The organism is Tropicibacter sp. Alg240-R139 (assembly GCF_900537075.1).
Classification (GTDB): Bacteria; Pseudomonadota; Alphaproteobacteria; order Rhodobacterales; family Rhodobacteraceae; genus Falsiruegeria.
On the sequence record NZ_UNRA01000001.1, the window covers coordinates 1,309,866 to 1,366,787 of the forward strand.

54 protein-coding genes (2 of these 54 running past the window's edge) are annotated in these 56,922 nt (G+C 56.1%); 24 read left to right on the forward strand and 30 right to left on the reverse strand.

Annotated features, from left to right (window positions below; all coding sequences use genetic code 11):
• Positions 1-663, forward strand: partial view of a DMT family transporter gene (locus tag G6R15_RS06320; RefSeq protein ID WP_164658938.1) — the 3' portion only. Its footprint begins 198 nt before the window's first position; 663 of the gene's 861 nt are visible here — the last part of the coding sequence; its start codon lies off the left edge, out of view; it ends in the stop codon at positions 661-663.
• 85 nt (positions 664-748) lie between these two features.
• Here G6R15_RS06320 and cyoD read toward each other — a convergent pair whose 3' ends face one another.
• From cyoD to mprF, 6 genes are all read right to left on the reverse strand, one after another.
• Positions 749-1,039 (reverse strand): cytochrome o ubiquinol oxidase subunit IV, encoded by a 291-nt coding sequence (cyoD, locus tag G6R15_RS06325; protein ID WP_164658939.1) that lies wholly within the window; start codon positions 1,037-1,039, stop codon positions 749-751.
• Positions 1,039-1,626: a cytochrome o ubiquinol oxidase subunit III gene (gene cyoC / locus G6R15_RS06330; RefSeq protein WP_164658940.1), complete on the reverse strand. Its 588-nt coding sequence runs from the start codon at positions 1,624-1,626 to the stop codon at positions 1,039-1,041. The genes cyoD and cyoC overlap by 1 nt, the downstream gene beginning before the upstream one ends.
• Entirely contained in the window at positions 1,623-3,584 is a 1,962-nt protein-coding gene (locus G6R15_RS06335) for a cbb3-type cytochrome c oxidase subunit I (RefSeq protein ID WP_240336673.1), read from the reverse strand. The genes cyoC and G6R15_RS06335 overlap by 4 nt, the downstream gene beginning before the upstream one ends.
• A complete protein-coding gene (cyoA, locus tag G6R15_RS06340) occupies positions 3,581-4,372 on the reverse strand; it encodes a ubiquinol oxidase subunit II (RefSeq protein ID WP_164658941.1) in 792 nt (263 codons plus the stop codon). The genes G6R15_RS06335 and cyoA overlap by 4 nt, the downstream gene beginning before the upstream one ends.
• Before the next feature lie 88 nt (positions 4,373-4,460).
• The gene (locus G6R15_RS06345; protein ID WP_164658942.1) at positions 4,461-5,066 is read right to left on the reverse strand and encodes a rhomboid family intramembrane serine protease; all 606 of its coding nucleotides are present in this window, start codon (positions 5,064-5,066) and stop codon (positions 4,461-4,463) included.
• A gap of 10 nt (positions 5,067-5,076) precedes the next feature.
• The gene (gene mprF, locus G6R15_RS06350; RefSeq protein WP_164658943.1) at positions 5,077-7,665 is read right to left on the reverse strand and encodes a bifunctional lysylphosphatidylglycerol flippase/synthetase MprF; all 2,589 of its coding nucleotides are present in this window, start codon (positions 7,663-7,665) and stop codon (positions 5,077-5,079) included.
• Between the two features lie 220 nt (positions 7,666-7,885).
• Between mprF and G6R15_RS22710 the strand changes: the two genes are divergently transcribed.
• From G6R15_RS22710 to G6R15_RS06365, 3 genes are read left to right on the forward strand one after another with little or no spacing between them, the layout of a single operon-like run.
• Complete coding sequence (locus tag G6R15_RS22710; protein ID WP_205520471.1) at positions 7,886-8,299, forward strand: hypothetical protein; 414 nt, start codon at positions 7,886-7,888, stop codon at positions 8,297-8,299.
• 3 nt (positions 8,300-8,302) lie between these two features.
• Entirely contained in the window at positions 8,303-9,448 is a 1,146-nt protein-coding gene (locus tag G6R15_RS06360) for an HlyD family secretion protein (RefSeq protein WP_164658944.1), read from the forward strand.
• An 18-nt stretch (positions 9,449-9,466) separates the two neighbouring features.
• The gene (locus G6R15_RS06365; RefSeq protein ID WP_164658945.1) at positions 9,467-10,864 is read left to right on the forward strand and encodes an efflux transporter outer membrane subunit; all 1,398 of its coding nucleotides are present in this window, start codon (positions 9,467-9,469) and stop codon (positions 10,862-10,864) included.
• A 93-nt stretch (positions 10,865-10,957) separates the two neighbouring features.
• Here G6R15_RS06365 and G6R15_RS06370 read toward each other — a convergent pair whose 3' ends face one another.
• The 13 genes from G6R15_RS06370 to G6R15_RS06430 form a co-directional block, all read right to left on the reverse strand.
• Positions 10,958-13,588: an AsmA family protein gene (locus tag G6R15_RS06370; RefSeq protein WP_164658946.1), complete on the reverse strand. Its 2,631-nt coding sequence runs from the start codon at positions 13,586-13,588 to the stop codon at positions 10,958-10,960.
• A 193-nt stretch (positions 13,589-13,781) separates the two neighbouring features.
• The gene (locus G6R15_RS06375; protein WP_164658947.1) at positions 13,782-15,875 is read right to left on the reverse strand and encodes a molybdopterin-dependent oxidoreductase; all 2,094 of its coding nucleotides are present in this window, start codon (positions 15,873-15,875) and stop codon (positions 13,782-13,784) included.
• 71 nt (positions 15,876-15,946) lie between these two features.
• Positions 15,947-17,107 (reverse strand): ABC transporter substrate-binding protein, encoded by a 1,161-nt coding sequence (locus G6R15_RS06380; RefSeq protein ID WP_164658948.1) that lies wholly within the window; start codon positions 17,105-17,107, stop codon positions 15,947-15,949.
• Positions 17,108-17,138: 31 nt separating this feature from the next.
• Entirely contained in the window at positions 17,139-19,022 is a 1,884-nt protein-coding gene (locus G6R15_RS06385) for a long-chain fatty acid--CoA ligase (RefSeq protein WP_205520472.1), read from the reverse strand.
• A gap of 17 nt (positions 19,023-19,039) precedes the next feature.
• A complete protein-coding gene (locus G6R15_RS06390) occupies positions 19,040-19,813 on the reverse strand; it encodes an ABC transporter ATP-binding protein (RefSeq protein WP_164658950.1) in 774 nt (257 codons plus the stop codon).
• Positions 19,810-20,574, reverse strand: coding sequence for an ABC transporter ATP-binding protein (locus G6R15_RS06395; RefSeq protein WP_164658951.1), 765 nt, complete (start codon positions 20,572-20,574; stop codon positions 19,810-19,812). Before G6R15_RS06395 ends, G6R15_RS06390 begins: the two co-directional genes overlap by 4 nt.
• A complete protein-coding gene (locus G6R15_RS06400; protein WP_164658952.1) occupies positions 20,571-21,668 on the reverse strand; it encodes a branched-chain amino acid ABC transporter permease in 1,098 nt (365 codons plus the stop codon). The genes G6R15_RS06395 and G6R15_RS06400 overlap by 4 nt, the downstream gene beginning before the upstream one ends.
• 4 nt (positions 21,669-21,672) lie before the next feature.
• Entirely contained in the window at positions 21,673-22,548 is an 876-nt protein-coding gene (locus G6R15_RS06405; protein WP_164658953.1) for a branched-chain amino acid ABC transporter permease, read from the reverse strand.
• A 79-nt stretch (positions 22,549-22,627) separates the two neighbouring features.
• Positions 22,628-23,656 carry an alcohol dehydrogenase catalytic domain-containing protein gene (locus tag G6R15_RS06410; RefSeq protein WP_164658954.1) on the reverse strand — a complete coding sequence of 343 codons (1,029 nt, stop codon included), beginning with the start codon at positions 23,654-23,656 and terminating at the stop codon, positions 22,628-22,630.
• Complete coding sequence (locus G6R15_RS06415) at positions 23,653-24,330, reverse strand: TetR/AcrR family transcriptional regulator (protein WP_164658955.1); 678 nt, start codon at positions 24,328-24,330, stop codon at positions 23,653-23,655. The genes G6R15_RS06410 and G6R15_RS06415 overlap by 4 nt, the downstream gene beginning before the upstream one ends.
• Positions 24,331-24,523: 193 nt before the next feature.
• A complete protein-coding gene (locus G6R15_RS06420) occupies positions 24,524-24,748 on the reverse strand; it encodes a hypothetical protein (protein ID WP_164658956.1) in 225 nt (74 codons plus the stop codon).
• Between the two features lie 57 nt (positions 24,749-24,805).
• Positions 24,806-24,991: a hypothetical protein gene (locus tag G6R15_RS06425; RefSeq protein ID WP_164658957.1), complete on the reverse strand. Its 186-nt coding sequence runs from the start codon at positions 24,989-24,991 to the stop codon at positions 24,806-24,808.
• A gap of 283 nt (positions 24,992-25,274) precedes the next feature.
• Positions 25,275-25,844, reverse strand: a complete 570-nt coding sequence (locus tag G6R15_RS06430; protein WP_164658958.1) for a DUF882 domain-containing protein — start codon at positions 25,842-25,844, stop codon at positions 25,275-25,277.
• 357 nt (positions 25,845-26,201) lie between these two features.
• Between G6R15_RS06430 and G6R15_RS06435 the strand changes: the two genes are divergently transcribed.
• Genes G6R15_RS06435 through G6R15_RS06450 form a run of 4 tightly spaced genes read left to right on the forward strand, consistent with a single transcriptional unit; the run spans position 26,202 to position 30,464 of the window.
• On the forward strand, positions 26,202-27,812 hold the full coding sequence (locus tag G6R15_RS06435) for a murein L,D-transpeptidase (RefSeq protein ID WP_164658959.1): 1,611 nt from the start codon (positions 26,202-26,204) through the stop codon (positions 27,810-27,812).
• A 37-nt stretch (positions 27,813-27,849) separates the two neighbouring features.
• Positions 27,850-28,941: a UDP-3-O-(3-hydroxymyristoyl)glucosamine N-acyltransferase gene (gene lpxD, locus G6R15_RS06440; RefSeq protein ID WP_164658960.1), complete on the forward strand. Its 1,092-nt coding sequence runs from the start codon at positions 27,850-27,852 to the stop codon at positions 28,939-28,941.
• A 35-nt stretch (positions 28,942-28,976) separates the two neighbouring features.
• Positions 28,977-29,234 carry an acyl carrier protein gene (locus G6R15_RS06445; protein ID WP_164658961.1) on the forward strand — a complete coding sequence of 86 codons (258 nt, stop codon included), beginning with the start codon at positions 28,977-28,979 and terminating at the stop codon, positions 29,232-29,234.
• A 21-nt stretch (positions 29,235-29,255) separates the two neighbouring features.
• On the forward strand, positions 29,256-30,464 hold the full coding sequence (locus tag G6R15_RS06450; RefSeq protein WP_164658962.1) for a beta-ketoacyl synthase: 1,209 nt from the start codon (positions 29,256-29,258) through the stop codon (positions 30,462-30,464).
• A gap of 53 nt (positions 30,465-30,517) precedes the next feature.
• Here G6R15_RS06450 and G6R15_RS06455 read toward each other — a convergent pair whose 3' ends face one another.
• Positions 30,518-31,141, reverse strand: coding sequence for an invasion associated locus B family protein (locus G6R15_RS06455; protein WP_164658963.1), 624 nt, complete (start codon positions 31,139-31,141; stop codon positions 30,518-30,520).
• Between the two features lie 450 nt (positions 31,142-31,591).
• On the opposite strand from G6R15_RS06455, the gene G6R15_RS06460 reads away from it, so the two are divergent.
• Positions 31,592-33,133 (forward strand): helicase HerA-like domain-containing protein, encoded by a 1,542-nt coding sequence (locus tag G6R15_RS06460; RefSeq protein WP_164658964.1) that lies wholly within the window; start codon positions 31,592-31,594, stop codon positions 33,131-33,133.
• 261 nt (positions 33,134-33,394) lie between these two features.
• Here G6R15_RS06460 and G6R15_RS06465 read toward each other — a convergent pair whose 3' ends face one another.
• The 6 genes from G6R15_RS06465 to G6R15_RS06490 all read right to left on the reverse strand — a co-directional run bounded on the left by G6R15_RS06465 (position 33,395) and on the right by G6R15_RS06490 (position 38,808).
• Positions 33,395-34,699, reverse strand: a complete 1,305-nt coding sequence (locus G6R15_RS06465; protein WP_164658965.1) for a branched-chain amino acid ABC transporter permease — start codon at positions 34,697-34,699, stop codon at positions 33,395-33,397.
• Positions 34,696-35,706 carry a branched-chain amino acid ABC transporter permease gene (locus tag G6R15_RS06470; RefSeq protein WP_164658966.1) on the reverse strand — a complete coding sequence of 337 codons (1,011 nt, stop codon included), beginning with the start codon at positions 35,704-35,706 and terminating at the stop codon, positions 34,696-34,698. Before G6R15_RS06470 ends, G6R15_RS06465 begins: the two co-directional genes overlap by 4 nt.
• A complete protein-coding gene (locus tag G6R15_RS06475) occupies positions 35,706-35,948 on the reverse strand; it encodes a hypothetical protein (protein ID WP_164658967.1) in 243 nt (80 codons plus the stop codon). Before G6R15_RS06475 ends, G6R15_RS06470 begins: the two co-directional genes overlap by 1 nt.
• A 30-nt stretch (positions 35,949-35,978) precedes the next feature.
• Positions 35,979-36,692 (reverse strand): ABC transporter ATP-binding protein, encoded by a 714-nt coding sequence (locus G6R15_RS06480; RefSeq protein WP_164658968.1) that lies wholly within the window; start codon positions 36,690-36,692, stop codon positions 35,979-35,981.
• Positions 36,685-37,476, reverse strand: coding sequence for an ABC transporter ATP-binding protein (locus tag G6R15_RS06485; RefSeq protein ID WP_164658969.1), 792 nt, complete (start codon positions 37,474-37,476; stop codon positions 36,685-36,687). Before G6R15_RS06485 ends, G6R15_RS06480 begins: the two co-directional genes overlap by 8 nt.
• 135 nt (positions 37,477-37,611) lie before the next feature.
• Positions 37,612-38,808: an ABC transporter substrate-binding protein gene (locus G6R15_RS06490; protein ID WP_164658970.1), complete on the reverse strand. Its 1,197-nt coding sequence runs from the start codon at positions 38,806-38,808 to the stop codon at positions 37,612-37,614.
• 199 nt (positions 38,809-39,007) lie between these two features.
• Between G6R15_RS06490 and G6R15_RS06495 the strand changes: the two genes are divergently transcribed.
• Both G6R15_RS06495 and G6R15_RS06500 read left to right on the forward strand, forming a co-directional pair.
• Positions 39,008-40,075: a PQQ-dependent sugar dehydrogenase gene (locus G6R15_RS06495; RefSeq protein WP_240336674.1), complete on the forward strand. Its 1,068-nt coding sequence runs from the start codon at positions 39,008-39,010 to the stop codon at positions 40,073-40,075.
• 23 nt (positions 40,076-40,098) lie between these two features.
• The gene (locus G6R15_RS06500; RefSeq protein WP_164658972.1) at positions 40,099-40,512 is read left to right on the forward strand and encodes a hypothetical protein; all 414 of its coding nucleotides are present in this window, start codon (positions 40,099-40,101) and stop codon (positions 40,510-40,512) included.
• Here the strand turns inward: G6R15_RS06500 and G6R15_RS06505 are convergent.
• Positions 40,509-40,985: a GNAT family N-acetyltransferase gene (locus G6R15_RS06505; protein ID WP_164658973.1), complete on the reverse strand. Its 477-nt coding sequence runs from the start codon at positions 40,983-40,985 to the stop codon at positions 40,509-40,511. The genes G6R15_RS06500 and G6R15_RS06505 overlap by 4 nt on opposite strands.
• Before the next feature lie 17 nt (positions 40,986-41,002).
• On the reverse strand, positions 41,003-42,007 hold the full coding sequence (locus G6R15_RS06510; protein ID WP_164658974.1) for a GlxA family transcriptional regulator: 1,005 nt from the start codon (positions 42,005-42,007) through the stop codon (positions 41,003-41,005).
• A gap of 172 nt (positions 42,008-42,179) precedes the next feature.
• Between G6R15_RS06510 and G6R15_RS06515 the strand changes: the two genes are divergently transcribed.
• Positions 42,180-43,550, forward strand: a complete 1,371-nt coding sequence (locus G6R15_RS06515; protein ID WP_164658975.1) for a class II 3-deoxy-7-phosphoheptulonate synthase — start codon at positions 42,180-42,182, stop codon at positions 43,548-43,550.
• Positions 43,551-43,619: 69 nt separating this feature from the next.
• Here G6R15_RS06515 and G6R15_RS06520 read toward each other — a convergent pair whose 3' ends face one another.
• Positions 43,620-44,291 carry a PAS domain-containing protein gene (locus tag G6R15_RS06520; RefSeq protein ID WP_164658976.1) on the reverse strand — a complete coding sequence of 224 codons (672 nt, stop codon included), beginning with the start codon at positions 44,289-44,291 and terminating at the stop codon, positions 43,620-43,622.
• Positions 44,292-44,587: 296 nt separating this feature from the next.
• Between G6R15_RS06520 and G6R15_RS06525 the strand changes: the two genes are divergently transcribed.
• From G6R15_RS06525 to phoB, 11 genes are all read left to right on the forward strand, one after another.
• On the forward strand, positions 44,588-45,466 hold the full coding sequence (locus G6R15_RS06525) for a YicC/YloC family endoribonuclease (protein ID WP_240336675.1): 879 nt from the start codon (positions 44,588-44,590) through the stop codon (positions 45,464-45,466).
• Between the two features lie 19 nt (positions 45,467-45,485).
• A complete protein-coding gene (gene gmk / locus G6R15_RS06530) occupies positions 45,486-46,127 on the forward strand; it encodes a guanylate kinase (protein ID WP_164658978.1) in 642 nt (213 codons plus the stop codon).
• Positions 46,124-46,648, forward strand: a complete 525-nt coding sequence (locus G6R15_RS06535) for a gamma carbonic anhydrase family protein (RefSeq protein ID WP_164658979.1) — start codon at positions 46,124-46,126, stop codon at positions 46,646-46,648. The genes gmk and G6R15_RS06535 overlap by 4 nt, the downstream gene beginning before the upstream one ends.
• Before the next feature lie 85 nt (positions 46,649-46,733).
• Complete coding sequence (locus G6R15_RS06540; protein WP_164658980.1) at positions 46,734-47,780, forward strand: cell wall metabolism sensor histidine kinase WalK; 1,047 nt, start codon at positions 46,734-46,736, stop codon at positions 47,778-47,780.
• Positions 47,781-47,845: 65 nt separating this feature from the next.
• Positions 47,846-48,685 (forward strand): oxaloacetate decarboxylase, encoded by an 840-nt coding sequence (locus tag G6R15_RS06545; protein WP_164658981.1) that lies wholly within the window; start codon positions 47,846-47,848, stop codon positions 48,683-48,685.
• Between the two features lie 155 nt (positions 48,686-48,840).
• Positions 48,841-49,896 carry a substrate-binding domain-containing protein gene (locus tag G6R15_RS06550; protein WP_164658982.1) on the forward strand — a complete coding sequence of 352 codons (1,056 nt, stop codon included), beginning with the start codon at positions 48,841-48,843 and terminating at the stop codon, positions 49,894-49,896.
• 108 nt (positions 49,897-50,004) lie between these two features.
• A complete protein-coding gene (gene pstC / locus G6R15_RS06555; RefSeq protein ID WP_164658983.1) occupies positions 50,005-51,477 on the forward strand; it encodes a phosphate ABC transporter permease subunit PstC in 1,473 nt (490 codons plus the stop codon).
• A complete protein-coding gene (gene pstA, locus G6R15_RS06560) occupies positions 51,474-52,829 on the forward strand; it encodes a phosphate ABC transporter permease PstA (protein WP_164658984.1) in 1,356 nt (451 codons plus the stop codon). The genes pstC and pstA overlap by 4 nt, the downstream gene beginning before the upstream one ends.
• A 13-nt stretch (positions 52,830-52,842) precedes the next feature.
• Positions 52,843-53,640, forward strand: coding sequence for a phosphate ABC transporter ATP-binding protein PstB (gene pstB / locus G6R15_RS06565; RefSeq protein WP_164658985.1), 798 nt, complete (start codon positions 52,843-52,845; stop codon positions 53,638-53,640).
• 10 nt (positions 53,641-53,650) lie between these two features.
• The gene (gene phoU, locus G6R15_RS06570; RefSeq protein WP_164658986.1) at positions 53,651-54,364 is read left to right on the forward strand and encodes a phosphate signaling complex protein PhoU; all 714 of its coding nucleotides are present in this window, start codon (positions 53,651-53,653) and stop codon (positions 54,362-54,364) included.
• A gap of 5 nt (positions 54,365-54,369) precedes the next feature.
• On the forward strand, positions 54,370-55,059 hold the full coding sequence (phoB, locus tag G6R15_RS06575) for a phosphate regulon transcriptional regulator PhoB (RefSeq protein ID WP_164658987.1): 690 nt from the start codon (positions 54,370-54,372) through the stop codon (positions 55,057-55,059).
• A 7-nt stretch (positions 55,060-55,066) separates the two neighbouring features.
• On the opposite strand, the gene G6R15_RS06580 is transcribed toward phoB, so the two are convergent.
• Positions 55,067-55,978 carry a LysR family transcriptional regulator gene (locus G6R15_RS06580; protein ID WP_164658988.1) on the reverse strand — a complete coding sequence of 304 codons (912 nt, stop codon included), beginning with the start codon at positions 55,976-55,978 and terminating at the stop codon, positions 55,067-55,069.
• A 95-nt stretch (positions 55,979-56,073) separates the two neighbouring features.
• Here G6R15_RS06580 and G6R15_RS06585 point away from each other — a divergent pair, with 95 nt between their 5' ends.
• Positions 56,074-56,922: the 5' portion of an acyl-CoA dehydrogenase gene (locus G6R15_RS06585; protein WP_164658989.1), read on the forward strand. 381 nt of this gene lie beyond the right edge of the window; 849 of the gene's 1,230 nt are visible here — the first part of the coding sequence; it begins with the start codon at positions 56,074-56,076; the stop codon falls past the right edge of the window.

Here is a 56,922-nt window from a genome sequence, read left to right on the forward strand (position 1 = left end):
TGGCTCGCGACCAGCGCCACTTTCATAAACTACATTTTGTTTCACCTGGGCCTGGAGCGTACAAATGCGGCAAGCGCCATGGTGCTCGAAAACACCGCACCGTTCTTTGTTTTACTGTTTTTGTATCTCTTTTTCCGAACCTCGGTCACATGGACAGAAGTCGGTGCAACCCTTATTGCCGTGTCCGGTGTCGCTCTCATTGTGTATCCCGACCTGGCACAAGGGGGCATTCGGCTAACGGGCGACGTCATGGAAATCGGTGCCGGGATTTCGTGGGCCGTTTTCCTGATTGCCTCAAGCCGTGCGATGCAGACAACCCAATCGACCGGCGAGCGGCTTAATTTCCTGTTCGGGATTTTTGGTGTGACTGCACTCTTGCTCACGCCGATCGCTGTGTTGGATGTTTCGATGCCATCCTACGGCGACCTGCTGCCACTTGCGATCCTGGGTATTCTCGCCACTGCTCTTGCCTATTATTTCTGGTACGAAGCTGCGGCAGTGCTGTCGACAATGACCGCGACATTGTTGTTCGCACTGTCGGTTGTGTTCACGTTTATCAATGCAGCGATCTTTTTGGGCCAGCCGATACTGCCACTGCAAGCCATTGGCGCTGCTATGATTGTGACGGGTATTTTCCTGACAACCCTCGCCAAGAAAGAATAGAACAGACGCCCGATGTAATGTGGGAACCAAGTTCCTTTTCGGCAAGACGATTTCAAATCAGTTTCAGTCAGGATGCCTTTGGCATTCACATCATGCGCCAATACAAATTGGTCATGACCCACAGCGTTCCACCAACCATGATGAACATCAGCACGCAGGCAAACAAGAGGGAGGTAAGCCGTTCCCGATGCTTGCTTGAGAACCCCACGCCCAGAAAGAAATGCAGGTGAACCATAATCTGCAAAACAGCCGCTACAGCGATGAGCCACAGAGTGCTTTCACGCGGCAACCATTGTCCGATCACAACGGCAAAGGGCAGGGCAGTCAAAATGACTGCTAAGCAGAATCCGATCACAATGGTGGGCATCTCACGCATCACAGGAACTCCGGCAGGTAAACAAGCGAAAACACCGCGATCCAGACGATATCAAGGAAGTGCCAAAAGAGGGACAAGCGTGCTAGACGCGAAAGCAAGCGGTGATCAATACCCCGTAGGACGATTTGCACAATCAGGGTCAACGCCCAAATCAGGCCGGCGGTGACGTGCAACCCGTGCGTACCAACCAACGTGAAAAAGGCAGACAGGTACCCGCTGCGTCCCGGTCCGGCCCCTTCAGCGACGAACCCGGATAACTCCCTAATTTCAAGCGCGAGAAACCCGGTGCCCAAAATGCAGGTCATCACCAACCAAACCACGGCGCGTGTTGTATTCCTGCCTTCTGTAGCATGATGGGCGAGTGCGATGGTCAGGCTGCTGGTCAGCAGAAGGGCGGTTTGCATCGCCAGGTTCTTGATGTCGAACAGATCCGCGCCACCCGGACCGCTAGCCAGGTTTGAAGACATCACAGCAAACGTGACAAAGATCAGGCTGAACAAAACGGCGTCGCTCATCAGGTAAAGCCAGAAACCAAACTCTGTCTCTCTGTCGATCTGCTCTTCAACGGCGTCAGATGCTGCGATCATGTGGTCGTTGCTCCACGCTTAAAGGAAACATCATTTTCCGTGCTTTGAACAAAGGAACGCCCAATGATCGCGGCCACCGCGATCGCCAGCCCCGCAAACGCCAGCCACCAGATGTACCAGACAGCTCCGAACCCGATACACATCCCAGCGACCCCCATACAGGGGCCCATAACAGAGTTCTTTGGCACGCTTAGCGGACTGTCTTCTTCTGCTGCTGGCAGCGGAATACCGGAGAGTTTGGCTTCGTGAAATGCATCACGCGAAGAGACGACCGGCACGTTGTCGAAATTCCAGATCGGGGGCGGCGATGGCATCGACCATTCCAAGGTTCGCCCATCCCATGGATCGCCAGTCTGGTCCACCAACGCTTTGCGGTTCTTGACGCTGACCCACAGCTGCATGACTAGTGAAATGATGCCCATCAAAATCAGGCAGGCGCCCACAAATGCAACGATCAGCAACGGTTGCCATTCGGGATTGCCATAGGTTTCCAATCTGCGAGGCATACCCATCAGACCAAGCGCGTATAGCGGCATAAAGGCCAGTAGGAAGCCGATCATCCAAAACCAGAAAGATCGAGCGCCCCATACCCGATCTAATTGGAACCCAAATGCCTTTGGAAACCAGTACATGTAGCCGGCAAGATACCCAAACAGGACGCCTGGAATGATCATGTTGTGGAAATGGGCGACGAGAAAGGTCGTGTTGTGGGTTGAGTAATTGATCGGTGGGATGGCCAGCAACACGCCGCTCATACCGCCGATCACAAACAGGCACATGAAACCAATGGTGAACAACATCGGCGGCTCGAACCGGATGCGGCCGCGAAACATCGTGAACAACCAGTCAAACACCTTTACGCCGGTTGGAACCGCGATCACCATGGTCGCGATCCCGAAAATCGCGTTGACGTTGGCACCCGCACCCATGGTGAAGAAGTGATGCAGCCAGACTGTGAAGGACAGCACAGCGATCACTGCAGTGGCGTAAACCAGTGATGGGTATCCGAACAACCGCTTGGACGAAAACGTGGCCACAACCTCGGAAAAGATCCCGAATGCTGGCAGGATCAGGATGTAAACCTCTGGGTGGCCCCAGATCCAGAAGAGGTTCATGTAATTCATCACGTTGCCGCCGCCGTCATTCGTGAAAAAGTGCATTCCCAATGTACGGTCCAGCGCCAGCATCGTGGTTGAAACAGTCAGGGCCGGAAAGGCAAAGATGATCAAGATGCTCGAGCAGAGCCCGGTCCACGTAAAGAGCGGCATTCGCATCAGCAGCATGCCCGGCGCCCGTTTGCGCAAGATCGTTACGACAAAGTTGATCCCGGTCATCGTCGTGCCGACGCCACTGACAAGGATGGACCAGATCCAATAGTCGACACCGACGCCGGGGGTGAATTCGACACCGGAGTAGGGCGGATATCCGGTCCATCCCGCTGTCGAGAACTTGCCAATCACGAGCGAGATCAGCATCAGCCCGGCGCCTGCAAAGGTGAGCCAGAAACTGATGGCGTTCAAAACGGGGAACGCGACGTCCCGTGCCCCAATTTGCAAAGGGATGATGTAATTCAACAATCCGGTCATGAATGGCATGGCCATGAAAAAAATCATGATCGTGCCGTGGCTGCTGAAAATCTGTTCAAAGTGCTCAGGAGGTAAGTACCCTTCACGGTTATAGGACATCGCTTGTTGAAGGCGCATCATGATCGCATCGACAAATCCGCGGACAAGCATGACCAGCGCCAGCACGATGTACATGATCCCGATGCGCTTGTGGTCGACAGACGTCAACCAACCGGTCCAAAGTGCGCGCCATTGACCCAACCACGTCACCAGCACAAGGAAACCAACACCACCAGCTAAGGTTACCAATGCGCCGCTGAATGCAACCCAACTGTAGAATGGCAATGCATCCAGACCCAGACGACCAAGCAGAAGCGAAGCGTTTTCTGTCATTGATCAGCGGCCTTTACGTTCGGGTTATGCTCATGTTCCATGCCCATAAAATGCGCGACCCGCTTCGAGAAAAAGTCAGGCGGTACAGTCGAGAAATACCTTACAGGCGCATCGGTGCTGGGCTTGCTTATGTCCGCATAACTAGCGGTATCCAGATGCGAGTTGCTTTGTCTAACATTGCTCAACCAAGCATCGAAATCGTCTTGGGACATCGACAGGGCCTCAAAGGTTTGGCCGGCAAAGCCGTCTCCGGAAAACTGCATGTTGCGGCCCTGCATTGTTCCAATTTCATCGGCCTGAAGGTTGAGCTGCGTTTCCATGCCTGCCATCGCATAAATCTGACCACCTAGTGCGGGGATCATGAAAGAGTTCATGGCAACTTCAGAGGTGATCCGAAAAGACAACGGCTTGCCAACCGGGAATGCCAGTTCATTGACCGTGGCGATATTCAGATCCGGATAGATAAAGAGCCACTTCCAATCCAGAGCGATTGCTTCGATCCTCAGTGGCTCGCTTCCAGGCAGGGGCTTGTAGGGATCAAGCGCATGGGTCTTGTCCCAGACCCAGGTGGCCAGAATGCCGATCATCACGATGGGGATGCCCCAAACCGTAACCTCGATGATGGGGGATCGGTCCCAGTCGGGCCTATACGCGCCTTTGCCGCCCGCAGCGCGATACCGCCAGGCAAAAAACAGCGTCAATAGAATTACTGGTACCACGACCAAAAGCATCAGGTTGAAGGCCTGCCACATCAAAGCGTATTCGGCTTCGGCTATTGGTCCGGTCAAAACAAGCCCCTTTGGCCATTCAATCACACTGTCCGGTTCGGGTTCATCGTACCGGTTAGTCCCTCATCTCCAATAGTTTACGACAGTTTCAAAGTTGCGCAACGTTGGGTTTTCTCGCGTAAGAATTTAGTGCCGTTTGGGCCGCAAACCCCAAAAATAGGCACAACAGATGCGCTGAATCGGCTATCGCGTCGAAGGATACCCAGATTTTGACTGCAATCGCGACGCAGACGACGAACAAGCACGTCCAGCGATATTTCAGCAGAGCGATCAAAGCACCGATCAGGCCAAATCCCCCCGCAGACATGCCCACGTCAAAGTCGGCGTACACTTCGCTGTCAATTGTCGGATGCAGGAGCACGAGACCGGGCAAAATTGCAAAGATCACGACCAATGTGCCGATGACGTCGATGGATACATACAAAAGGACAGCGCGTCGGCTGCCCTGGGTCCACTCATATGCTCCGATCACAGTAGCCGCGAATACAACTTGCCTGAGGAACATTCCCAGGTCATGGGAAAAGAAGGTGCCGCTGATCAGACGATAGACTTCTCCCTGCCGTATCGAAAGGTGGCTGATGCCCCAGTTCGTCAGCGCGCTTTCCGACAAAACACCGGATAACGTTCCCGCCAGAGAGTTTGCGACAATCATGACCGCTAGAAAGAGCAGCGTGAAGGGCAGGCGGGTTAACAACTGAACACCCCTATTTTGTCAGTCCGCGAATGCCGCCAGATACCAACACATTTACCTCGTAAAGAATGCGCGGCATGGCCAACCCTCCGGGACTGGCCAGATAGTTTGGTTCCCACACCGGGTTGAACTTCTGTTTGAACGTTCGCAGGCCTTCGAAATGATAGAATTGCTCGCCGTGCTCGTAGACAAAGCCGCCGACGCGGTTCCAGAACGAAGCAAGTTGACGATTATCAATACCGGAAAATGGTGCTGAACCCAGTGAGAACCAACGATACCCCTGTTGGGCTCCCCAAAGCATCAGTTCGGTAAAAAGCGCATCCATAGCAAACGCGGGACCATCTGGAATGTATCGCATTAGATCGGGCGATAGCTCGTGTTTGTTTCCGCTTTGGAAAAGGTTGGCGAAGGCGACGATCTTTCCTTCCGGATCGCGCAGCACTGCGTGATTAAAATTTGATACGTAACTTTCCTCGAATCCTCCAAGGGCGAAACTTTTCTCTTCGCCCTGTTTGGATGCAAGCCAGGTGTCCGATATCGTTTTTAGTTCGGGCAGATACGGCCTTAGTTCTTCTTTTGGAATGATCTCAAAGGTGAACCCTTCTCGCTCTGCCCGATTGCGGGCTTGCCGAAAGCTTTTCTTTGATGACCCGTTGAGCGTGAACCCCTCCAGATCCACACGCGCTACCTCTCCGATCTTCATGATAGACAACCCAAGGTCCAGGTAGGTCGGCAAATAACGGGGCGATACAGCATAGAATGCACAGCGTTTGCCTTCGCGATCCGCCCGTTCGCGCAATTCCCATATCAGATCGCGCCCTTGTTCTTCGTCCCCAACAGGTTCGCCCTTGCTGATCAGGGATGTCCCTGTGTCCGCAAACGCAATAAAGGCCTTTCCATCTTCTGAGATCAGGAAGGATTTATCCCCGATTAAAGCCATGTTGGCCTCGGTGTCTTCGCTGTCCGCAATCAGCTGTCGCACAACGTCCGGGATCGGTTCTCCTCGCTTAGTGGGGTGACGGTTTGACAACACTGAATCCAAAGAAATGGCCGCCAACAGAAATGCCACAACGAGGCTCGCCCTTAAGTAGCGTGATGCGTCGCCGTGCCATGCAAAATCCCACCAAAGCGCATCGCGATAGTCCACGTTGCTGTAAGATAAAGCACCAACCCAGGTTATCGCGGCGAACAGGGTCACCAGGCTGATAATCCAGGTGCCGTTCAGACGGAACACGGACGCGCTTTCTGCCCGGTAGAATGCCGTTCGGAACATTCCAAGCAACCCGATGGTCATCAAAAGGCCCAAGGCTTCTTCCCAATCAAACCCTTTCACCAAAGACACAACAAACCCAACGATCATTAGGATCATGGCGATGACCCAGGCGCGATAAAGTTTGCGGAACAGGCCGCGCGAAATCACGATAAGGAGCAAGCCAACAATGCTTCCCACCAAATGAGACGCCTCAATAAACGAAAGAGGAACAACGTCGCGAAGTATCCCCAAACGCGTGGTGTTCGCGGGTAGGTTGCCAGAAACCAACAAGATCGTACCCGCCATCAACGCAATTCCTGCCGTCGCAAATGGAATGAACGGTCGGGTAAGATCGTAGACCAGCGTCGCCGCTATCGTGACTGTTCCACGCTGAGTGACCAACCACGCTATGCCTAACCCGGTCACGGCGATTAGGAATGGCAGGAGTGTGTAGATGGTTCGATACAACAACAGTGCAGCCAAAACATCGGCGCGCCCCGATGCGCCCAGACCTGCGATGATCGTCGCCTCGAATACACCAAGCCCACCTGGCGCATGACTAAGAATACCAAACGCGATTGCGCTAACATAAACCACAAAGAAATAAGGAAAGCTTTGAACCAAGTCAGCTGGCATAAGCACATAAAGAGTCATTGCGGCAGCGCCAAGATCCACCACTCCGGCCGCCGTTAGTCCCAGAGCCAGTTTTCCATTGGGCAGGTTGAATTCAAACCCAGCCAATGAAACGCGCCGACTGCCGCGTGCGAGCCATAAAAGCAGAGCGGCCAAGCCAATGAACAACATGGCGCCCAGAATCGTTTCCGTCGTGTTGTCTAGCGGCAAGACAACGGACAACCCAGCGGGGTGGAGTGTCAGCAAAAAGCCGAGCAGTAGGATTAGCCCCATCCAGAAGCCAACCCAGGATGTCGCGATGACGCCGGCAACGCGGCCAAGGTCCAACCCAAGCGAAGCATACGCCCGATACCGCACAGCAGTTCCGGTCAGATACGAAAAACCCAACAGGTTGGACACAGCCGAACCACTACTTCCCGCCAGTCCGGCGACCCAACTGGGTATCACGCCTTTGGCCACGCTTCGAACCGCCAGAATGTCATAAAATGACAATGCGACAAAGCTGACAGCTGTCCACATCACAGCGGTGGCCAGGGTTTTCCACGAACTGTTGGCGATGTCTGCCTTGATGTCGACCCAATGTGCTTCTGCCGCCAACTTGTGCAACACAAACAATGCTATGGCTACGATCACTAGCGGCATGGCGATTTTGAACACAGGGTTGTCGATTGTCCGAACAAGACGGTCCAGCACCGAGTCATTTTCGGTGTTTGCCATTCAGGTGCTCCTTCGCTCGGTCTGATATTTGATCGTCGCGGGGTTTGTGATTGCCCGTAATTCTGCTGCTTGGTCTGGATTATTATCAATTACTGGACGAATCGTCGTCAAGCCCAGAGAATGACGGATACAGATTGATGACCGGAGGCAGAATACACCTTAAGGCGAGTGGCACGTAGGCGCTTCGCAACAGATACTAAGAACACTGTCGAGGATGGTTATGAATAACGCCGTAAGCGGTTGGGCCGCGCTACAGAATTCTTACTACTTTTGGGACGTCATTACTCTGCTGTGTGGAATGACCTGCGTGTTCGGAGGACTCGCAGCTTTTGCTTGGCTGCTCGGCCTTCCTGGGCGCATCGCGGTGGCGCGAAATCATCCCGAGGCCGAAGCGGTTTATGCGATGGGGTGGGCTGGGTTTCTGGCTATCATTCCTTGGATCAACGCGTTCATCTGGGCGTTCAAACCAACAGACGTGGTCGATATCCGACGCTTTCCCGACGAAGAGGCCGAGGCAATCAAACGCGATATCGCCCATCTGAAGAAATACGCTTATGGGCAAGACAGCCCCCCAACCAATGACGATAGCCCGACGACCGACGGCCCGACATCAAACAATGATCGCGAGGTCTAGGCCATGATGGGTGTCGTTGCCATGACGCTGATCTACATAGCGTTTGTTTGGCTGGTTTTTTTCAAATTCAAATGGATGCGTTTCACGCCCGCTTGGGGGCTGATTTCAGGGTTCTTTATCCTGCACTTGCTGATCGTGCCGCTGGTGGGCACCCGGATGCAATCCCCATTCACCAGTGATGTTCGCGTCGTTCGTCATACGGTTCAACTTATCCCTCGGCTGCCCGAACCGACACTGGTTACTGAAGTCCACGTGAGCGACAATAAACCTGTCAAAAAAGGAGATCTGCTCTTTGTTTTTGACCAAACCCTCTATAAGGCGCAAGTCGAAGCCGCTCAGGCTGCCGTTGTCGCCGCCAAGCAAAATGTCAAAGTTCTGGAAGCGGACATTGCAATCGCCAAGGACAGTGTAAAACGCGCCCAGGCAGAGCTGGATTTCGCCCAAATCCAACAAAAACGATTTACAACACTGGCATCCCAACGGGCAGGATCACAGGAATCTGCGGACGAGTGGACAACTCGGGTCAGCTCTGCCGAAGCGGCATTGGCTGAAGCCGAGGAATCCCAGAAGCGCGCAGAGTTGACTTACGCCTCGCAAATCGACGGTGTGAACACATCGGTCATTCAGGCCCAATCTCAACTCAAGCAGGCGCAATACTACTTTGAACAAACGGAAATGCGCGCACCTCATGACGGAAAAATAGTCAATCTTCAGGTTCAGGTGGGGATGGTTTCAGGCACATTCCGCGTCGGTGCGATCGCTTCGCTGATCGTCGACAAAGACCCCTATCTGATCTCGGCCTATCGACAGGAAAACCTGATTAACGTCCGCGCTGGACAACCCGTTGTGGTCGCGTTGAATACTCATCCAGGTCAGCACTTTAAGGGTAAAGTAGAAGAGATCTGGGACGTCAGCAAACGTGGGCAGTTTTTGCCGTCCGGAGACCTGCCCCTTTTTCCGTCCATTCCAATCCACACCGAGCCGCGACTTCCGGTCAAGATCACGCTTGATGACCCAACCGTTCCCTTGGGGATCGGGGTAGGCGGCGCTACGCTCATCCTGACAACAGACGGCCCGTTCACATGGATCGGCCAGATTTCGTTGCGAACGTACACTTGGTCGCGTTGGGTTTACCCGTTGCCTATTTAATCTCATTTGGGAGACATCATGAAAAGAGGGGCAACTGGAAGGCTGACCATCGCAGGCTTGGCGCTGATGACCTTGTGGGGGTGTGAATTGGCGACCCCGCAAACCGATGCCGAACTGCTGCAAGACGCCTTGCCCGAAACCACGACCATCCCATCAAGGTGGGCAGCATCCGGAGCACCGACGTCGGCGGTCAAGGGCAACTGGGTCGGATCTTTCCGTGATCCGACAATGGCCAAACTGGTGCAAGAGGGGTTGTGGAACAACCGCGACCTCGTCGCCGCCGCGGCGCGTGTCCAGGCTGCATTTCAGACAGCTACAATTGCTGGCGCAACGCTTTTGCCACAGGTCGGATTGGACGGGGGTGCCCAGAACTCTGAGCTTACCAACCGCAACATCAACCGAAACACGTCCGGCGGGGTTGTGGCCGCCTCGTGGGAACTGGATCTCTGGGGCAAGCTTCGCGCAGGTCAAGCTTCTGCAAACGCATTGGCTCGTGTTGCGGCGGAAGAGGCGCGTTACCTGCAGCAATCGATCGGCGCAACGATTGCCCGAAGCTGGATCGCCAGTATTGAACTGAATCGCCTGATCGCACTTAGCCGAAGAGTGACCAGCAACTATGCCGAATTGCTGGTTTTGACACAGGAGAAAGAGGCAGCTGGCGCCGTATCGAATTTTGACGTGGTTCAAGCACGATCTCGCCTGTCAGCGGCCAAAGCGGGCACCAGCAGTATCCAAACAACGCAGAACGAGGTCATTGGTGATCTCGAAGTACTTCTGGGTCGCTATCCCAGTCTCAAGCTGAAGCCCGCATCGCGCTTTCCCTATATGCCAGGGACGCTTCCTTCGTCTGGTTTGCCCTTGTCGCTGCTGGATCGTCGTCCTGATATTCGTGCGGCTCGAGACAAGGTGATATCGGCGTTTTTCAAATCGGAACAAGCTAAACTAACCCGGCTGCCCAGCATCACACTCACGGCTGCCGGGGGCACGTTGTTTGACCCCAATCTGTCGCTACTGGGTGCAGAACCCGAGTTTCTCAGAATTGGCGCCAGTTTGCTGCAACCAGTCTTTGCTGGTGGCGCGATAGAGGCAAACATCGCCCGGATGTCTGCCAAACAGAAAGCAGCGGTCGCAGAATACGGTCAAACCGTTCTTAAAGCTTTCGACGAGGTGGAAACGGCTTTGGCTAATGAGAAGGTGTTGCGGCAGGAGCTTGCGCATTGGCGCAGCGCCTACAGGGATTCAACTGAGGCCTTGGAATTGGCAAATGATCGATACGTGCAAGGCACAATCGATCTGACAGGGCTGTTGTTTCTGCAACAATTTCAGATCGAGCGCGAAGTCGATGTAATCCAGACCCATGCTGCGCTGCTCAATAATCGTGTGCTGCTTTACATGGCGCTTGGTGAAAGTTTCTGAGCACTTGTGATTGATCTATCGACAGCCCAGTACAGGCTGATACATTGGCTAAAAGTACCGGCCGTTGTCCGTCAATTTTCTTTCGCAGGCGGCTCACCGGAGTTGCAAAATGTCCGCAATACAAGGCTTGCGGTGCTTCGGCATAGTGGATGCTCCGTCCGACCTTTTTTGCCGATGAGACCCCTTTTTCAAGCCTAGTTTTGGGTGCTTCAACGATCCCGAAACGACAAAGGGCCAAGGACTCCTCGTCAGGGGCTTGCCGATAGGGCGGGGTTCTCCGGTTACGTCCAGCGTTTCGTTTCGAAGATTCACGTTACCATTCGCCACAAGCTGTACCTTACTGGTTTCCAGAGCGGCTTCGTTGATGGTGATTTTGCCCTCATTCAGACGCAGCGGCGCACGCAGGCAGGTGATTGGCGTGACTTTTCCGTGGTCGTCTGAGAACAACCAAGGAAGAATGCCCAATCCGGCCAGGTCCACCATACGGGTATGAATTCGACCATTCTGCATCGAAACCAAAAGATCGCCAGACATAGTCCTTAGGAATTCGCTGATCGACTTGTGCGTGCCAGACAGGTTCAGTGACGCGTTCAGTATTCCACTCCCGCGCATCTTCATGTTCAGCTCTTGTAAGATCGTGCCAAAATTCCAACCATCCGCAGTACCTTTGAGTGTCAGTATGTCTGGATGTTTAGCGACGTCGACAAATCCGGTGACATCAATCTTTCCACCGTCATATTCAAACTTCACAGGCCCCATCTGCGCCTTCTCGTCTTTCATGACAAACTCAGTCTTGATGGCTGACGTGCCCGCAACGCCGTCGATTTTCTTCAAATCCACCTGGACGTCTATGTTCAAGCCAGAACTCAAAATCTCTGTTGTCAAAGGCTCTAAGGTTACGTCCGTGAAGAGTTTGGTTTTGTTGTGAGACGGTTCTGAGGGACTAATTTCTCTGACAGCAGCGATCAGATGCCGGATGTCTTCCAACCTGATTACCTTACTGACTATGTGGCCATCCAAATGGGGGTTGGGCTGTTTAGTGTCGGCATTCAAGGAAAGCTCCAGATCCGATTGGGCGATAGAGAAACTTGCATTTGACTGCCACTTGGATCCATCGCTGGTAAGCTTTGCATCAAATCTAATTTCTCCGGTCGCCACCGAAGAGTGTTCGAGCGCCGAAAGAAGTTTTGCCCCAGAAGGCACATCCGCAGAAACATCCAAAGCCAGGTCTGAGAGTGACAGAATATTGCCTGCCGAAGCAGTTGCCGCCAGACTAATTAGATTGGTGTACTGAACTTTGACGTTCAGATCCGACAGCATCAACGAAGTGCTGTCCCCTTTAAGGTGGAACCCACCGACGATCTTGCCAAGACCGTCAGAGTTCTGTCGTTGTCCAGTCCCTAGCACATTCAGGGGCAGGGTGACCGTCGCTTCGAAATCGAGGTCAGCCACACGCAACGCATCCCCAATAGACCCATCAAAGACCAAGACGTACGATCCCGGTGGCCCAATTCTAAGGTCAACCTTGCCAAGATCCAACAGCCCGTCTGGCGTTACCTTGATGTTCGACACCGTGATCGGTGGCGGTCCCTTGCCATGCGTGTTTAGGGTGAAACCATTCGTCTGAACTTTCATATGGCGCAGCGGTAGTCCGTCGGGTTGCGCAGTCACAACCATCTCAAATCCAGTAAGCTTCAGATCTCGTCGCAACTTCGCTGGTGGGGGCATGGCATCGGGCGGATAAAGGCTGATATCCATCTTCAGGGACGCGTCGTTCAAGTCCTTCAGCTCTCCGAAGTCTCCAGTAAGTTCCAAGCTTTCGCCGCCATCCAGAGTGACCTGTACTTTCAGGTCATCCAAACTGCGCTTCTGAGGGGATGCGGTGAAGATGGCACTGACGGACCCCTTCCCTGAAATCGTCTTTTCAAGCCGCAGGATGTCCAACAGCGGCGCGAGCTTTTCAAACTCGGCGGAGATATTTGAGGTGAATCCCTCAGAGAATCCCGCCGGAGCGGGCGTTCCGTCAATTTTTAAGTTCATCTCGTTGGACGACAAAACCAAACTGACCGATTGATCCTTGGAAATCGAACCGCTGACCGTCAGGGCCTGTTTATTCAACGCCCCTTTACCATCAAACACCCAAGACGCTGATGAAGAGTCTTGGGTCAACTCCATCGAAGACATTTGCCAATCAAGATCAATTCCACTGACGGTGTTCTTGTAGAGAATTTCTGCATTAGAGAAGTGTACGTGTCTGTCGGTAACCTCAACTTTCCAGTTTGTGTTTGTCGTTTCATCGCCTTTCTTCAGAAACGGCAAATCAATGTGGCCTGTTGTCTGTTGGGCTGACTTTCCACTTGCGCCTTCAATCATTGACAATTGGGCGCCGTCGATTTGAATATTACTCAGCCGCATCTGTCGAGCAAGCAGGCCACGCAGTTCAATCTCAGCAGATATTTTTGCGATTTCCAAAGGTGGGGATGTACGTTCCGGGTCGCCTGAAACAGAGACATCCCGCGCAAACACACGCAAACCAGGATCAAGAGCGAGTTCGACACTTCCGCCAATCTTTAAGGTGTCGCCAAAATGTTCAGAAAGAAAGCGTGCAGCAATGTCACCTCGGGGTTCGGCCAACACTGCTGAGAAAAGCAATAACCAGACCAAAAACACCAGAACGACCGCAATAGACACCGCCACTATTGCCAGTCTTTTTGCCAGAACCAAAAACACAAAAGTATCCGCAAGTTGTACATTCGCAAATATTAGATAGCATTTTCATGCCTGTGTCACTCTTACGGGTCCGGAGCGCGGATTCGAAGCTGGCGAAGGTATTCACGGTACGGCATTAGTCTTACGCCCGGTGACCCAAGGCCCGAGTTTTGGCGAAACGCCTCCTGTAGGCAATGAAAGACACCCTTTAGTTTGCTAGGGCGAGCGCAACCGGAACCCCGTTAAACGCCGCATTGCCGCTGACTGGATCAATACGTTGATCGTCTGTCAGGTCATTGATCGAGACGGTTTGCACCTTTGCCGCGGCTGACAGCTTTCCATTCCGCTGCCCCCAACCCTGAGGGATCGACACCACGCCGGGCGCCATCGCGTCTGTGATCTCTGCCCGAAGTGTGACCGAACCGACGCGGCCGCTGACCTGAACCTCGCTGTCTTCGGAAATGCCAAGCTGGGACGCGTCCACTGGGTTGATCTGCACCGTGCAGCGGTTGCGTCCTTTGACCAGACGAGGACTATTCTGGGTCCAGCTGTTGTGGCTGCGCACCTGTCGCCGCCCGATCATCAGATAGGGATAAGCATCGTTGTCGACGGATGCACTGTCCAAAAGTCGAGGAAGGTCATTCAGGAAAACGTCTGGTGCGAGGTTCAGGCGACCCTCAGGGGTTTCCAGGCGATCCGACAGATTGGTCACCATCTGGCCAAGGTCGATAGATCCTTCAGCCGCTTGCATGGCAGGAATCGTGACCTGATCGGCGTGAAACCCTTGGGTCAGCAGCATCGACAACACCTGATCCGGGTCCGGACCGATTTGGTTGGCGCCGGTCAGCTTGGCGGTCAGGCGCGCGATGACCTCCCATTCCTGGGGGTTGCCCTCGGGCGGGGCGAACATCGCGGGCGCATAGGCGGCGGTATTGCGGACGGCGAAGGTGTGAAAGACGATGTCATACATCATTTCTTCCAGCGCCACGGTTCCGGGCAGGATCAAATCTGCATGACGGGTGGTGTCGTTCAGGTGGATGTCGATGGACATCATAAAGTCGAGCTGCTCCAGCGCTGCTTCGATCCGGCGACCATTTGGTGCAGTCAAAACTGGATTGCCCGCGACCGTGACCAGAGCCTTGATCTGACCGGGGCCGGGTGTCTCCATCTCTTCGGCCATGACGGAAACCGGGAATTCGCCGTTGTAGAGCGGTTGACCAGAGACCCGTGATCGGCGCTCGGGGTAGGTGCGGTGCTTGCCTTTGCGGCTGGTCATACCAACGTAATCCAACGCCGGCGTGGTGAACATCGCGCCACCTTCGGCGTCAAAATTACCGGTGAGGATGTTGAGCACGTTGTTGGCCCATTGGCACAGGCTGCCAAAGCTTTGGGTCGAGGCGCCCATGCGGGCGTAGCAGACGGCGGATTTGGCGTTGGCGAAATCCAGCGCCATTTGTTCAATCACATCTTGCGCAATACCGGTTCGCTCTGCGGCGAGGGTAGGGGTGAAGAGGGCGACCGCTTCTTGTAGCGCGTCTAACCGATCAATCTTAGCTGCCAAGTGACCGAGATCGACCAATCCGCGTTCCAGGATCACCTGCACCATCGCCAGCATCAAGAGGGCATCCGTTTCTGGGCGAATGAAATGATGCGCAGATGCCCTTTCGGCGGTTTCAGTCCGGCGTGGGTCGATGACGATAACTTGACCACCGCGCGCCTTAACCTCGTCAATCCGGCGGCCAAAGCCCGGCGCGGTCATCATTGATCCGTTCGAAACGACCGGGTTACCACCGATGATTACCATGAAATCCGTGCGGTCGATGTCTGGCACCGGGATCAGCATCGGGTGACCCAGCATGTGGATCGAGGCGACATGGTGCGGGATCTGGTCGGCAGTTGCCGAGCTGTAGCGGTTCGAGGTGCCGATGGCCTTGACGAGACTGGGTAGGTTCAAAAGGTTCCCGAACTTATGGGCGTTCGGATTGCCCAGGTAGACACCAACAGCGTCACGGTCATAGACGGATTGAACTGCGCGGATACGTTCGGCGGCAAACTCCAGTGCCTCATCCCAGCCAATCTCGACAAATTCACCGTTCACTTTGCGCAAAGGTTTTGTGATGCGGTCCGGGTCGGTGCGGAAATCTTGCAGCGCGACCGCTTTGGGGCAGATGTGCCCACGCGACAGCGGATCATTTGGATCTGGTTTTATTGATAACACCTGCTCGTCGTTGTGGGTGATGATCAACCCACACATTGCCTCACAGATGTTGCAGGTTCGGTGCTGGATTTGCGGCTGGGTCATGTGTGCCTCGCTGCGCTGTCATCGGATAGAAAAAGGGCGCTCGGTTTCCCGAACGCCCCAAGACGAAGTGATTATTCTTCGTGGACTTTCTTCCAGTTGCCGTTCTCGACGACCGAAACATAAACGGTATCGGCACCCTGGTGGTCATCGGCGCTGTAGTCGATGTAGTTGCCGACCAGATCATCCTGATACTGCAGGCTTTCCATCGCAGCGATAAAGCTGTCATGGGTCAGATCGGGGCCAGCGGCTTCGAGCGCTTTGACCATCATCTGAGCAGCGGCATAGCCCAACATCGCAAAGCCCACGGCGTCTTCGCCCGTGGCTGCCTTGTATTCTTCGATGAACGCTTTGGGTGCTTCTTCATCCGCGCGCGCCCACAGATCCTGCCAGCTTGCCGCCGCATACAGACCCTCGGTCACACCGCCCGGCACCTTGGCAATCACGGTCAGGAAACCGGCCGAGGTGTTCAGGAACTTCATCTCGCTCAGGCCCATCTTCTTGGCGGTGCCCACGACGGTGATGCCCTGACGCACGGTCAGCGCCATCGAAACGATATCGCAGCCTTCGGCCTTGAGTTTGGAGAGCGACCCCACAAAGTCAGATTCGTCCGGCTTGTGCGTGGTTTCCGCGGCAAAGGCGATCCCCGCTTCTTTTGCGCCTTCCTTGGACCCTTCGAGGATCTCTTTGCCAAAGTCGGTGGGCAGGTACATCGTGCAGACGTTCTTACCGTCGAATTCACCGGCCAGGAATTTCACACCAATGCGGGCCTGCTCGAAATAGTCGGCAAAGGACACGAATTTGTTGCGCACCGGCTCCTGCAGCATCTGACGTGCAGCCGACAGCGGGGCAACGTTGGGGATGCCCTTGGGGTCCAGCAGTTTAAAGCCAGCCAGGTTCATCGGCGTGCCAAGACTTTGAAGCATCGCAAAGACTTTGTCGCGGTTCAGCAGCTTGTTGTAGCCCTGCATCGCGCGCGGCATCTGATAGCCGTTGTCTTCGACGATGTACTTGATCTGGCGACCATGCACGCCACCTGCGGCGTTCACCTTGTCGAAATAGAGGTTCGCCCCCTTGGTGGCGGGAACGCCAACAGCGGCAAACACGCCGGACAGGTCATTGACCGCGCCGATGCGAACCTCGGTATCGGTCACACCCTGGGTTTCAGCATGCGCCAGCGTCGCGGCAGCCGTCAGAGCCGTGGCCGTGACCAGCCTTTTGATGAGTGTCTTCATTAGTTTCCTCCCTTTGGAACTTGTTTTTCTCTTAGTACATGTCGTCGATCAGATGCGCGTGCGCTTTTTCTACATAGCTGCGCTTGAGTTTCATCGTGGCGGTAAGCTCCTCATCCTCGGCCGTCAGAAGCACGTCGATCAAGCGGAAGTCCTTGATCTGTTCGACCCGCGCAAACTCCTTGTTTACCGCGTTGACCTCCTCGGCGATCAGATCCTTGATCTCTTGTGCCGCACAGAGCGAGGCAAAGTTCGAGAACGGGACCTTTCTGTCCTGAGCGTATTTCTCGACGTTCTCCTGATCAATCATTATCAGCGACGTCAGGTACTTACGCCGATCACCAATGATCACTGCATCCGAGACATAGTGGCTGAACTTCAACCGGCTTTCGATCTCGGCAGGGGTGATGTTCTTGCCACCTGCGGTGATGATGATGTCCTTGAGACGTCCGGTGATTTTCAGATACCCGTCGGCGTCGATTTCACCAATGTCACCCGTGCGCAGCCAGCCGTCGTCAGTGAACGTCTCAGCCGTCTTTTCGTTGTTCCGCCAATATCCTTTGAAATTGTTGAGGCCCTTGGTCTGGATCTCGCCGTCATCGGCGATGCGGATTTCGTACCCCGGAACAGGTTTACCGATAGTGCCGATCTTGTTTTCCTCAAACGTGTTGATCGAGCCCAAGCCGGATGTTTCCGTCATTCCCCATCCTTCGAGCAGAGGCACACCGATGGCCCAATACCATTTGAGCAGCTCGGGCGAGATCGGTGCGGCACCGGAACCACCGCGACGCATGTTGTCCATGCCCAGCATCCGGCGCAGGTTGCGCAGAACCAGGCGATCCCACAGCCAAAACTTGGCGGCAACCCCAGCAGGCACGGGCTTGTTGTTCAGCAGGTATTCGGCCCGCTCAAACCCGACTTTCAACGCCATGCCAAAGGCTGCGCGCCCGGCAGGTGTAGCATCCTGGGTCAAGATCAGAACTTGCGAATAAATCTTCTCCCACACGCGCGGAACGGCCACAAAGGTTGCCGGTGAAACTTCTTGCAAGTTTGCAAAGACCGTTTCAGGGCTTTCGGCAAAGTTCACCGTTGCCTTGCAGGCCAGCGGGAAATAGATCGATACATTGCGTTCCAGGATGTGACACAGCGGCAGGAAACACAGCTGCTCGTCGGTCTCTTCAACGGGCAAACGATGCGCACCCGCTTCGATCCCCGCCATCACATTTTCCTGGCTCAGCATCGCGCCCTTGGGCATGCCTGTGGTGCCAGAGGTATAGATCAGCAATCCGATGTCCTGCGGCTGCGCCTTTTCGATCTCGGCTTCAAAGACGGTCGGTTCATCCTTTTCGGCTTGCTGACCGATCTTGTAGAGATCATCAATCAGCATGCAACGCGCGTGATCCAGATCGTGCAGGCCTTCATCCTCTAGGATAATGACATTCAACAGCCCAGGCACTTGGGCTTCGATCTGCAGATATTTGTCCAGCTGTTCTTCGTTCTCGACGATCAGAAACCGGCTGTCGCTGTCGTTGATCAGATAGGCCAGCTGACTGGCGCTATCGGTGGTATAGACTCCGGACGCAATACCCCCAACACATTGAATGCCCAGATCGGCATAGGCCCATTCTTTGCGGTCCTCAGAGAGAATCGAGACGACTTCGCCCCGTTGCAGCCCCAGCTTACGCAGGGCCAAGCCGATCCATTTGGCGCGGGTCCAATAGTCGGCCCAGGAGTAGGTTTTCCAAATGCCAAAGTCCTTTTCGCGATGCGCAGTTCGGTCGCCCAGCTCGGCGCAGCGTTTCTTGAACAAGGACACGATCGTCTGGGTTCCATCCACCTTCACAGGGCGTTGGCCCGGCGTGGAATTGAACGAGACACCGTTGATCACAGTTTGAGCGGGTAGGGTGGTTGCGTCCATCAGGGTCACCTCTCCTGTTATCGCCATGTTTTCTTGCGTTTCCAGCGGCGGTTTTCCCGCTCGCCTTCTTCTTGAACGCCCAGATAAAAGTTCTGGATATCCTCAGACGCCATCAATTGCTCGGCGGTGCCGTCCATCACGATCCGACCCACCTCCATCACGTAACCATCATGGGCCAGGTTCAGTGCCGCACTAGCGTTCTGTTCCACCAGCATCATGGTCATGTTCTGCTCTTCGTTGAGCCGTTTGAGAATGGTAAAGATTTCTTGCACCAATAGAGGAGATAGCCCAAGGCTGGGTTCATCCAATAGCATGATGCGTGGGTTTGCCATCAAACCACGACCAATCGCCAACATCTGCTGCTGACCACCTGACAGAGTGCCTGCCTCTTGGTTGCGCCGCTCTTTCAGTATCGGGAAGTAGTTGAACACCAATTCCCGGTCATGTTCGATCTGACCCTTGTCCGAGCTTGTATAGGCTCCAAGGCTAAGATTTTCGTCGATCGTCAGCAGAGGAAACACCTCGCGCCCTTCAGGCACGTGAACGATCCCTTGTTGCACGACCTTGTGCGGTTCTGAACCTTGGATGTCGTTGCCGTCAAAGGTGATGGTGCCCTTTTCTGGATCCATTACCCCTGAGATGGTTTTCATCAGCGTGGTTTTGCCTGCGCCGTTGGCCCCCAGAATGGAGACGACACGCCCCTCGTGCACGTCCAGGGACACGCCCCGGATCGCCATGATAGGTCCATAAAAGCTTTCGATGTTGCGGATTTTCAGAATGGGTTCGCTCATGATGCTTTCCCCAGATATGCTTCGATCACAGCGGGGTGCGACTGCACCTCGGAAGGTGTGCCAAGTGCGAGTTTCGCGCCGTCGGCCATGGCCAGAACCCGGTCGGACACGCCCGAGACAAGCCCCATGTCATGTTCGACCATCAGAACGGTGATGCCCATCTGACGGCGGATGTCGTCGATCCACCAGCGCATGTCTGCCGTTTCCTCGACGGACAGGCCAGAGGCCGGTTCGTCCAAAAGCAGCAACTTGGGATCGGTGGACAGCGCGCGCGCCACCTCGACGACCTTGCGAACACCATAAGGAAGCCCGGCGATCATCTTGTCGCGATAGGCCTGCAGGTCGAGGAAATCGATCACCTCTTCGACCTTTTCTCGGTTCTCCATTTCCTGCCGCTTGGCCGAGGGCGCAAAGAACACCTCTGAAAGCAGGTTTGTTGTGCGGTGTCGATGCCGACCAACCAATAGGTTCTGCAGCACGGTTGCGTGTTCGAACAATTCGATGTTCTGGAATGTCCGCGCCACGCCATAAGCCGCGACCCCGGATGGTTTGACCTGCAACAGGTCATGGCCATCAAAGCGGATCTTGCCTGCGTAGGGGTCGTAGAACCGCGAGATCAAGTTGAACACGGTCGACTTGCCTGCCCCATTGGGCCCCACGATGGCAAAGACTTCGCCTTCTTCGACGCTGAACGACAGATTATCCACCGCCGTCAGCCCGCCAAACTTCAGTGTGACGTTTTCAAGCTCGAGCAAACTCATCTCAGGCGCTCCGTCTTGAGGTAGGATTTCTGCCGCTTGAACATGTCCTTGCGGTAGAAGGGGAACAGTTCAAACCAGGTGCGGACCTTAAGCCAGCGGCCATAAATCCCCATGGGTTCGAACAGGATGAACGCGATCAGGATCATGCCGAAGATGCCGAACTCAAGACCAGGAATGGCCACGGTCGAGCCGCCAAAGACGGCACCGACGTATTCTTTTGAGATCGACAAGAACTGTGGCAGGAAACCAATGATGATGGCCCCAAAAAACGCCCCGTGGATCGAACCCAAACCACCAATAACGATCATCATCAAAAGCTGGATCGAGATTACGACGCTGAACGTTTCGTTGTTGAACGCACCCGCATAAAGCCCCATCAGGGCACCCGCCCATCCGGTGACCATGCAGCTGAGGCCGAATGAAATCGTCTTGGTGCGCGAGATGTCCACGCCCATGGCCTGTGCCGACACTTCGCTGTCGCGCACTGCGATGAATGACCGCCCCAAAGGCGCGCGCAAAATGTTGATGTAACCAAGCGTGACCAGAACCACGACGCCAAGCGTCAGCCAGTAGAATTCGTTGGGTGTGCCCCACCGATCAACCATAAAGCCAAACACACCAACAGACGGCGCGTATTTGCCTGCAACCCCGCCGGTAATCGGTTCGGCCAGAACGATGATGTCATCCATCAGGATCGACATGGCGAGCGTAAAGATCGCCAGATAGATGCCATGCAGGCGCAGGGCAGGGACTGCGATGGTCGCCCCGATGATCCCCGTGATCAAACCAGCGACCGGAAAGGCGATCATAAAGGGCACGCCCGCCTCGATCAGGATGATGTTGGCATAACACCCGATGGCCAGGAACGCCGCGTGCCCAAGGCTGGCTTGCCCGGTGTGCCCGGTCAGAACCATCAGGCCCAAACCCGCAATGGCCCAGATCAACACGTTGGTCAGTTCGCCCAGATAGAAGTCATCCAGCATCCAGGGCGCTGCAATCGCCACCACCAAAAGCAGCATGTAAAGGCTCAACTGGTATCCGTCCTTCCAGGGGCGGATATCCTGCATGTAGTTGGTTTTGAATACGATCCGCATAAGCTTATACCTTCTTGGAGCGCACTTGGCTGAACAGCCCGTGCGGACGGAAGATCAACACGGCCAACAGCAACGCGTAAGGCGCGATCTGGCTGTAACCAGCAGCGATGTAGCGGCTGGCAAAGGGCTCGATCACACCTACAATCAAGCCACCTGCAAGCGCCCCGGGGAGTGAGCCGAACCCGCCGATGACAGCTGCGGCAAAGGCTTTGATCCCGATCAGGCCGGTGCTGGGGTCGACTGACCCCTTGGCGGCAAACAGGATTCCCGCGACACAGGCCACGACGCCACCCAAGGCCCATACAAGCCCCTGAACCTGTTTGACTGGAACACCCATGTAATAGGCGGCCAACTGGTTCTGCGAGGCGCCTTGCATCGCCAGACCCATCTTGGTTTTCGAGAAAAAGACATACAGCGCCCAGGTCAGCAGAACGGTGACGACGATAACGGCCACGTCCTCCATCCCAAGTACCAGACCACCCAGGGCAATCTCTTTACCGGCCAGCGGATTTTGCAGCGTCTGCGGCTCGTGCCCCCAAATGAGGCCAGCGGCAAAGCGAATGACAAAGCCCAAAGCGATGGTCAAGATCACGACCGAAGTCTGGCTTTCCCCAAACATTTTTCGGATCAGGAACCGATCCAGCAAATAGCCTAAGACCGCCATCAACCCAAGTGAGATCGGCAGTGCCAGCCAGAACGGCAGCCCCATGTATTCTGTATTCGTTAGCCCGATAGTTATGAATGCGCCTAGCATCATGAAATCGCCCTGCGCGAAATTCACTGCTTCGGTCGCCTTGTAGATCAGCACAAAACCAAGCGCGATTAGGCCATAAACACAGCCATTCGCCAGCCCGCTAATCAGCAGCTGCAAATTGTCCAAACTTCCCTCCCTGTACCGGTTGACCGGCTTGTTCGACTGCCCTCTGGTTTTTCTTCATCACCGGGGGGCGTTATCCATACTATGGCGTGATCATGACCTTTCCGTCAGTCTTTTTAAGGGCATTCGCCAAACCTGACACAACGTCACGAAGAGTTAAGTGCGCGGAAACATCTGTTTTCCAGCGACCATCTGCAAATCGTGCCTGCACTTCGCTCACCACCCGCATCTGATCGGCAGGCGGCGTGGTCATCATCCAGTTGGTAAGCCAGAATCCCTCAATCTTTTTACCCATAAAAACGAGCTGCCCCATGCGTGAAAGACTGGGCAATTCGGCGTCCAATTTTCCGTAGCTGACCCAACGAGTTCGGTTTGGCAGGGCGCAAAAGATTTCCTCGGATTGTTGGTTGCTAACCGCATCCAGAAACACGCGCGGCTTTAGCTCGGCGCTAATCTTGGCGAATTTCTCCAACATGCCCGGATCGCTGGTCACCAAAACCTCGGTTGCGCCCAATTCCTTAAGCGGCTCGATCGCATCGGCTCGACGTACAAGCGCGATAGGTTTCAACCCCAGATCACGTCCCAGCGTACACATCAGTTTGCCCAGCTGGCTGGTGGCAGCAGAAATGACAAACGCTTCACCTTCGGAGCGGGCAATGTCGACCATGGCCATGGCGGAGAGCGGGTTGACGATCTGAGCAGCGCCATCTTCATCCGAAACATCAGGACGCAAAGGAATGCACATTTGCGCCTGAGTCAGCACGTACTCAGCCCAAGCACCCGAACCGGCGGCCACGAAAGCGACGCGTTGACCGGCAAGAGATTCGGCCCCCTTGCCGGTGGCGACGACATCTCCGCAGCCTTCGAACCCGGCCGGGTGCCCCTTGACCCGGGGCTGGCCATATTCACCTTTGATGAAATGCATGTCCGACGGGTTGACCGAGGCCATCCGAAGCTTGACCAGAACCTGACCAGGGCCGGGTGTGGGCACAGCAACTTCTCGGTTTTCCAAGTAGTCCGCCGCATCCGAAATTGCCGGACCGGTTGCCTGGCCAGAATAGCCATCGCCAGTCTGCACAACGGCAAACATAATCTCAGGAATCTGGGTCATGCAAAAACCTTTCGTGATTGGCTTGAATAAAGCGTGATGCTCTCTTCGTTCAGTCCAAGACCAGACAAGGCAAAGCGAACCACGTCGTCAACAATGGCCTGGCGGCTTTCAGAAGTGTCATCGCCGCGCGGACGGTACCAGAAAACAGGCCCGTTAAGCGTCCCCATGAAGCTTTGGATGGTCACGGACAGCTGAGGACCCACATGCAACTGTCCGTCGGCAACACCCTCAACCACGACTTCGCGAAAGCGCTGCTCATAAACGTCCCTGCGCGCCAGATGTGCCTCCATCGCTTCGCGCTGAAACTGGGTCGTAGTGGAGTATCGTAACATTTGCAGGCCATCCACCAAGACGTGCATGTAAGGCAGATCATCAATCATCGACCGCACATGCCCTGCAGACATTTCATAGAGACGCTCGGCCGGGCTGCCCTGCATGGCGTACCCGTCGTCCGAGGCTGCAAAGACAAGATCCATAGCCCGTTCGCGTACCGCATTGAACAGATCCATCTTAGAGGGAAAATAGTGATAGACCCGCCCCTTGGTGGCACCCAGATGGCGCGCAACCGTATCTATCGACGTTGCCGCAAACCCACGGCTTTGAAAGCACTCCGCTGCAGCACGCAACAATTCTTCATAGCGTTCCGAACGGGCTTGGACGGCAGTTTGTGACAATGTTTGGTGACCCCCGAATTCGCCGAGAAGGAAACATACTACTTGGTATGTAGTCAATCGAATGCACAAGGTGACGTTGGGGAACCGGTCAACAATCCCTCAGGGTTTGTAGCGCGACTGTAGCGCGACTCAGATTTTTTCAATTTGGAACACAGATATTTGCAGCAACTCATATTTTGGTATGAGAGCGCCTTTAACGGGCTGTTCGATGTGTTCTGAAATCTGGGATCACTGGTGCATTGGGCTGCTTTTCAGGAATCGGCGTGTCGCGCCCGCCTTTGATTGAAAGCATCATCGACGGTTTCACCAGATCGCAATGCTTCTTGAAAGCAGCACGTATTGCCATTTTCCTTCCGACAGAGGAGGCAGCTACTGTGCCGGGCATCAGCGGGACGTCGATCCTTTTGCGGTCCAACATCTCGTTTTCAAAGACGATCTGAACTGTAGGTACTGCTTCAAAGAGCGTGTCGATTTTCTAAAATTCACGGCCTGCATTCCGAATCCCTTTGGTCGGTTCATGGGCGCAAATCAGGACGTCGACCGAATTTGGTTCGCCGGTTAACTTGCGCTGAATCTCCACCCTGCCGCCAAGATCCCGAACCATGTCTGGATTGAGGTTGCGGTCACCCTTTGCAAAAAAAAATGCCCCGACTTTGCTCATCACTGGCGGATGGAAAAAAGAACATCACATCGACCCCACCGTCGTTGCGATATTTGCCCGAATGCATGGCTCCCTGTGTGTTGACGGCCCACTCTTCGAATTAAGTGGTGCTTCTCGGTTAGCCAGAGCGCGCCATCAGCGCTCTTGGGGATGCCATACTCCAAGGAGACATGATGCTTTACAGCTTTCTACGCGCGCAATCTCTAATCGCAAAAAAGAAAACCCCCGCAGCTGGCGCTCGGAGGTTTCAACGTCAAAATGGCTATTGGGGACTTCAGGGGCGTTAGCCACCCCAACTGCGTACGACTCCGCAATCCATATGCACAAAGTTCGAGCGCGAGTAGCGTCCCACACCGCCAGCCCGACAAGAGACAGCGGCACGAGCAATCTGACCGACCGAGCGCGACGACAAGCGAAGGTCCGCAGCCTGGCCTTTCATATGAAGGGAATTCTTGGCAACGCCGCGCGACCGACGGCGCAGCATAGCATTGGTCTGCGGGCTGCGATAGCCCGACAGCAACATGTAAGGTTCACTGACATCCATCAAATTGTGCGAGGCCGCCATGATGTCGATGGTCCGTAGATCCATGGATTTGACTTGGTCAGTTCGCCAATCGCGCATGAAGTGGTTCACTTCCTTAACCGCGTCTTTGATGTAGTCGCCATCAATCCAGTAGATCATGTCAAGCCGTTCACCCGTACGACCAGAATACATTCTGATCCGGCGGATATCTCCGCCCCCGCGCAGGAATCCTGCCGCTTTGGAGAACGTTGGTGCCGCCGTGAGAGTAGTTGCTGCGAACGCACCGATTAGGGCGCGTCGGGTCATGCCCGAAGAGCTAGAATCTGCCATTTCCTGTGTCGTCCCGTACGTATCCTGCCTGCGCACGATGTTACGTGCACTGTGTTTATATCCATCCCCAGATGGCAACTGTATGGCACAGACAGATTCGCGAGCCAAGAATTGAATGCGGCAAGTTTTAAATACGGGGAATTTTCGGCGAGTTTTTGCGCAAACATGAGCAAAAGCCTTATATCCGCCGCTTTTTCAAGCGCTCTGAGTTCAAAAATCAAGGCGATGCACGCATGCATCAGGTTTGTTCGCAATTTGTCCTGTGAACGAAATGTGAATGGACTTCTTTAATGTAACTTTTGACACTTGGCGAACACCCGTTGATTTGACCATTACCAAGACCCCAAGGACCATCCCATGCTGCGATTACCTCGGCGTTCGTCTGCCAGAACCGTTTTTCACCTATTGGGTGCCGCTGGTTTGCTCGCATTGTTAGGCGCGCCCGTGTCGGCCCAGGTTACAGCTTTCAAACAGGCCATTGCCGAAGCCGCTTATAAGAGTGATGCGGTTGCCAAGTTTTATCGCGAGAACGACTACAATCCAATTTGGACCGGCAAAGGGGACGAGCACCGCGCACGACGTGCTGCATTGATCCAGGCGCTGTCGAGCGCAGATGTGCACGGCCTGCCAGTCGATCGCTATCGGCTGGACCAGTTGATGGACAAGATGCGCGATGCAGAAACCACGCGCGACCTCGGCATGGTCGAAGTCGCGCTGAGTCGTGCGTTTGTCACCTACGCCCGCGACATCCAGACCGGCGTTCTGCGTCCCTCGACAATCGACGGTGGCATGGTGCGCAAGGTAGAGCGTCGGGACGGCGATGCCTATCTGCGCGAGCTTGAAACAGCCGCGCCGCGCGAATACATCCGCACCCTGGCGCCAACCTCGCCCCAGTACCGAGCACTGCTAAAAGAAAAACTACGGCTCGAGCATTTGTTGGCCGAAGGCGGTTGGGGTCCCACTGTTCCGGTTCGCAAAATGGAACCAGGCGATGCTGGAGATGCCGTTGTGAGCCTGCGCAATCGTCTGATTGATATGGGGTACATGGGTCGCAGTGCCAGCCGTACATACGATACAGCCATGCAGAACGCCGTACAGGCGTTTCAGTCTGCGCATGGGCTTGAGGCGGACGGGGTGGCCGGTAAGGGCACCATCACCGAGATCAACAAAAGCGTCGGTGACCGGCTGAAGTCAGTCATCGTGGCGCTGGAACGCGAACGCTGGCTGACCCGTGACCGGGACGGACGGCATGTTCTAGTCAACCAGACAGACTTTTCCGCCAAGATCGTGGACGACGGTTACGTGACCTTTCAGACCCGTTCGGTCATCGGCAAAAACACCAGCGACCGCCGCACGCCAGAATTCTCGGACGTGATGGAGCATATGGTGATCAATCCCAGCTGGTATGTGCCGCGCTCGATCATCACCAAAGAATACCTTCCCAAACTGCGCGCAAATCCAAACGCCGTTGGTCATCTTGAAATCACCGACAGTCGCGGTCGCCGCGTGGGCCGTGGGCATGACTTCTCGCAGTATTCTTCGCGCAGTTTCCCCTTTGCTATGCGCCAACCTCCGGGCAAACGGAACGCGCTTGGATTGGTGAAGTTCATGTTTCCGAACAAGTACAACATCTACCTGCACGACACGCCGCAAAAGCATTTGTTCGCGCGTGAGGTGCGGGCTTATTCACACGGCTGTATTCGTTTGGCGCAACCGTTCGAATTTGCCTATGCGCTTTTGGCCAAGCAAAGCAGCGACCCCGAGGGTTATTTCCATCAGGTCCTGAACACCGGCAGGGAAACCAAAGTTGTTCTTGAGGAACCCGTGCCTGTGCACATCATCTATCGCACAGCCGTGATCTCGCCCAAGGGTCAGGCGGAATACCGTCGCGACATCTATGGCCGCGACGCCAAGATCTGGAGCGCGCTCAGCAACGCAGGGGTGGCCCTGTCAGCCGTTCGGGGTTAAGCAACGGGGACCAAAGCGAATAAGACGGGGTCCCATCATGCGCTTTTCCATACAGCAAATTGCCCATTCCCTTGGCGCCGAGGCGGCCGGGGACCTTGAGCTGACGGTCACCCATGCATCGGAACCCGGTGATGCATCATCAGACGCCCTGGCCTTGGCGATGTCGCCGAAATATGCTGAAGACCTGCAAGCCGGAAGCGCACAGGCCGCTTTGGTCTGGCCGAACGCAGATTGGCAAGCCATGGGCCTGAAGGCTGCGATCTTTGCAGCAAGACCTCGAATGGCAATGGCCGGTGTGACGGTTATGATGGACGCGGGCCAAGGCGAAGGGCAGGGAATCCACCCGTCAGCCGTTGTCGATCCCACAGCCAAGATTGGTGAAAACGTCTCGATCGGGCCGCTTTGCGTGATTGGCGCCAATGCGGCCATTGGCGATGGTTCGGTCATCGGCCCGCACTGCTTCATTGGTCTGGACGTGCATCTTGGGAAAAACGCCCACTTGCGTGAGATGGTTAGCATCGGTGCACGCGCCATCATTGGGGATCGCTTTCGCGCACAACCCGGCGTGCGCATCGGTTCGGATGGGTTCAGCTTTGTCACACCCGAGGTGTCCGGCGTCGAAAACGTGCGCAAGTCGATGGGTGATGCGGGCGATGCCCAGGCGCAAAGCTGGCTGCGTATCCATTCAGTGGGCGCGGTTGAAATTGGCGACGATGTAGAGATCGGAGCAAACTCGACCATCGATAATGGCACTATTCGCAACACCGTGATTGGCTCGGGAACCAAACTCGACAACCTTGTACATATCGGCCACAACTCGCGTGTTGGGCAGGATTGCTTGCTGTGCGGTCAGGTTGGCTTGTCTGGGTCTGTCGACATCGGCAACAATTCAGTTCTGGGCGGGCAAGTCGGGGTGGCCGACAACCTGTTCATCGGTGCGGGTGTTATTGCCGCGGGGGCAACAAAAATCCTATCCAATGTACCCGCCGGGCGCGTCATGATGGGGTATCCGGCCGTTAAAATGGAAACCCATACAGGCATTTACAAAGCGCAGCGCCGCTTGCCGCGTATCTTGCGCGACGTCGATGCGCTGAAAAAGGCGGTTTCCAAACTGACCGCGAGTGATTAAATCAGCCACAGATCATTCAAGTCAGAGGACTGATTATGAGCATCAACGACCGTGTTATCGCGATCATCGCAGAACAGGCCGTTCTGGACCCATCCGATGTCACCCCTGAAAGCACATTAGAGGATCTGGGCATCGACAGCCTTGGCCTGGTCGAAAGCATTTTTGCCATCGAAGAAGAGTTCGACATCTCGATCCCCTTCAATGCCAATGAACCATCTAAAAGCGATTTTGACATTTCGAACGTGGCGGCCATCGTGACCGGCATCGAAAAGCTCATGTCCGAGAAAGCATAGCGGGCAAGCGGGATTAGCAAGATGAAACGCGTTGTCATCACCGGGGTCGGCACCATCAACTCTCTGGGCCATTCGGTGCCTGAAACGCTAGAGGCCATGCGCGAAGGGCGCTGTGGCATTGGCGAATTGGAATTTCGCGACGTTGACCGGCTGGCCATCAAGATCGGCGGACAGGTCCGCGGGTTCGAAGCCAAAGGCCGGTTCAACCGCCAGCAGATGTCTCTGTATGATCGTTTTACGCAGTTTACTCTGGCTGCGGCCAAAGAGGCGATCACCCAATCGGGCCTGACGTTTAACGGCGATCTCGCAGCCCGTTCGGGCGTCGTTCTGGGCACCGCCGGGGGCGGTGTCAGCACCTGGGACGACAATTACCGCTCTGTCTATGAGGACGGCAAGAACCGGGTGCATCCCTTTGTTGTGCCAAAGCTGATGAACAATGCGGCCGCCAGCCATCTGTCGATGGAATACAATCTTAAAGGCCCGTCGTTCACGGTCTCGACCGCCTGCGCTTCGTCCAACCACGCTATGGCCCAAGCCCTGGCCATGGTGCGCAGCGGCATGGCGCCGGTCATTGTGACGGGTGGATCTGAATCCATGTTGTGCTTTGGTGGTGTCAAAGCCTGGGAAGGGCTGCGGGTCATGTCCAAAGACGCTTGCCGCCCGTTCAGTGCCAACCGAAACGGCATGGTACAGGGCGAGGGGGCCGGGGTTTTCGTGTTCGAAGAATATGAACACGCCAAGGCCCGCGGGGCGGACATCCTGTGCGAGGTGATCGGATCTGCCATGTCATCGGACGCGTCCGACATTGTCATGCCCTCGAAACAGGGCGCTGCGCGCGCTATTTCCGGGGCGTTGAGAGACGCGCGCCTGAACCCCGAGGATGTGGCCTATATCAACGCCCATGGCACCGGGACCGCGGCAAACGACAAGACGGAATGTGCCGCCGTCGCGGATGTGTTTGGCAAACATGCCGACAACCTGATGATCAGCTCGACCAAATCGATGCATGGTCACCTGATCGGAGGCACTGGCGCGGTGGAGTTGCTGGCCTGCATCATGGCCTTGCGCGATGGCGTGATTGCACCAACCATCGGTTATGAAGAACCCGACCCGGAATGCGCGTTGGATGTTGTCCCGAACGAAGCGCGCCAGGCGAAGGTGGACGTGGCCTTGTCCAACGCCTTTGCCTTTGGAGGCATGAACGCAGTTCTTGCGCTACGTAAAGTCTAACAAAAAACGCCGCCTCACAATGGGCGGCGTTTCTGATTTAGACTGGCTGGTGATCAGTTGGTGACAACATCAACCACGTCGAAGCCGGCAGTGAAACCAGAGAGCGACAGATCCAGGCTGATGGTTTGATCCGGTGCCGGGGCAGGGACCAATGATACAGTGGCCTTGGCACCCTTTTTCATAGCGTCGATATCCGTCTGTGTCAGACCGATTTGGGCGACACAGCCAATTGGATTACAGAAGGAGTAATTGTAACGCTTGCCCGGTGCACCGTCGATCGAAACTGTCAACTGCGCGGGCAGCAGCGTTTCAAGTGGCACGACAATCGTTGCCCCAGCCACAGCTGCCTGATTGCCCGCCAAACGGAACAGCGAAATTTCCGCCATCGGATTGTTTTGCGGATCAGTCATGATCTGCAACAGCGAACAGGGGTCTTGTTCTTCTTCGGTTTTGATGCAGGCCAGATCCCAATCGCCGAACTTGTCTTTGGAATAGCGTTCGCCCAGTTTCGGCCCTTCGGCCACGGGTTCGCCAAGATCCAGTGCTTCGGATCCTTCGACGGCTCCGGTCTGTTCCGCTTCTGGTTTTGTTTCTTCGGTCGTGGTGTCCTGGGCGACCGCAGCGGTTGCAAACAACAGCGCGGTCACAGAGCTCAGGCTGATAATGGATTTGAACATGGTCGCCTCATACATTCGGTACTGCTTTGGCCACGATTTAGCATGCCTGGACCCGGCTGTCAGTGCCAATCGACCGGATAGAACGGATTGATTGTAAGCCACAGCAATCAGCGTTCTGAACATAAAAAGGGGAGACCCAGTTATAGGTCTCCCCCTTAATATTTTGCTCCCCGTCGGACTGGCCGACTTAGTTATTGGGGCAGACGTTACGTATTGGGGCCGCATCGGTCAACAGTTAAGACTGCATTTCTTGTGCCTTATTCACACCATGGGCGGAATTACCGCCCTTTGGGGTAAAAATGCCGTGCCCGAAGGCACGGCCAGTCTAACAGGGAGGAAGGTGTCCGGCCCTCAAAGAAAGTTACAAGGTCCAGACAAGAAAGAACTATGGCAGCGAAAGGTTAACTTTGTATGCTTGCAGCGAAACGATGCAATACGAGGCATAACTTTATGGACGGTAAGGTTTTTTTAGGTGGCGGCGGCGAAAGTTATGGCGAACCGCAAGGGCTGTCGTTGAAGTACGCAAACCGACATGGGCTGATCGCGGGGGCCACGGGGACGGGCAAAACCGTGACATTGCAAATCCTGGCGGAAGGGTTTTCCGAGGCTGGTGTTCCAGTGTTTCTGGCAGACGTCAAAGGTGATTTGTCAGGGCTGGCCAAGTCCGGATCACCAGAACACAAGCTTCACAATCCTTTTACCAAACGCGCAACAACCATTGGTTTCACTGACTTCTCCTACAGGGCCAGTCCCGTGACGTTCTGGGATCTATTCGGTGAGCAGGGTCACCCGGTCCGCACCACCGTCACCGAAATGGGGCCGCTGCTACTGTCACGCTTGCTAGAACTCAGCGAAGCACAAGAAGGCATCTTGAACATCGCCTTTCGCCTGGCGGACGAAGACGGGCTACCGTTATTGGACCTGAAGGACCTGCAAGCCCTGCTGGTTTGGATCGGCGAAAACAGGGCGCAGCTGTCGCTTCGTTATGGCAATGTTTCAACCGCTTCGATCGGTGCGATCCAGCGCCGTTTGCTGGTAATCGAAAATCAGGGGGCCTCAAGGCTGTTTGGTGAACCGGCGTTGGAACTCAAGGATCTGATGCGAACCGATGACCAGGGGCGCGGAATGATCAACATCCTGGCCTCTGACAAGCTTATGGCAGCGCCGGGCCTTTACGCCACTTTCCTGTTGTGGCTGCTCAGCGAACTGTTCGAGGAATTGCCCGAAGTCGGCGACCCAGACAAACCCAAGCTGGTGTTCTTTTTTGACGAGGCGCATCTGCTTTTTGACGATGCGCCCAAGGTTCTGGTCGACAAAGTCGAACAAGTTGCTCGTTTGATCCGATCCAAAGGGGTTGGGATCTACTTTATCACCCAGAACCCGGCCGATGTACCCGAGGATATTCTGGGCCAACTCGGCAACCGCATCCAACACGCCCTGCGGGCCTTTACCGCCAAGGATCGCAAGAACCTTCGCCTGGCAGCAGAGACCTACCGTGAGAATCCTGTCTTTGACACCGAAGTGGCCATACGCGAGGTTGGTGTGGGCGAGGCGGTCACCTCGATGCTTCAGAAAAAAGGCGTGCCAGGGATTGTGGAACGCACGCTGATCCGTCCCCCGTCGTCACACCTTGGCCCGATCACCAAGGCCGAGCGTAAAGCCCATCTTGCGGCATCGGACTTGGGTGGCAAATATGACCAGCGGCTGGACCGCAAATCGGCGTTTGAGATCTTGAGTAAGCGCGCTGAGCAAGCCGCGAAAGAAGCCGAAGTTGCAGAGGTCAATGAAGAAGAGCAGCCTATGATGCAGCGCGAGTATTCCACCGCGCGCCGCTACTCAGGATCTCGGGTCAGCCGATCCTCTTCACGCTATACCCGCAAGAAAGATACCGTCGCCAGCGCCATGGGAGAGGCCGTGATCAAAGAGCTAAAAGGGACGACTGGGCGTCGCATCGTTCGCGGTATTCTTGGAAGCTTCTTCAAAGGGCGGTGACACCTAGTGCGTGTCTCGAAACCCTGAGGGGTTTGTTGGATCGGTTCGCTCCCGTCCGTCGTCGACGTTTCTGACGAAACATCTCCTCCCGTTGGGCCGGGCACTGCGCTTTGCGCAGTGCCCGGCCCAACGCCGCTAGCGGTGCCGACGAAGTCGGGATCGCTCGGGTGCGGGAGCCTCTCGAATTCTACAGTCGATGACAACCCGTTTCGATCAACTTGTCCTCAAGAAAAACGCCGCCTAAAACGGCGGCGTTTTTTGTTACTTCTCGGGGATCAATCCGCGCGGACTGAACCTGAGCACCAGTAGTAGGATCACACCCATCGTCAGCAATCGCATGTGCGCTGCACTGTCCAGAAGGTGGTCACGCAGCGCGCTGTCTTCGGCCATGCCGGACGTCAGAAGTTGCATCAACCAGATGCCCAATGGTTCAACTTGCACCCAGAGGAACCAGATTAGCATTGCGCCCAACACAGCACCAAAGTTGTTGCCCGAACCACCCACGATCACCATGACCCACACAAGAAAGGTAAAGCGCAGCGGGTTGTACGTGCCCGGTGTCAGCTGCCCATCCAGGGTCGTCATCATCGCGCCTGCAATACCGCAGACGGCCGAGCCCAGAACGAAAATCTGCAAGTGTCGTCGCGTGACATCCTTGCCCATTGCTTCGGCCGCAACCTCGTTGTCGCGAATTGCGCGCATCATGCGACCCCAAGGGCTTTTGAGGGCCATCTGCGCCATCCAAAGCAGAACAAGCAGAACCACCATGAACAGAACCGAATACCCAAGTTTGACGTAGAGCGTAGACGCCATCACCGGATCTAGCCCCATGCCGGCAGCGCGTTCCACGAAAGAAGGATCGTTTTGCAGGTCAATCTCATAGGGAACCGGGCGGGGCAGGCCGATGACATTTTTCACGCCGCGCGCCAGCCAGTCCTCATTCTTGAGCACAGCGATGATGATCTCGGCAATGCCAAGCGTCGCAATCGCCAGATAGTCCGAGCGCAGGCCAAGCGCGGTCTTACCGATCAACCAGGCTGCGCCAGCGGCCAGCAATCCACCCGCGGGCCAAGCCAACAGAACCGGCAGGCCAAGGCCGCCGATGTTGCCTGCTGCCGCGGGATTGATTGCCTCAACCGCTGCCACGTTCGGATCAAAGACCGCGCGATAAACGACAAAGCCCACAACTAGAACCGCCAGCATTGCAACCGTCCGGGCACGCCCTTTGGCCATCTTTTTCGAAATCATGACTGCCGCCGCAACAGTGGTCGCGCCAAGCAGCAAAGCCAGAACGATGCCGAACCCACCGGCGCTCCAGGTCTCGGGGGTAAAGTCCCCGGCGATCAGCACCACAGCCAGACCGCCAAGCGCGACAAAGCCCATAACGCCGACATTGAATAGGCCGGCAAAGCCCCATTGCAGGTTCACCCCAATCGCCATGATGGCCGAGATGAGCCCCATGTTGATGATCAAAATGGCTGAGTTCCAGCTTTGCATGAACCCGGTCATGACGATCAGACCGGCGACAATGGCAAAAAGGCCGGTATTTTTGACTGTCTCGTTCATACCGCTTTCCCCTTGAACAGACCGGTTGGTTTGAACAGCAGCACGATAAGCAGGATCACGAAACTGACCGCGAACTTATAATCCGTGCTGAGAAGTTGAGCGAGGCTCGAGGGTTCCAGGCTTTCAGGCAGCATGTATTTTGCGACCTTCTTCCAGGCATAGGTGATCGTCACTTCGGAAAACGCGATAACAAACCCACCCGCAATGGCCCCCAGCGGATTGCCCAAACCACCGACGATGGCCGAGGCAAAGATGGGCAACAGCAGCTGGAAATAGACAAAAGGCTTGAAGCTTTTGTCGAGGCCATAAAGCACACCCGCCGTCGCGGCCAATGCAGCCACAATCAACCAAGTGTACATCACCACACGTTCGGGGTTGATGCCCGAAAGTAGCGCCAGATCCTCGTTGTCCGAATAGGCGCGCATCGACTTTCCCGTACGGGTGCGGTTTAGGAACCAAAACAGCGCGATCACGCAGATCACCGCGACCACAACCGTGATGCCTTGGGTGGTCTTGATCGCCAAACCTTCCTTCAGGCCAGTCATTGTCTTGAAGTCACGCGCCGAGATGATGAAACGTTCGCCGTCGGCAAAGCGCTGATCGCCGGGGCCGATGATGAAACGGACAAGACCGTTCATGATGAACATGACGCCCATCGACACGATCACCAGGATCACCGGTTTGGCCTTTTGTTCGCGATAGAACTTGTACACCACACGGTCGGTGAACAGCAGCAAAGCCATGGTGCCCAGAATACCAAAGGGCAGGGCAAGCAAAGCGGTCGGCAACGGACCAAAGCTGATCCCGATACTTTGCATCCACCAGGTCACCAGAACAGTAACCATCGCGCCAAACGCCATGGTATCCCCATGGGCAAAGTTCGAGAACCGCAGAATGCCATAGATCAGCGTGACCCCAAGCGCACCCAGAGCCAATTGGCTGCCATAGGCGATCGCGGGGACCAGCACAAAGTTAGAAAGCGCCACGAGGGCGTTGAGGAAATCCATCAGTTCGCCCCATTCGATTTAGCTGCCATGACCTTAGTCAGATTGTTCAAGATGCGATTGATGTCGCAGACGACACCTAAGAAAACTCCCCCGGCGAACACCAAAAACCCTTGGGTAATGAGTGGAATTTTAGGACCAACCGGGAGACCATGAACCTCTGACGTTGTGATATCCAGTGACAAAAGGACTTTTAGCCCCAAGTAGATTGAAACCAGCCCAATCGCGCAGAGGATGTAAGCCATGATCCGTCCAACATTCGTAAACAACATCGATCAGCCCCCCAAGAACGACTTGCGGACTTCGGGATCGGCCAACAGCTCTTTCCCGGTTCCGGTATAGGCGTTGCGGCCCTGGACCAGCACATAGCCCTTGTCGGCGATTTCCAGCGCCTGGCGGGCATTCTGCTCGACCATCAGGATCGGAATGCCGGTGCGGCTGACCTCGATGATCCGATCGAAAAGTTCGTCCATGACGATAGGAGAGACACCAGCGGTGGGTTCGTCCAACATCAGCACCTTGGGCTGGGTCATCAGCGCGCGACCCACGGCCACCTGCTGACGCTGACCGCCCGACAGCTCTCCGGCGGCCTGATGGCGCTTGTCGCGCAGGATCGGAAACAGGGTATAGACCTGCTCCATCGTGTCCGAGATGTCGTCGGTGCGGATGAACGCCCCCATCTCAAGGTTCTCTTCAACGGTCATCGAGGTGAAGATGTTCGAGGTCTGCGGCACAAACCCCATGCCCTTGACCACGCGGTCTTGCGGGCTGAGCTTGGTGATGTCTTCGCCGTCCAGACGCACGGCGCCCTGACGGACGTCGAGCATCCCGAACACTGCTTTCATCGCGGTTGATTTACCGGCGCCATTGGGGCCGACGATCACGGCAATCTCGCCGGGGTTCACGGCGATGGTGCAGTCGTGCAGAATGTCCGGCCCCTTGCCATAACCACCGGTCATCGTGTCACCGATCAAAAAAGGTTCAGCCATCTGCGTTCTCCAACTGATCCTTGTTCTTCAGACCGGTGCCCAGATAGGCCTCGATTACCTGGTCATTGGCTTTGATTTGCGCCAACGAGCCTTCGGCCAGAACCTTGCCCTCGGCCATACAGATGACGGGGCCGCAGATCTTGCCGATGAAATCCATGTCGTGCTCGATAACGACGAATGTGTATCCGCGTTCTTTGTTCAGACGCAGGATGGTGTCGCCAATCGTGTTCAAAAGCGTCCGGTTTACCCCGGCGCCGACCTCATCCAAAAAGACGATCTTGGCGTCCACCATCATGGTGCGGCCTAGTTCCAGCAGCTTTTTCTGACCGCCTGAAACCTGACCCGCCTTGTGGTCAGCCAGATGTTCGATGGTCAGGAACTCCAGCACTTCGTCCGCCTTGGCTCGCAAAGCACGCTCTTCATCCGCGATGCGTTTGCGGCCGAACCAGGTGTTCCAAAGTGCCTCACCTGATTGCGCGCCCGGAACCATCATCAGGTTCTCGCGACACGACATCGAGGAAAACTCATGCGCGATCTGGAACGTCCGCAGCAGGCCCTTGTGAAACAGCTCATGTGGCGGCAGGCCGGTGATGTCTTCACCCGCCATGGTCACCTTGCCGCTAGTGGGCGGCAGGACTCCTGCAATCACGTTGAACAGTGTGGTTTTTCCAGCGCCATTCGGACCAATCAGCCCGGTAATGGAACCTTCGGCGATTTCAAGCGATGCACCGTCCACCGCCCGAGCTCCGCCAAAGTGCTTATGCACGTCTTCGACGACGATCATGTTTTCCCCCGTCCGCTGGTTTTTGGCGCGGACCCCTTATTTGTTGGCCTCATCCGATTTTGAGGTGCGGCCTTCTGTCATCGAAACAGCCCGGACACAAGATCCGGGCTGATCGTTTTTCAGGTCAAGTTCGCATTAGCGGAATTTGACGGTGGTGATTTTGCCATCCTTGATTTCGTACTGGCGATAGTTACCAGCCGACTCACCACCACCGATCAGTTCAACTGCGGTTGCGCCGACATAGTCGACTTCGCCGCCGTCTTTCAGGATCTGCAACGCCTTGGCCAGTTCACCCGGATAGATTTTTTCACCCGGTGCGTTGGCCACATCCATCACCTTGCCGGCATAGTCGCCCGGCGCGCTGGAGTTTGCAGCCTGCATGGCCAGCATGATCAGCGCTGCGGCGTCATAGGATTCACCGACAAACGACGAAGTACCGTCAAAACCAGCGGCTTCACCCATCGAGATCATGGACGCAGCGCCTGGGCTGTCTGTGCCCGGCAACTGACCGGTCGAACCGTCGATTTCGGACCCAAAGTTCTCTTCCAGCTTGGCGCCGTACATGCCATCGGGGAAGTGGAACGTGTCGAATGCGCCTGAATCCAACGCAGCGCGCATCACGCCCGAACCGCCTTGGTCCACATAACCTGCGATCACCAGCTTTTCGCCGCCCGCTGCCGCCAGTGCGCCAACTTCAGCCGAATAGTCGGCTTTACCGTCTTCGTGTGCGGCCGAAATGGTCACGGTACCGCCAGCAGCCTCAAACGCGCCCTGGAAGCTGTCTGCCAGACCCTTGCCATAGTCGTTGTTGGTATAGGTCAGCGCGACCTCTTTGATCCCCTGTTCCATCAGAACTTCGGTCATCACGACGCCCTGACGGGCATCCGAGGGGGCCGTGCGGAAGAACAAGCCGTTGTCTTCGGCCGTCGACAGCGCGGGCGAGGTCGCCGAAGGCGAAATCATGACCATGCCGTTGGGCAGAGCAACGTTGGACAGGATCGCGCCGGTGACGCCCGAGCAGTCGCCGCCCACGATGCCGTTCACGCCATCCGATGTGATCAGACGTTCAGCAGCAGCTGTGGCCGCGCCTGAGTCGATGCAGGTCGAATCCGCGCGGATCGGCGTGACGGTGGCCGCGTCCAGCAGCAGGCCGCTGTCGGTCGCTTCTTTCATCGCCAGTTCAGCAGCAGCCGCCATCGGCGGGGTCAGCGATTCAATCGGGCCGGTAAAGCCAAAGATGATACCCAGTTTAACTTCTTTGGCGTGACCGCCTGCCATTGCAGTGGTTGCCATCAGCGCAGTTGCCGCAGTTGCGGTGAGCAGCTTTTTCATATGGTTAACTCCCTTGTTGGAACGTCATCGTTCTGTGATCGACCCTAGGCAAGCTCTGCAAAAAAGAAAAGTCCTAACGATAACGTGTTTTTGCGTGGCGATCCTGTTTGGTTTCGACCAATTTTGCACCAGATTGAGAGAGGAGTTCGCCAAAACGGAGGTATCACGGATGTGGGTAAAGGTTGCGATTCTGCTAGTGATGAGTTTGGCACAGCCCACCTTGGCGCAAACGCTGGACACGCGGGCGGGACCTGTTGAAGTGACGCAAATGATCGGCGGACTGGACACCCCTTGGGCCATCGGGGTTCTGCCGACAGGCGAATTCCTGATCACCGGGCGAGACGGTGACCTGCTGCATGTGCAGAACGGCAAGGCCACCAATATCTCGGGTGTACCCAAGGTTTATGCACGTGGCCAGGGCGGTCTGTTGGACGTCACCGTCGCCCGTGATTACACCCGCTCGCGCGAGATATTCCTGACCTATTCCAAGCGGCAGCGGGGTGGCACAGGCACGGCGCTGGCGGTGGCGCAGTTGGATGTTAACGGGCGAAGGTTGACCAATGTGCGCACAATCTTTGAGGCCGCAACAGGCGGCTCGGGCGGGCGACACTTTGGCAGCCGCGTGGTCGAAGGGAGCGACGGAACGCTGTTTGTCACTATCGGCGATCGCGGTGATCGTCCTTCGGCGCAGGACCGATCGAACCACAACGGCACCATCGTGCGCATCAACCGCAATGGCACTGTGCCCCACGACAACCCATTTGTGGGGCAGGAGGGCATCCGGCCCGAGATCTGGTCGTATGGTCATCGCAATCCGCAAGGCGCGGGGCTGGATGCGCGCGGACGGCTTTGGACGTCGGAACATGGGGCCAAGGGCGGGGACGAGGTGAATGCCATCCGCAAGGGCGCAAACTATGGCTGGCCGGTCATTTCCTACGGCGTGCATTACTCGGGCGGCAAAATCGGCGAGGGGACATCAAAGCCCGGAATGGAGCAGCCCAAGCATTATTGGGATCCGTCCATCGCGCCGTCGGGTCTGATGGTTTATTCCGGCAAGCTTTGGTCTCAATGGCGTGGTGACTTGTTCGTGGGGTCGCTGAAATTCCACTATATCTCGCGCCTTGATGGTGACAGCGTTCGCGAGGTCGAGCAGCTTAAAGGTCCCGAAACCGAGCGGGTGCGCGATATCGTCGAAGCGCCCGATGGATCGATCTGGTTTATCTCTGTCGGGCAGGGTGCCGTTTACCGAATGACGCCTACACGGTAAGATGCTTCTTAGGGGGTATTGTTATGAAACTGATTTCTTACGCGCTTGCGCTGATCCTGTTGCCCATGGCCGCTTGGGCCCAAGACAGTCGGTTTGACAGCCACGACGCCTATGTCCGCTTTATAGATAACAAAATTATGAGCCGCGATTTCATCCCGCTGATCACCCAAATGGGCGGCAGGGATGAATACACACCGGAACAGATGAATTCGGCCAACGCCCGATTGTTGAACGCCATGCCGTTCGATTTTGAGGAAACTGCGCTTATCAAGAAAGTTGATCTGGGCAATGGTTTCAGCCAGGAAATGCGCGCCTATTGGAATAACCGGACCAGCTATGTCTTTTTCTATGCGTTCCTGCATCAAAACACGGACGAGTTGATCGTGCTCAAGTTCAGCCTGAACACCAATTCAGAAAAGATCTTCGACAAATTCTAGGGGCGGTTCAGCTCATAGTAGTCTGTGTCGCACCACTCGATTCCACCGTAGTGGAAGTTGGCCTTTTCCTGCCGCGTTCTGCGAAACCCGAGTCTTGTCAAAAGCCGCCCCGAGGCGACGTTGCGCGGATCACATTCTGCCGTGACAACCGGTTCAGTATCAAACCGCCGGAAAGCATGCGGAAGGAAAGCTGACAGCGCCTCAAACGCCAATCCCTGACGCCAATACGCCGGATGCAGGATATATCCGATTTCTGGTCTGCGCCACATCCCGGCCTTCCCTATACACCGGTCCTGATGCTCAACGACAAGGTCATAGCTGCGCGCCGGATCCTGTTTCATCAGCCTGGCCAGAAATGCAGCCGTCGTATTCAAGTCGTCATAAGCTGGCCGATCCCAGAAGCGCATAGCAACAGGATCGGAGAAGATGTCGTGCAGGTCGTTCAGATCATCGGCCCGGGCGGGTCGCAGCAACAGTCTGGCGGTCTCGATCACACTGACAGACGCGACGCCTGGGCACCGCGTTCGCGGTAGGGCGTCGTGTTGTAATGCGCGCGATAGCATTTTGAAAAATGGCTGGGCGATGCAAAGCCACAGGCCAACGCCACATTGATCACGCTCATATCCGTCTGCATCAGCAGATTGCGCGCCTTCTGCAACCGCAGCTCCATATAATAGCGTTTGGGCGAGCGGTTCAGGTAGCGTCGGAACAGGCGTTCCAACTGCCGGGTCGACATGCCAACATCTTTGGCCAGGATCGAGGGGCTTATCGGTTCCTCGATGTTCTTTTCCATCATCTGAATGACCTGGCTAAGCTTGGGATGCCGCACACCGATTCGCGTGGGTGTCGACAAACGCTGTGTGTCCTGGTCGGTACGGATCGAGGAATAGATCATCTGATCAGCCACCGCATTGGCCAACTCTTCGCCGTGATCTTCGGCGATCATCTTCAGCAACAAATCAATCGAAGACGTACCGCCTGCGGTGGTCATCCGGTTGCCTTCAATCAGGAATACGGATTTGGTCAGCTCAACCTCATCGAACTCTTCGGCAAAGCTGTCTGCGTTTTCCCAGTGGATCGTCGCCTTTTTACCATCCAGAAGGCCCGCCTTGGCCATCGTGTAGGCACCGGTACAAAGGCCGGCAATCTTGAGCCCCTTGCGAGCTTCGCGACGCAACCAATTCAACACCTTTTTGGTCGTAGATATCTGCACATCTACGCCGCCACAGACCAAAATCACATCATCGCGGCCCAGCTCGATCAGCTCGCTGTCTAGCTTGAAAGTGGTCCCCGCCGAGCAGCTGACCACATCACCGCCTTCGCCCATCAAAATCCAGCTGTAAAGCGCACGGTTCGACATCCGGTTTGCGATCCGAAGACTGTCGAGTGCCGAAGCAAAGGACAGCATCGAAAACTTGTCCAATAGGACAAAGACGAACCGTTTCGGTTTGGTCTGATCGGTGTCCACTTCGACAACTTGGCGTTGCTCTTGCATGGCTCAGTCTTCCTTATCTGCAGGCGCCGTTTGAGTCTGAGTGTTTTGCGGCGCATTAGGCACCATGCTCAGAGCTTAATTCTCACGTCAAGAGCCGCAAATCGTATATGGCCTCTCATCCGCGCATTTTGTATAGAGGCACCCTGAGAATACCTTAGCGGAGATTAAAGCTATGAGTGAGTGGCAAAAACAGAACTGGCGCAGCAAACCGCGGGTTCAGATGCCCGATTATATCGACGGTGCGGCCCTGGCCGCAGTCGAGTCACAGCTTTCGAATTATCCCCCGCTGGTGTTTGCAGGAGAGGCCCGCACCTTGAAGCAACATCTTGGTGCTGCCGCGCGCGGCGAAGCCTTTCTGCTGCAGGGCGGCGATTGCGCCGAAAGCTTTGAGCAATTCAGCGCGGACGGAATTCGCGATACGTTCAAGGTTATGCTGCAGATGGCGATGGTGCTGACCTATGGCGCCAAGGTGCCGGTGGTCAAAGTGGGCCGCATGGCGGGTCAATTCGCCAAGCCGCGTTCAGCGCCAACTGAAGTGGTGGATGGTGTCGAGCTGCCCAGCTACCGCGGGGACATCATCAACGAGCTGGCATTCACGCCCGAAGCGCGCATTCCAGATCCCAAGAAGATGCTGCAGGCCTACACGCAGGCAGCCGCAACCCTGAACCTTCTGCGCGCATTTTCGACCGGTGGTTACGCCGACATGAAACGTGTGCATTCCTGGACCTTGGGCTTTACCGACGAACAAGAAGTGCAGAAGTATTCCGAGATCGCCAACCGCATCCAGGATTCCATCGACTTCATGGCAGCGGCCGGCATCAACTCGGAAACGATGCACGAGTTTTCGACCGTCGAATTCTACACCAGCCACGAAAGCCTGCTGCTGGAATATGAAGAGGCGTTGACCCGCCTTGATTCGACCTCTGGCAACTGGCTGGCAGGGTCGGGTCACATGATCTGGATCGGCGACCGCACCCGTCAGCCCGACGGCGCGCATGTGGAATTCTGCAGCGGCGTATTGAACCCAATCGGTTTGAAATGCGGCCCTACCACGACGGCCGAGGACCTCAAGGTTTTGATGGCCAAGCTGAACCCTGAAAACGAAGAGGGTCGTCTGACCCTGATCGCGCGCTTTGGCGCAGGCAACGTGGGCGAACATCTGCCGCGTCTGGTCAATGCGGTCAAGGAAGAGGGTGCCAATGTGACATGGGTCTGCGACCCGATGCATGGCAACACCATCAAATCCTCGACTGGCTACAAGACACGGCCCTTCGACTCGGTTTTGCGCGAGGTGCGCGATTTCTTTGGCGTTCATTCCGCCGAAAGAACCATCCCAGGTGGCGTGCATTTCGAGATGACCGGCCAGGACGTGACCGAATGCACAGGTGGGGTCCGCGCCGTAACCGACGAGGACCTGAGCGACCGCTATCACACGGCCTGTGACCCGCGTCTGAACGCCAGCCAGTCGCTGGAATTGGCGTTCCTGGTCGCCGAAGAGCTGTCGAAGCTGCGCAACGACCGCGAGAAACGCGCCGCAAGCTGATTGATTTCAGCAAGCAAAATAAAAGAAAGGCGGGTCCAGATGACCCGCCTTTTTGATTCCCGGTCTCGATTAATCCCGCGAGACGATCAGTTTCAGGTGCGGCGCGGCGTCAAACGCCGCTGACTCCTCGGCAAAGCCAGGAATATTTTTGGTCACTGCAGGTGGAATCGTGAGTTCGCCGTTCAGGTCACGCAAATGCGACCGGGTCACGTCAAAGCTGTGCGTGGCGCGTTTGCCCGCTTCCCCTTCAGCGACCACAACACCCAAGGCGCGGCTGGTGTCGCCAAAGTCGCTTTTCAGTGGCAACAGGATCATCCGTGCTTCAAGGGGGCTGAGCGAAAAGCGTCGCTCGGCGCTCAGGTCCAATTCGGCCACGGCGGGTGTGTCGAACATATGCTCCAGAACGGCGCTAACTTCGGCCCGTGCTGCCCCCGTGAACAGGGCGGTCAAGGGCATGCCGCGCACTTCCATTCCCGTCAATTCGGTCAGATGCTGACCGGCCAGACGAAAACGGGCGACACCGGGGGCGATGCGTTCAAGAATAAAGGCGTAAGGCAGGATATTTTCCAAGCCCCGCGGATCAATCGCTGATCGCAAGGGGGCGTTCTCGTCGATGCGCAAAGCCGACCAATAAGCCTCGGCTTGACGGAGAGGAGACAGGCTGCGTCCGCTGCGAAACCGGTCCATCGAAACCACCTTCTCCTTTTTGCCACTTAACGTGTCACCGAAAAACCGCCGCATGCCTCTTGTCCTTGTCATGTGGTGCCGCTTTCAGGTGTTGGTCTAACACGCGGCACAACAGGTTACCCAAAAGTTAATCTGACATGCGTTGAGTCAATTTTGGAGCAAATCTTTAACGAATGGTTAACATCCGTAAAGTTGTTCTTAACTGGCGAGACATCGCCCTCATTTCGTAGTGTTACGCGCGGCAGTGCCAATCGGCGCCAATCGGCGGGGCTTGCCCTGACACCTGCTATGGCATTAGGTGCCACCACCCGTTGGGACCGTTGCGAGGTAGAACACTTATGATCAGATCAATGACTGGCTTTGCATCCGCACGCGGAGAACTGGGCCCCCATAGTTGGGCTTGGGAGTTGCGCAGCGTGAATTCCAAGGGATTGGATCTGCGCATTCGCGTTCCCGATTGGCTGGAAGGGTTGGAGGCTGCGCTGCGGGCCGATCTACCCAAGTCCGTCGCCCGAGGGAGCGTAACGGTGTCATTGCGAGTCAGCCGGGCCGAGGACACCGGCGGGTTGCAGCTGAATTCGGCAGTATTGGACACCACTCTGTCTGCCTTATCCGAGATTGAAGATCTCGCGATGCAGCGCGGCGTCACTCTGGCGCCCTCCAAAGCATCTGATCTTTTGGCTTTGCGCGGCATGCTTGAGGTCAGCACCGGTGACGATGACCCCGCACCGCTTGTTGCGCAAATGAAGTCCGGATTTTCGGATCTGATCGCGGCATTTCTGCAAATGCGCAGCACTGAAGGCCAGGCGTTACATGGTATTCTTATGGGGCAGCTTTCCACGGTTGAGACTTTGACAATTCAGGCGGCTGATCTCGCCGAGGCGCGCACCGCCCGAGTGGCGGATGCTTTAAAAATCAACCTGGCGCGTGTGCTGGACAACACGGATGGGGCCGATCCTGACCGAGTGGCCCAAGAATTAGCTTTGATTGCAGTCAAAGCCGACGTAACCGAAGAAATTGACCGCCTCAAGGCCCATGTCACCGCCGCGCGCGAGCTGCTGGCGCAGGACGGGGCGGTGGGTCGCAAGTTGGATTTCCTGATGCAGGAATTCAACCGCGAAGCTAACACCCTCTGCTCAAAGGCCCAGAACACAGGTTTGACGGCTGTCGGGCTAGAGCTGAAAGCGGTCATCGACCAGATGCGCGAGCAAGTCCAAAATGTCGAATAACAAATCGAAAGAGAACGCCATGACCGATCGCCGGGGCCTCTTAATCATTTTGTCGTCGCCTTCGGGGGCTGGCAAATCTACCTTGGCACGGCAGTTGATGGCCTGGGACGAGAGCCTCAAGTTCTCGGTTTCGGCCACCACGCGGTCTCCGCGCCCGGGCGAAGAACACGGGCGCGAGTACTTCTTTCAGACCGAAGATGAATTCAAGCAACAGGTCATGGATGGCGAGATGCTGGAGCACGCCCATGTGTTTGGCAATTTTTATGGCTCGCCTGCTGGACCTGTGCGCGACACCATCGTGTCGGGGCAGGATGTGCTGTTTGATGTCGACTGGCAGGGTGAAATCCAGATCCGCAACTCGGACCTGGGCAAGCACGCGCTGTCGATCTTTATCCTGCCGCCCTCGATCCGCGAGCTGCGCCGCCGGTTGGAAACCCGCGCCCAGGACAGCGACGACGTGATCTCCAAGCGGATGCTCAAAAGTTGGGACGAGATCAGCCACTGGGGCTATTATGACTATGTCCTAATCAATGACGATCTGGACGAAACCGAAACCAAGCTGAAAACGATCATCGAAGCAGAACGCATGCGCCGCATCCAGCAACCTGCGCTGCAACGACACGTGCGCACCCTGCAAACTGAGTTTGAGGAGCAGTCATGACCATTTACGCCTTGGGCGATCACGCGCCCGAAATCCACGAAGACACCTGGGTCGCCCCCGATGCCAACCTGATTGGCAAAGTCGTGATGGAGGCCGGTTCAAGTGTCTGGTTCGGCTCCACCATCCGGGCAGATCACGAGGAAATCCGCGTGGGCGAGGGCAGTAATGTGCAGGAGAACTGTGTCATGCACATCGACGCGGGTTTTCCGCTGAGCATCGGCAAGAACTGCACCATCGGCCACAAAGTTATGTTGCATGGGTGCACGATTGGCGACAACACACTGATCGGGATGGGCGCGACCATCCTGAACGGAGCCAAGATCGGCAAGAATTGCCTGATCGGGGCAGGGTCGTTGATCACAGAGAACAAGGAAATTCCCGACAACTCTCTTGTTATGGGGGCACCGGGCAAAGTGGTCCGCGAGATTGACGCGGCAAACGCGCAACGCATCACCATGAGCGCGCTGCACTATCAAGAGAACATGCGTGGGTTTCGCGACACCCTGAAACCCGTGGGTTAAGAGGTGCAGCAGGCGCGCGCAGCATAGTTGTCACAGTTGAATTGCAAGATGCGCCCAAAACCCTAAAGTCGCTATGAGTTTTATCATGTCCGATGATCTGATCCCTGACTTCGTCGAAGCGATCCCACTGCCAGCCGTGCTGGTCGATCAATCCGAACGGGTGATCGGTGCCAACGCCGTTGCGCGCACCATGTTTGGTAAAAACATCGTTGGGCGTCACTTTGCAACGTTGTTGCGCCAACCCCAGATCATCGAAGCCATCGAAAAGAGCCTGGGCACCAAAGACCCGGCCGAAACGAGGTTTCTGTCCAATGATGGGGCTCAAGATACGACATTCATCGTGAACTGCCGCTATGTACGCGGTGTCGGGGCCGTACAGGGTGGGGCGGTCGTGGTTAGTTTTACGGACGTCACACATCTGGAACAGGCCAATCAGATGCGTCGCGATTTTGTTGCGAATGTCAGCCACGAGCTGCGCACGCCTTTGACTGCGCTGATGGGGTTCATCGAAACCCTGCGTGGCCCAGCCCGGAATGATGCTGGGGCGAGAGAGCGGTTTCTGGAGATCATGGAAGGTGAAGCCAATCGGATGAACCGGCTGGTGGGCGATCTGCTATCCTTGAACCGGGTCGAAAGTGAAGAGCGTGTGCGCCCGAAGGAAGAGTTGGATCTGACGGCTCAAATCACCTCTACCATTCATTCCATTCGGCCGCTGGCCCAAGACGCAGGCGTAAGGCTGAACCTAGACGCACCAGACCACCCCGTTACGACGATGGGGGATCCCGATCAACTGCAGCAGGTGTTCACCAACCTGATCGAAAATGCGATCAAATACGGTGGCAGCGGCGGGCGCGTTGATATCAAACTTATCGAGATGGAGCGCGACGTGGCCGTGCGCGGGCCATCCGTCCGGGTGCAGGTCATCGACCATGGGCCGGGAATCGACGCTGTACACTTGCCACGCCTGACAGAACGGTTCTATCGCGCCGACAGCCACCGCTCGCGCGAGTTGGGCGGAACGGGGCTGGGCCTTGCCATCGTCAAACACATCGTCAATCGCCATCGTGGGCGGATGCGGGTGGAAAGCGAACTGGGGCAGGGGACGACTTTTACGGTCATTCTGCCTAGATAAGAACGTTGCCATTTTGTTCCCGCTCACTCAAACTCCAGCCATTGGGTTTCGAGTGAGGGTGAGAGATGGACACACAGCAGAAGTTTCAGACGTTCAGAACATTGCATGATGGCCCTGGCGCCTTTGTCGTTGCCAACGCTTGGGATGGTGGCACGTCACGGCTGTTGACGGCCATCGGGTTTCCCGCACTTGCGACGACCAGTGCAGGCTATGCATTCTCTCGCGGGCGCGTCGATGGTGTTTGCGGATTGAGTCGGGCCGAGGTGCTCGACAATGCCCGCGAGATCGTCGAGGCAACAGACTTACCCGTCACCGCCGATCTGGAGGACGGATTTGGTAGCAGCCCCGAGGCTTGCGCCGAAACTATTCGGCAATCGGCAAAGATCGGATTGGTTGGCGGATCTATCGAAGACGCCACCGGCGATGCCAATGCGCCAATCTTTGAATTTGAACAGGCCGTCGACCGGGTTCGCGCAGCGGCAGAGGCGTCTAAGGGCCTGCCATTCCTGCTCACGGCACGGGCCGAGAACCATTTGTGGGACCGGACGGACCTGGACGACACGGTCCGACGGCTGCAGGCCTTTGCCCAAGCCGGTGCCGATGTTCTCTATGCGCCTGGTCTGTCGGACTTGGATGCGATCCGGACCGTTTGTAACGAAGTGGACCGGCCCGTTAACGTGGTCATGGGTTTGCGGCCTCCGACATTTACAATTCAGGAACTGGCCGCGGTAGGGGTGCGGCGGGTCAGCGTCGGAGGGTCTTTTGCGCGCGCGGCTTTGGGTGCAATCAACCGTGCAGGGCGCGAAGTTATTGAAAATGGAACGTTTTCTTATGCCGACTCCGCCTTACCAGGACGTGAAATCGCCGAGATGATGTCATCAGACCGTCAGGACAATAGAAGCTGACTATTGTTCTGCACCGCAGAAAAATGCGACGTACAACAGCCATTGTCATATGGCTGTTACATAGCTGTCACAAAAGCCTCACCAAAGCGGCCTACGAGTCGCGGCAAGATCATCATGGGGGTGATCAAACCACATACACTCTCAAGGAGACTGAGATGTCCTTTGTTAAAATGACGGCTTCCGCCCTGACCATCGCTGCCGTTTCGGCAACCACCGCCGCAGCGCGTGACCAGGTTCAGGTTGCAGGTTCGTCGACTGTTCTGCCCTACGCCTCGATCGTGGCCGAAGCTTTTGGCGAAAACTTCGACTTTCCGACACCCGTTGTTGAATCGGGCGGCTCCTCGGCCGGTTTGAAGCGTTTCTGCGAGGGTGTTGGCGAAAACACCATCGACGTTGCCAACGCCTCGCGCGCCATCAAGGAAAAAGAAGTCAAGAAATGCGCCGAAAACGGCGTGACGGACATCATCGAAGTTCGCATCGGTTATGACGGCATCGTATTCGCGTCTGACATCAACGCAAACTCGTTCGAATACACACCGACCGACTGGTTCCTGGCTCTGTCGGACAAAGTCATGGTCGACGGCAAACTGGTCGACAACCCGAACCAGACTTGGGCCGACGTAAATGCGAACTTCCCTGCCGTAGACATTCAAGCCTTCGTTCCGGGCACCAAGCACGGCACCCGCGAAGTGTTCGAAGACAAAGTGATCCTGGCAGGTTGCGAAACCACCGGCGCATTCGAGCACCTGCTGGCCAACGCGAGCGGTGACACCGACAAAGCCAAGAAGAAAGCCGCCGAAAAAGCCTGTATCGCTCTGCGTACAGATGGCAAGTCGGTCGACATCGACGGTGACTACACCGAGACTTTGGCCCGCATCGAAAGCAACAAGGACGGCGTCGGCGTCTTTGGTCTGGCATTCTACGAGAACAACACCGACAAGCTGCAAGTTGCGACCATGTCGGGCATCGTTCCTTCGACTGAATCGATTGCAACCGGCGAATACCCCGTCTCGCGTCCGCTGTTCTTCTACGTCAAGAAAGCCCACATCGGCGTGATCCCCGGCCTGAAAGAATTCGCCGAGTTCTTCGTCGCTGACGAAATCGCTGGTCCCGATGGCCCGCTGGCTGAATACGGTCTGGTTGCTGATCCCGAGTTGGAAGACACCCAAAACGCCGTTGCTGACGAAGCGACCCTGGGCGGCAACTCGTAAGCCCCCGCGCGTTTGAACAAACCGGGCCAGGGCAGTGTTTGACACTGCCCTGGCCTTTGTCACCTTGAACCCCCTCTCTTCGACCGCGATCTGCGACTGGAGTATAAGATGCCGACCCTTTGGCTCGTCATAGCGTTGCTGGCCTTGTCTGCCCTTGGATTTGTCCTGGGACGCCAACGCGCTATGCAATCCGCTGGTGGCGACACCCGTGCGCTGCACTCTCTTCCCATATATTATGGCCTGAACGTCGGTCTGACGGCATTGTTGCCGGCACTGGCTGTTCTATTGGTCTGGCTCTTTGCGCAGCCGATGTTCATCGAAAATCAGATCTCGGATATGATCCCAGCGGAACTGATCCCCGAGAATTCGACCCGTGATCTGGTCATGTCGGACGTGCGCCGGGTGGCGGCCGGTCTGGACCTCGCGGTCGAGCAGGGGGCGCTGACAGAAACCGCTGCCGCCAACTTGCGCGCTGAACTGACGGATGTACGCGCCCGCTTGGGCGAGATTGGCGTGGCCTTGGGGTCAGACGTGCGGCCCGAGGTTCTGGATGCCGCACAGGAATACCGCAAGATGACGGCAACCGGGAACACGGTGATGACCATCGTTGTGGCGCTTCTCGCGCTTGGTGGTCTGGCCGTGTCTTACGCCCGCACACACAAGGATTATCGCGCCCGCAACGTGGTCGAACAAGGTGTTCTGGCACTGCTGATCCTGGCCGCGTCGCTGGCGATCCTGACCACCGTTGGCATCGTTTTGTCGATGCTGTTCGAGACCATGAACTTCTTCAGCCTGCACCAGTGGGTCGACTTCTTCTTTGGCACCACCTGGGCTCCGAATTTTCGCGGCGACAGTGAACTTTCGATCCTGCCGCTTCTCTGGGGTACGCTTTACATCTCTTTCATCGCCCTCCTTGTGGCCGTGCCGGTTGGCCTGTTTGCTGCGATCTATTTGTCGGAATACGCGTCAAATACGACCCGCAGCATTGCCAAACCACTGCTGGAGATTCTTGCTGGTATCCCAACCATCGTTTACGGCCTGTTCGCTCTGCTGACCGTTGGCCCGCTGTTGGCCGGCATGTTCGCCAAAGGCGGTCTGCTGGGCGTTGAATGGATGGCAGGTGCAACGTCGGTTCTGACGGCGGGTGTGGTGATGGGCATCATGTTGATCCCTTTTGTCAGCTCGCTAAGCGATGACATCATCAATGCGGTGCCTCAGACAATGCGCGACGGCTCTTTGGGACTGGGGGCAACGCGCTCGGAAACCGTGCGCCAGGTCGTTTTGCCTGCCGCGTTACCGGGCATCGTGGGAGCGGTTTTGCTGGCAGCCTCACGGGCCATTGGTGAGACAATGATCGTTGTAATGGGGGCGGGCGCCATCGCCAAATTCTCGCTCAACCCGCTGGAATCGATGACGACGATCACCACCCGAATCGTCAGTCAATTGACCGGGGACACCGACTTTGCCAGCCCTGAAACTCTTGTTGCCTTCGCTCTGGGTCTTACTCTCTTTGTCCTGACCCTGGGGCTGAACGTTCTGGCGCTCTATATTGTGCGCAAATATCGGGAACAATACGAATGACCGATCACAGCCAATCCCCCGACACACAACCCAGCAAACACGCGGGTTCTCTGCTGTCGCCAAGCCCTGGAACCATCAAACGCAACCGCGCCGAGGCCCGTTTCAAAGGCTATGGTATCGCCGCTATCGCGGTGGGTCTGTTGATGCTTTTGGTGTTGGTTTTCACAATCGTCAGCAAGGGTGTGGGTGCCTATACGCAGACCTTTATCACGCTTGACGTCGAACTGTTGGAAAGCAAGCTGGACAAAAAGGGCAATCGTAATCTGGACGACATCAAGAAGGTCACAACCTTTGGCTATGCACCACTGATCAAGAACGCCTTTGCCACCAAGTTGGAAGAACTGGGCCTAGAGACCGATCTGAAGGCCAAGGATCAGGCCAAGATCGTGTCCAAGAGCGCGGCCGCACAGCTGCGCGAATATGTGATCGCCAATCCCGATATGATCGGTAAAACTGTCACCTTCAAGTTCCTCACCAACAGCCGTGTCGACGGATACATGAAGGGGCGGGTTAGCCGCGAGAGTATCGCCAAGGATAAATCGATCTCGGTCGCGCAGCTGGATTTCGTCGATCAACTTGTGGCCGCGGGTGTGATCAAGAAAACATTCAACCTGGACTTTATCCTGGGTGCAGACGCATCCGACCAACGCCCCGAAGCGGCCGGTATGGGTGTGTCGATGGTGGGATCGCTTTTCATGATGCTGGTAGTTTTGGCCCTTGCCTTGCCAATCGGTGTTGCCGCCTCGATCTATCTGGAAGAGTTCGCACCGCAAAATTGGTTGACCGACATCATTGAGGTCAACATTTCGAACCTGGCGGCGGTTCCGTCGATCGTGTTCGGTATTTTGGGTCTGGCCGTGTTCATCAACTATATGCATCTGCCGACTTCTGCGCCGCTCGTGGGTGGTCTGGTGCTGACGCTGATGACACTGCCCACGATCATCATCTCGACCCGAGCTTCGCTAAAATCGGTACCACCCAGCATCCGCGACGCTGCTTTGGGTGTCGGGGCATCCAAGATGCAATCGGTGTTCCATCACGTTTTGCCACTTGCCGCGCCGGGCATTCTGACCGGTACAATCATCGGTCTGGCACAGGCTTTGGGGGAAACAGCGCCGCTGTTGCTGATCGGAATGGTGGGTTTCATCGCCTCAAACGCGCCCGACAGCCTGTCATCGGGCCTGTTGTCGCCGAACTCGGCAATGCCTGCACAGATTTACGAATGGGCCAAGCGGGCCGACCCCGCTTTCTATGAACGGGCCTGGGGTGGTATCATCATCCTGCTGGTCTTCCTTGTCACCATGAACACTGTGGCCGTAATCTTGCGCCGCCGCTTTGAACGCCGCTGGTAAGAGGGGCAGACAAATGAACGATATGACTTTTGTGGAGAGAACCGTGGATACGCGCCAAACCAAGATCGCCGCGAAAAATGTTCAGGTCTATTATGGCGAGACCCACGCGATCAAAGACGTGAACGTCGAGATCGAGGACAAGACTGTCACCGCCTTCATCGGCCCATCGGGCTGCGGCAAGTCGACATTCCTGCGCTGCCTGAACCGAATGAACGACACCATCGACATCTGCCGGGTGCAGGGCGACATCCTGCTGGATGGCGAAGACATCTATGACAAGCGCGTCGACCCTGTGCAATTGCGCGCCAAAGTGGGCATGGTGTTCCAGAAACCCAACCCGTTCCCCAAGTCGATCTATGACAACGTGGCCTATGGCCCGCGCATCCACGGCCTGGCCAAGAACAAGGCCGAGCTGGACGAGATCGTTGAGAAATCCCTGCGCCGCGGCGCAATCTGGGACGAAGTCAAAGATCGTCTCGACGCCCCCGGAACCGGCCTGTCGGGCGGTCAACAGCAACGTCTGTGCATCGCGCGCGCCGTCGCGACTGAGCCCGAGGTTCTGCTGATGGATGAGCCGTGTTCGGCTCTGGACCCAATCGCGACCGCCCAAGTCGAAGAACTGATCGACGATCTGCGCCAGCGGTATTCAGTGGTCATCGTGACCCACTCGATGCAGCAAGCCGCGCGCGTCAGTCAAAAAACTGCCTTTTTCCACTTGGGCAACCTGGTTGAATTTGGCGAAACGGGCCAAATCTTTACCAACCCCGAAGACCCCCGCACCGAAAGTTACATCACAGGCCGGATCGGCTGAGGACGAGTTCATGAACACGACCGAACAACATATCGCATCTGCATTCGACCGCGACCTGGAAGCTATTCAGGCGCATATCATGAAAATGGGAGGCCTGGTCGAGGCCGCTATCATAGGCGCCGCACGCTCGCTGGAGACCCGTGACGAAGAGCTGGCCGAGCAGGTTCGCGCAGGCGACAAGGCCATCGACGCGCTCGAGGATCTGATCAACGAAGAAACCGCGCGTGTGATCGCCCTGCGCTCGCCGACGGCAAGTGACTTGCGGCTTGTGCTTTCGGTGCTCAAGGTTTCAGGCAACCTGGAACGTATCGGTGACTATTCCAAGAACATCGCCAAGCGGACTGGTGTTCTGGTTCAATCGCCGCCGGTGAACGACAGCGCCTCGGCCCTGCGCCGGATGGCGCGCGAGGTCGAACTGATGCTCAAAGACGCGCTGGACGCATATATTCAACGCGACGCCGAACTGGCGCAGGACGTGGTCAACCGCGACCATGAGGTCGATCAGATGTACAACGCACTGTTCCGCGAGTTCCTGACCTTTATGGCGGAAGATGCGCGAAACATCACGTCGTGTATGCACCTGCATTTCATCGCCAAGAACATCGAACGCATGGGGGATCATGTCACCTCGATCGCCGAGCAGGTGGTCTATCTGGTGACGGGCACGCGCCCGGAAGAGGCACGGCCCAAAGCTGACACCACATCCATCGCGCCGAAGGGGTAGGGACCATGTCTGCTGACCAACCCACTGTTCTGGTTGTCGAAGACGAACTCGCACAACGCGAAGTCCTGGCCTACAACCTCGAAGCCGAAGGCTTTCGCGTCTCCAAGGCGGAAAATGGCGACGAAGCCTTGTTACTGGTGGACGAAGACAACCCGGACATCATCGTTCTGGATTGGATGATGCCAAACCTGAGCGGTATCGAAGTCTGTCGGCGGCTGAAAACCCGGCCCGAAACACGCTCGATCCCGATCATCATGCTTTCGGCCCGATCTGAAGAAGTCGACAAGGTACGCGGTCTGGAAACAGGGGCCGATGACTATGTTGTCAAACCCTATTCGGTGGTCGAATTGATGGCGCGTGTTCGCACACAGTTGCGCCGCGTGCGCCCAGCAACGGTTGGTATCCGGCTAGAATTCGACGACATTATTCTGGATGCTGAAACCCACAAGGTCAGCCGAGACGAGAAGCCATTGAAGCTGGGCCCAACCGAATTTCGGTTGCTGTCGACCTTCATGGAAAAACCGGGCCGTGTCTGGAGCCGCGAACAACTTTTGGATCGCGTCTGGGGCCGGGACATCTATGTCGACACACGCACCGTGGATGTCCACATTGGACGGCTGCGCAAAGCATTGACACAATTCGGTGGGTCTGACCCAGTTCGTACCGTGCGCGGCGCAGGTTACGCGCTGGGTTAGTCGGCGCTCATCGGGGCAGATCGTCCTCGGGCTGCGCCTTGGACGCCATCCAATGCCGAAACTCCATCAAGGATGGGTCGCGCGATTTCGCGCGCGGCCAGACCAGGTAATAGGCCCCTTTGGTTTCAATCGCCTGAGGGTGCAACGCCACCAGTCGCCCGGTCGCCAGATCTTGTTCGGCCAGGTAGTCCGGGATCAAAGCAACCCCCAATCCATGCACCGCAGCCTGTGTGATGGTTGAGAACTGATCATACATGGTGCCGGGCAAGGGAGCATTCAGCACCACACCGTTCTGTTCCAGCCAATCCTGCCAGGCACTTGGTCGGGTCTGAATGTGCAACAGCGGCAACCGTAATAAATCCTCCGGCGATTTTGGCGCTCTGGATTGGATTAGGGACGGTGCGCAAACTGGCAAAACCCGTTCGGTCCTAAGCAGCAGATTGTCCGTGTCCGGCCAATTTCCTAAACCAAAATGTATCGCCGCATCAAAGGGTTCTTGCGTAAAGTTAAATGCCTCGAGTCGAGTGGACATGTTGATCGTGATTTCGGGATGCAGACGCGCAAAATCGGGTAGTCTAGGCATCAGCCACCTCATCCCAAACGTCGGCAAGATCGCCAGGTTGAGCGTTCCACCCACCGGCGCCACCTGCATACGCAAGGAGGCTTGGGCAATCTGGTTCAATGCCTGTCGGACTTCGGCCACATAGTCCTGTGCAGCGGGCGCAATCGACAGTCGCTTGCGATCACGCTGGATCAAGTCGACCCCCAGATGCTGCTCCAAGCCCTGTAACTGCCGACTGACCGCGCCTTGCGTCAACGCCATCTCATCCGCAACCGCTGATGCCGATCCCAAACGGTCCAGCGCTTCTAGCGCGCGAAGGGAGGAAATAGAGGGAAGAAATCTGTGAGAAATGCTCATGTATGAGTTTTTGTCATGAAACAATGCAAAAGTCTCGCTATTTTTTGAGATTTTCGCAGGGTAGGTTGCGCGCAATTCCTTACTGGAGACGCGCTATGAATGCCCCCGTTACAAAACCGACCCTTCGCGCCAAAGATGCGCCTGACCTGAACAAATTCGACTGGGAAGACCCATTCCGCTTGAACGACCAGTTGAACGAAGACGAGCGTATGATCGCCGCCAGCGCCCGCGCTTATGCTCAGGAAAAGCTGCAACCCCGCGTAACCGACGCATTCCAAACCGAACAAACTGACCCCGAAATTTTCCGCGAAATGGGTGCAATGGGCCTACTGGGTGTGACTGTCCCAGAGCAATACGGCGGCCTTGGGTCTGGCTATGTCGCCTATGGTCTGGTTGCGCGCGAAGTCGAGCGTGTGGACAGCGGTTACCGTTCAATGATGTCTGTGCAAAGTTCGCTGGTGATGTATCCGATCTATGCATACGGCAGTGAAGAACAGCGCAACAAATACCTGCCAAAGCTGTCCAGCGGCGAATACATCGGCTGTTTTGGCCTTACTGAACCCGATGCAGGCTCGGATCCCGGAGGCATGAAAACACGCGCCGAAAAAATCGACGGCGGCTATCGTTTGACCGGAACCAAGATGTGGATCTCGAACGCACCGATCGCAGATGTCTTTGTGGTCTGGGCCAAATCGGATGCACATGACGGCAAGATCCGTGGCTTTGTCTTGGACAAGGGCACCAAGGGACTGAGCGCACCCAAAATCGAAAACAAGATGAGCCTGCGTGCCTCGATCACTGGCGAGATCGTCATGGACGGCGTTGAGGTCGGTGAGGATGCGTTGCTGCCGCATGTGCAGGGCCTGAAAGGTCCGTTCGGCTGTCTGAACCGTGCACGCTATGGTATCAGTTGGGGTGTCATGGGCGCCGCCGAGGCATGCTGG

What these genes read in the sequence shown, in the direction of transcription:
- G6R15_RS06550 (WP_164658982.1), top strand. Translation starts at nt 48,841, where the DNA reads ATGTCCTTTGTTAAAATGACGGCTTCCGCCCTGACCATCGCTGCCGTT.
- G6R15_RS06480 (WP_164658968.1), bottom strand. Translation starts at nt 36,692, where the DNA reads ATGGCTGAACCTTTTTTGATCGGTGACACGATGACCGGTGGTTATGGC.
- G6R15_RS06470 (WP_164658966.1), bottom strand. Translation starts at nt 35,706, where the DNA reads ATGGATTTCCTCAACGCCCTCGTGGCGCTTTCTAACTTTGTGCTGGTC.
- G6R15_RS06390 (WP_164658950.1), bottom strand. Translation starts at nt 19,813, where the DNA reads ATGAGCGAACCCATTCTGAAAATCCGCAACATCGAAAGCTTTTATGGA.
- G6R15_RS06395 (WP_164658951.1), bottom strand. Translation starts at nt 20,574, where the DNA reads ATGAGTTTGCTCGAGCTTGAAAACGTCACACTGAAGTTTGGCGGGCTG.
- G6R15_RS06580 (WP_164658988.1), bottom strand. Translation starts at nt 55,978, where the DNA reads ATGAGCATTTCTCACAGATTTCTTCCCTCTATTTCCTCCCTTCGCGCG.
- G6R15_RS06525 (WP_240336675.1), top strand. Translation starts at nt 44,588, where the DNA reads ATGACTGGCTTTGCATCCGCACGCGGAGAACTGGGCCCCCATAGTTGG.
- G6R15_RS06515 (WP_164658975.1), top strand. Translation starts at nt 42,180, where the DNA reads ATGAGTGAGTGGCAAAAACAGAACTGGCGCAGCAAACCGCGGGTTCAG.
- G6R15_RS06535 (WP_164658979.1), top strand. Translation starts at nt 46,124, where the DNA reads ATGACCATTTACGCCTTGGGCGATCACGCGCCCGAAATCCACGAAGAC.
- G6R15_RS06435 (WP_164658959.1), top strand. Translation starts at nt 26,202, where the DNA reads ATGCTGCGATTACCTCGGCGTTCGTCTGCCAGAACCGTTTTTCACCTA.
- G6R15_RS06375 (WP_164658947.1), bottom strand. Translation starts at nt 15,875, where the DNA reads ATGACCCAGCCGCAAATCCAGCACCGAACCTGCAACATCTGTGAGGCA.
- G6R15_RS06450 (WP_164658962.1), top strand. Translation starts at nt 29,256, where the DNA reads ATGAAACGCGTTGTCATCACCGGGGTCGGCACCATCAACTCTCTGGGC.
- G6R15_RS06495 (WP_240336674.1), top strand. Translation starts at nt 39,008, where the DNA reads ATGAGTTTGGCACAGCCCACCTTGGCGCAAACGCTGGACACGCGGGCG.
- G6R15_RS06365 (WP_164658945.1), top strand. Translation starts at nt 9,467, where the DNA reads ATGAAAAGAGGGGCAACTGGAAGGCTGACCATCGCAGGCTTGGCGCTG.
- phoU (WP_164658986.1), top strand. Translation starts at nt 53,651, where the DNA reads ATGAACACGACCGAACAACATATCGCATCTGCATTCGACCGCGACCTG.
- G6R15_RS06545 (WP_164658981.1), top strand. Translation starts at nt 47,846, where the DNA reads ATGGACACACAGCAGAAGTTTCAGACGTTCAGAACATTGCATGATGGC.
- cyoC (WP_164658940.1), bottom strand. Translation starts at nt 1,626, where the DNA reads ATGATCGCAGCATCTGACGCCGTTGAAGAGCAGATCGACAGAGAGACA.
- G6R15_RS06520 (WP_164658976.1), bottom strand. Translation starts at nt 44,291, where the DNA reads ATGCGGCGGTTTTTCGGTGACACGTTAAGTGGCAAAAAGGAGAAGGTG.
- G6R15_RS06540 (WP_164658980.1), top strand. Translation starts at nt 46,734, where the DNA reads ATGTCCGATGATCTGATCCCTGACTTCGTCGAAGCGATCCCACTGCCA.
- lpxD (WP_164658960.1), top strand. Translation starts at nt 27,850, where the DNA reads ATGCGCTTTTCCATACAGCAAATTGCCCATTCCCTTGGCGCCGAGGCG.
- G6R15_RS06455 (WP_164658963.1), bottom strand. Translation starts at nt 31,141, where the DNA reads ATGTTCAAATCCATTATCAGCCTGAGCTCTGTGACCGCGCTGTTGTTT.
- cyoD (WP_164658939.1), bottom strand. Translation starts at nt 1,039, where the DNA reads ATGCGTGAGATGCCCACCATTGTGATCGGATTCTGCTTAGCAGTCATT.
- G6R15_RS06510 (WP_164658974.1), bottom strand. Translation starts at nt 42,007, where the DNA reads ATGCAAGAGCAACGCCAAGTTGTCGAAGTGGACACCGATCAGACCAAA.
- G6R15_RS06400 (WP_164658952.1), bottom strand. Translation starts at nt 21,668, where the DNA reads ATGCGGATCGTATTCAAAACCAACTACATGCAGGATATCCGCCCCTGG.
- G6R15_RS06335 (WP_240336673.1), bottom strand. Translation starts at nt 3,584, where the DNA reads ATGACAGAAAACGCTTCGCTTCTGCTTGGTCGTCTGGGTCTGGATGCA.
- G6R15_RS06445 (WP_164658961.1), top strand. Translation starts at nt 28,977, where the DNA reads ATGAGCATCAACGACCGTGTTATCGCGATCATCGCAGAACAGGCCGTT.
- G6R15_RS06360 (WP_164658944.1), top strand. Translation starts at nt 8,303, where the DNA reads ATGATGGGTGTCGTTGCCATGACGCTGATCTACATAGCGTTTGTTTGG.
- pstC (WP_164658983.1), top strand. Translation starts at nt 50,005, where the DNA reads ATGCCGACCCTTTGGCTCGTCATAGCGTTGCTGGCCTTGTCTGCCCTT.
- G6R15_RS06430 (WP_164658958.1), bottom strand. Translation starts at nt 25,844, where the DNA reads ATGGCAGATTCTAGCTCTTCGGGCATGACCCGACGCGCCCTAATCGGT.
- G6R15_RS22710 (WP_205520471.1), top strand. Translation starts at nt 7,886, where the DNA reads ATGAATAACGCCGTAAGCGGTTGGGCCGCGCTACAGAATTCTTACTAC.
- G6R15_RS06465 (WP_164658965.1), bottom strand. Translation starts at nt 34,699, where the DNA reads ATGAACGAGACAGTCAAAAATACCGGCCTTTTTGCCATTGTCGCCGGT.
- G6R15_RS06380 (WP_164658948.1), bottom strand. Translation starts at nt 17,107, where the DNA reads ATGAAGACACTCATCAAAAGGCTGGTCACGGCCACGGCTCTGACGGCT.
- pstA (WP_164658984.1), top strand. Translation starts at nt 51,474, where the DNA reads ATGACCGATCACAGCCAATCCCCCGACACACAACCCAGCAAACACGCG.
- pstB (WP_164658985.1), top strand. Translation starts at nt 52,843, where the DNA reads ATGAACGATATGACTTTTGTGGAGAGAACCGTGGATACGCGCCAAACC.
- G6R15_RS06490 (WP_164658970.1), bottom strand. Translation starts at nt 38,808, where the DNA reads ATGAAAAAGCTGCTCACCGCAACTGCGGCAACTGCGCTGATGGCAACC.
- G6R15_RS06410 (WP_164658954.1), bottom strand. Translation starts at nt 23,656, where the DNA reads ATGACCCAGATTCCTGAGATTATGTTTGCCGTTGTGCAGACTGGCGAT.
- mprF (WP_164658943.1), bottom strand. Translation starts at nt 7,665, where the DNA reads ATGGCAAACACCGAAAATGACTCGGTGCTGGACCGTCTTGTTCGGACA.
- G6R15_RS06425 (WP_164658957.1), bottom strand. Translation starts at nt 24,991, where the DNA reads ATGAGCAAAGTCGGGGCATTTTTTTTTGCAAAGGGTGACCGCAACCTC.
- G6R15_RS06420 (WP_164658956.1), bottom strand. Translation starts at nt 24,748, where the DNA reads ATGTTGGACCGCAAAAGGATCGACGTCCCGCTGATGCCCGGCACAGTA.
- phoB (WP_164658987.1), top strand. Translation starts at nt 54,370, where the DNA reads ATGTCTGCTGACCAACCCACTGTTCTGGTTGTCGAAGACGAACTCGCA.
- G6R15_RS06460 (WP_164658964.1), top strand. Translation starts at nt 31,592, where the DNA reads ATGGACGGTAAGGTTTTTTTAGGTGGCGGCGGCGAAAGTTATGGCGAA.
- G6R15_RS06385 (WP_205520472.1), bottom strand. Translation starts at nt 19,022, where the DNA reads ATGGACGCAACCACCCTACCCGCTCAAACTGTGATCAACGGTGTCTCG.
- gmk (WP_164658978.1), top strand. Translation starts at nt 45,486, where the DNA reads ATGACCGATCGCCGGGGCCTCTTAATCATTTTGTCGTCGCCTTCGGGG.
- G6R15_RS06500 (WP_164658972.1), top strand. Translation starts at nt 40,099, where the DNA reads ATGAAACTGATTTCTTACGCGCTTGCGCTGATCCTGTTGCCCATGGCC.
- G6R15_RS06485 (WP_164658969.1), bottom strand. Translation starts at nt 37,476, where the DNA reads ATGATCGTCGTCGAAGACGTGCATAAGCACTTTGGCGGAGCTCGGGCG.
- G6R15_RS06475 (WP_164658967.1), bottom strand. Translation starts at nt 35,948, where the DNA reads ATGGCTTACATCCTCTGCGCGATTGGGCTGGTTTCAATCTACTTGGGG.